Raw genomic sequence first — 55,615 nt, 5'->3', positions numbered from 1 at the left:
GCCGGCAGCCCGCGGATGTCCAGGGGCCGGTCACCGCGGAGCGGGTCGTCGGCGTCGCCCGAGCACAGCCGCTCGGCAAGGGCGCGATACCCGTCCGCCGTCTGTCCGGCCGCCTGCCGCAGCCAACCACTGACTGCCCGGTCCGCGATCCGTCCGGGACGGCCCGGCAACAGCCGCTCGCCGCGCCGGGCGTGTGCCCCGGCGGCCAGCACCGTGGGCCAGTCCGGCTGCCGGGCGGTCCGCTCCCGGGGCTCGCTCTGGTACTGGGCCAGGCTCTCCTCGGCGAGGAGGAGGGCACGGTTGAGGGCGACGATCCCGGAGCCGCCAGTCGTGTCACCCGTGCCGCCGGTCCGCTCCACGACCTGTGCCGCCGTCCGCCCGACCGCATCGGCGACGGCCGTGCACACCCCCGCCATGCTCCGCCGCAGCTCGCTGCCCGCGCCCCGCGGCCAGGCCAGCACCCCGCACGCCAGCCCGATCAGGCTGCCGGTGAGCACATCCGCGAAGCGGGTCGGGGCCAGCTGCCAGGTCACCGGCGCGACCTGCGCGAACAGCGTCGCGACGACGAGGGTGAAGCCGCCCTGCGCCCAGGCCTGGCCGCGCAGCGGCCCCACCGTGAAGGCCGAGAACATCACCACCGGCAGCACCGCCGCATACACCGTGTTCCGGTCCGCCACCAGCGCCAGCAGCACCCCTGCCGCCACCGCACCGATCAGCGTGCCGATGAGCGCCTGCCGGACCACGGAACGGGTCTCCAGGCTGGTCGTACGGGTGAGCGTCAGCGTCGCCAGCAGGACCCAGAAGCCGTGCGACAGATCGAGCAGCCCGGCGATCGCCCGCGCCGCGGCCAGGCCCAGCGCGAACCGGCAGGCGTTCTGGAAGATCACCGAGCGCGGGGTGAAATGCGTGGACAGCCGCCGCCACCACAGCACGGGGGCCCGCACCCGTGCGTAGGCGAAGGCGTGTCCGGCGGGGTTCTCGTCGACCGTACGGTCCCCGAGCAGCAGCCGGGTCGCCAGCACCAGCACCACCGCGGAGTCGGCCGCCTGCACCGCCAGCGCGCGGCGGCGCAGAGAGACCAGCCGGTCGTCGCCGCCGAGCCGCTCCAGCGCGGCCACCGCCCGGCGGGTGCGTACGGGATCCAGCTCGGCCTGCAGCGCCGCCGCGGAGGGCAACGGCCCCCGGCCCGCGCGCAGCGCGTCCGCCGCCTCCCGTACGGCAGCGCCGATCGCCTGCAGCAACGCCACCGTCTCCGCCCGGAACGAGCCGCCCGCCCCGGCCGCGCGCTGCAGCGCCGCCAACTGGGACAGCAGGGTGCGGACCGCCTCGGAGGCGTGCGCCATGGCCTTGTGCGCGAGCGTGGGGGAGGCGGGAAGATCGGCGGGCGGTACGCGGGACGGACGCAGCCGGTCACCGGCCGTATGCGCCCGCGCGAGCGCCCGCTCGGGGGCGGGTCCGCCGTGGTGATCCGCCAGCGCCGCGGCCGCGTCGGCGGCATCGGCCAGCAGCGCGGGGAACGACGGCGTCCGGGGCTCGGGCAGGACCAGGACCTGGGCCGCGGCCAGCAGCGCCGCCCCCAGCAGAAATCCGTAAACCCGCTGGTCCAGCGTGTCCGGCGCATAGGGCGGGAAGCACGGCAGGATGTACAGCAGCTGCATCCCCGGGGCCGCTCCGGCGATCCTCGGCCCCGCGATCCCGGCGTAGGCGACCATGAAGCCGATGACGAGCATGCCGAAAACGGCCGCCCAGGTGCGGACGGCGAGCAGCGTGCCCAGGGTGACGAGCACCGTTCCGGCAGGGACGGCCATCAGCGTGGTGGCGGCGCGCTGCCGCCCCGATCCCGGGATCCGGGCGAGCGCGCCGAGCGCCACCACCGTGAAGGCGGCGTACAGCGACATCACCAGCGCGCCCAGCCCGTACCGGCAGAGAGAGAAGGCGGCACAGGCGGCCACCGTCACCCGCGCCGCATTGCCCACCACGGCCCGGTGCCCACGCAGACCAGGTCCGCCTCGCTCCACCCCTCCACTATTGGCCGCCCGCGCCGCCTGTGCACAGCGGGGAGGAGAGACGCTCGCCGCGGCCGGGTTTGGCGGACCCGCCCCGGTCTACGTACAGTTCCGCCGAAGCGTGAACAGATGTTTGACGACATTGTTTGACGACATGGCACGAACCCAGGAAAGCGGCGCAGCGGCGATGACGGTGACCCAAGAAGGCCCGATGGAAGAAGGCCGGACCGACGGCACGGGCATCGACGCGGGCATCGACGCGGATCGGATGGCGCTCTGCCTGAGCGTGCTCGAGGAACTCGACGCGCTGCCCGTGGACCACCCCGACGCGATCACCATACGGCGCGCCACCGCCGGGATCTACCGCAAGGTCAAGCAGCGCCGGCGCCAGGAACGCCGCGCCGCCAAGACCGCCAACGACCAGGCGGTCACCGCGGCCACCGCCACCGGAGCGCCCGACCGCATCGACGACGAGACCCAGGGCCTGGCCCTGACCAGCGCCGCGACGTCGGAGATCGCCGGGATCCTGCAGCGGCCCCGCTGCTGCTACGTCTGCAAGGCCCGCTATGTCGAGGTCGACGCCTTCTACCACCAGCTCTGCCGTGCCTGCGCCGTCGAGAACCGGGCGCGCCGCGACGCCCGTACTGACCTCACCGGCCGGCGGGCGCTGCTCACCGGCGGCCGCGCGAAGATCGGCATGTACATCGCGCTCCGCCTGCTGCGCGACGGCGCGCACACCACCGTCACCACCCGCTTCCCGAACGACGCGATCCGCCGCTTCAAGGCGATGCCGGACAGCGCGGAATGGCTGCACCGGCTGAAGATCGTGGGAATCGACCTGCGCGACCCGGCCCAGGTGCTCGCCCTCGCCGACTCGGTCAGCGCCGAAGGCCCCCTCGACATCCTCATCAACAACGCCGCGCAGACCGTCCGCCGGTCCCCCGCGGCCTACGGCCACCTGGTCGCCGCCGAGTCGGCGCCGCTCCCCGCCGGGGAACTGCCCGCCTCCCTCGTCCTCGGCCAGTTCGGCAGCGGCGCCCCCGCGGCCCTGCCCGCCGCCACCGGGGAGAACGGCGGGCTGACCGCCGAGGACCTGACCTCCCTCGCCCTCACCAGCGGCTCCGCCTCGCCGGCCCGGATCGAGGCGGGCACCGCGATCGACGCCGGCGGCCTCGTCCCCGACCTCGATGCCTCCAACAGCTGGATCCAGAAGGTGGACGAGGTCGACCCGGTCGAGCTCCTCGAGGTCCAGCTGTGCAATATGACCGCGCCCTTCCTGCTGGTCAGCAGGCTCCGCCCGGCCATGGCGGCCTCGCCCGCCCGCCGTAAGTACGTGGTCAACGTCTCGGCCATGGAAGGGCAGTTCAGCCGCGGCTACAAGGGCGCCGGCCACCCCCACACCAACATGGCCAAGGCGGCCCTGAACATGCTCACCCGCACCAGCGCCCGCGAAATGCTGGAGACGGACGGCATCCTGATGACCGCCGTGGACACCGGCTGGATCACCGACGAGCGCCCGCACCCGGAGAAGATGCGCCTGGCCGACGAGGGCTTCCACGCCCCGCTCGACCTGGTCGACGGCGCGGCCCGGGTCTACGACCCGATCGTCCGCGGTGAACAGGGCGAGGACCTTCACGGCTGCTTCCTGAAGGACTACGCGCCCGCGGCGTGGTGAACTCCCCCCTCCCGCACGTCGTAAGTGGGTGGCGGCCCGCGGCGCGCGTCCTCGATGCTGGACGCCATGAGCGGACTGACAAGGCGCGTCGAGATGTTCGTGGAGTCCGGGGAGGACCCACGGGCGAACGGACCGTCCCTGGGCGACGAGCGGGCCACGCTCGTGAAGTATCTGCACACCCAGCGCCTGACGCTGGACCTCAAGTGTGCCGGACTCGACGCCGCCGACCTGGCCAGGCGCTCCGCCGAGCCGTCCGCGCTGTCGCTGCTCGGGCTGGTGCGCCATATGGCCGAGGTGGAGCGCGGCTGGTTCCGGGTGGTGATGGCGGGGCAGCAGGCGCCGTGGCTCTTCCGCTCCGAGGCCGAGCCCGACGGGGACTTCGACGGTGCGGTGGCGGACCCCGCGGTGGTGGCCCGGGCGTGGGAGGCATGGCGGGCCGAGTGCGCGTTCACGGACCGGTATGTGGCCGAGGCGCCCGACCTCGGCGTCGTGGCGCACTGCGAGTGGGGACCCATCTCGCTGCGTGAGGTGCTGGTGCACATGGTGGAGGAGTACGCCCGCCACAACGGCCACGCCGATCTGCTCCGCGAGCGGATCGACGGCCGGGCGGGCATGTAACGGGCCGTCAGTGGCCCAACGGTCCTCCGCCGCAGGCCAGTTGGCCTGCCTCGGACGACCGCCGGGCCGCCGCACGCGATATCGTGCCGCGGTATGCACACCTGTGTCCCGTTCATCGATGACGCCACCGATCACCGCGCCTGCTGGTTCTGCCCGTCCCTGCGGCTGCCTGCGGGCGCCTTCGATGTGCTGGACCGGCCGAGCCAGGACTATCCGTTCGACGACGCGGACGGCTTCCGCTACCACCGGGTGACGCGGGTGCCGGCCTGCGTCCACCCCGAACGGATCGGCCTGGAGGCCGGGAAGTATTGCTCCGAGGGCCGCCTGCCGGAGCTGCCTGTCCCCGTCGACGCGGTGGAGACGGGTCCGGCCGCCGCCGCACGACCGGCACCCCGCGACCCCGCTACGGCACCGGCCCGCTCGTTGCCGCCCCGCCGCCCGCGCCGCCCCAAGCGGACCCCCGTGCCGGAACTCGCCCCGTTCGAGGGCCCGTTGCCACCCGGCGTCCCGGACCGGATCGACGACCTCGCCCCCTGGATCCGGTCACTGCTCGCCGCCGCCCGGCCCGACCAGCTCGCCGACGTCCTGGCGGGAGCCGAAGCGGCCGCCCGCGAGCGCTTCCCGGACGAGTCCGTATTGGGCGTACTGCGACGGGTGCTGGCCGACGGCTGAAGGGGCCTGGCGGGAGGCCGCCGTGACATCGCGACGGTCCTGACTGAACACCGGGGCCCTCTCCGCCGTATTACTCCCCATCACTCGTCGTCCGAGGAGGGGAACATGACCGAGCCCACCACCCCACCGCTGATCGCCCTGCCCGACGGAGGGGCCGAACTCCGTGTCACGCTCCGGCTGCAGTGGGAGGACATCGCCGCACTCGGCCAGGAGGCCGGGCGGCTCGCCGCTCAGTGGAAGCGGGCGGTGAGCCTTGACGAGGCCGCCAGCCACCGGCTGCGGGGCCGTCCGTCCGCGGCGCACGCGAAGCCCCCCACGCTGCAGGAGCGGGGGCGGCCGCAGCCCGCCGTCGCGCCGTCGTCCGTGTCGCCGAAGCCCGCCGTCGCGTCGTCGTCCGTTTCGCCGCTGCCCGCCCGCTCCCCGGGCGAACAGGCCCGGCAGGCGATCGAGAAGATCACCGGTGGCGCCGGCCACGAGTCGGCCTGACCCGCCGGGCTCCCCGCATCCGCGGACGCGGGGAGCCCGGCGGCACCGTCCGGGCGCGGCCCGTCGCTCAGGACTGGGGCCGCTTGCCGTGGTTGGCCGCGTGCTTACGGCGGGACTTCTTCTTGCGGCGTCGCTTCGAGGACATACCGGCTCCCTTCTCGGGGTGGTGTGCTGGATCGCCAGCTCGCGAGAGCGCGAGGGTTTCGCCCTTTTTCTACCATTTCACGCCGGCGGCTGCCCGGCTCTTCGGCTCCCGGCCACGCCCCGCCGGCCGCGCTCACTCCTCCGCCGGCGGGCGGCGCAGCACGTACAGGCCGACGCACCCCACCAGCACGATGACGCAGCCGGAGAACGCCAGCCCCGCGCCGCGCAGACCCAGCACCAGGGTGAGCGCGCCGACACCGACGACCGGCAGCGAGATGCCCAGGTAGGCGACGAGGAAGAAGGCCGAGATGGTGCCGCCGCGGTGTGCGGGCGGCGCCGCGGCGCCGACGGCGGTGAGCCCGGCGCGGAAGGCGAGGCCCTGGCCGATGCCGCCGCAGACCGCGCCGATGACCAGGACGGGCAGCGACCGCACCGCCAGGGACGTACTGACCAGCACCAGCCCCGCCACCAGCACCAGACAGCCGCCCGGCAGGGCCCGGCGCACGCCCAGCCGGCCCGTCAGCAACTGGCCGAGCGTGGACCCCAGGAACACGGTGCAGACGATCGCCCCGGACACCGCCAGGTTGTCCACGCCCAGCGTCCGGCTCACGAAGCTGGGAGCGACGGCGGTGAAGAGCCCCAGCAGCGAGAACCCGGCGAACGCCGCGACCGCGCAGGGCGTGAACACCCCGCGTACCTCGGGCGGCAGCCGCAACCCCTCCGGCCGCAGCCGCGCGCGCCGCGGATTCCCGACGGTCTCCGGCAGCAGCCAGGTGAGCACCGCCGCCACGGCCAGCAGCCCCAGGTGCACCAGGAACGGCAGGGTCAGCGGCCAGGGCGCGTACTGCGCCAGAACACCCGCCAGCAGCGGACCACAGCCCAGACCGCCCATGTTCGCGGCCGTCGCGGCGAACCCCGCACGCCCCTCCTGCCCCGGCTTCGCCAGCTCCAGCACCGCGGCGGTCGCCGCGCCGCTGAACAGCCCCGCGGCGAACCCGGAGAGCACCCGCCCGGCGAACAGCGCCGGCAGCCCGCCCTCGAAGATGAAGCACAGCGCACTGGCCGCCGACAGCCCCAGAGCACACAGCAGCACCGGCCGCCGGCCGACCTCGTCGGAGACATGGCCCGCCAGCAGCAGTACGGCGATCACCCCGAGCGCGTACGCGGCGAAGACCACCGTCACCATCAGTTCGGAGAACCCGAGCTCCTGGCGGTAGAGCCCGTACAGCGGAGTCGGCAGCGTGGTGCCCGCCATGCCGATGGCGAACACGCCCGCGGCCACGGGGTATCCCGGCCGCCATTGCTGACGTGGCGTCATTTCCGGTCGGCCAGCCGCCGCAGCAGCCGGGCGCGATGGCCCTCGTCCACGGCCAGTGCGAGCGCCGTCCACGCCAGGGCGAGACCGCCGTCGAGGACCGCGCGGTCCGCGCCCGCGGTGATGCCCCGGCGGGTGAACCCGGGGTGGTGCATCAGGGCCCCGCCGCAGTCGTAGCCGATCATGGGATGGATCGCCGGTACGACGTGCGAGACATTGCCCATGTCGGTGGAGCCGCCGCGGACGGCCGGATCGCGCGGTGGAACCGTGCGGCCGAGGGCGGTCGCGGCGGCCCCGTACAGACGGCTCATCTCCAGGTCCTGGACCAGGTCGGCGTAGTCGTTGCCGATCGTCTCCAGGGCGAGTTCGGCGCCCGTGGCCAGGGCGCCCGCCTCGAAGCAGGCCCGGATCCGCTCCTGCAACTCCCGCAGTTCCCCCAGCGTTTCGGCCCGGCAGTCGTAGTCGGCGGTGGTCCGGCCGGGGATGACGTTGGACGCCTCGCCGCCCGAGGTGACGATCCCGTGGACGAATCCGCCCGGCACCATCTGCTGGCGGTACGCGCCGATCGCGACCGGGGCGATCATCATCGCGTCGGCCGCATTGATGCCCCGGTGCGGCAGCGCGGCCGCATGCGCCGCCCGGCCGGTGTAGGCGATCCGCCAGCTGCTGAGCGCCAGCGAGTGCATCCCCATCGCATCGGACGGTGCGGCATGCACCATCATGGCCGCCGTCACATCGTCGAACGCGCCGCCGCGCAGCATGTCGGCCTGTGGCTGAGCGCGACGACATCGTCCTGGCGGGCCGTGACGGTCTCACGGCAGCGTTCCCGGAGGCGGGCGGCGGTGGGGCCGCTCCCGGTGGACGCGCCCCTCGCGCCCGTCGCGCTGATCACCATGGGGTCTCCTTGACGAGGGAACCCGCATCCTAGGGCTGCTCATGGGCGGATCCGGGCAGGGAGAGCGCCGCGCCGGAGGTTTTGGACCGACCGGGTACCCGGCCGGGGCCCCTGGCCGCCAGCCGGGCGTAGGCCCGGACGTCGGCGTCCGGATCGTCCGCGACGGTGGCCAGGGCATGCAGGGCGTCCGGGCTCCCGGTATGGCCGCCCAGAGCCAGTACCGCCGCCTTACGCACGTCCGCATGGCCGTCGGTGAGGGCGGACCGCAGTGCGGGGACGGCCCGTTCGGGAGCGGCCGCGGTCAGGGCCCTGGCGGCGCCGGAGCGGACCTGCCAGGCCGGGTCGCCGAGGGCGGCGACGGCCACCGCGTCGTACGGCGGCGGGCAGCCGGTGGCGGCCAGTGCCGCGAGCGCGGCGGCCCGTACCAGCAGGTCCCCGTCGTGCAGCAGCGTCGCCAGCTGGTCCGGGGCGCCCACGGTCCCCAGCCCCTGCGCGGCGGCGACCCGGACCTCGCGGGAGGGGTCCTCGGCGGCGCGCCGGAGGACGTCGGCGGCATCGACGGAGACCAGGGCGCGGACCGCCTGGATACGGACGTCCACCACCGGGTCGGCGAGCGCGGCGGCATAGCACGGGCGGTCACCGAGGCGCAGGGCGGACAGGACGTTCAGGGCCGCCGACCGCACGACGGCGTCGGCACCGTGCACGGCGGCCGTGACCAGCGGCTCGCGCAGTGCGGGTTCCGGCGGCAGAACCTCGACCAGTTCGCGCAGCGACGCCCCGGCGGCGGCCCGTACGGCCGGGTCGGCATCGGCGAGGAGGGCGGCGAGGGCCCCGCCCGTGCCGGACGGGACGCTTTCGGTGAGCGCGTCGACGGCGGCGCGGCGGACGGCCGGATCGGGATCGGTGAGGTACGGATGCAGGGCGGGAAGGCCGGGCTGGTCCTCGGCGAGGGCGAGGAGTTCGAGGATGCGGGGAGAGGCCCCCGGGGCGGCCGCCGCGCCCTCGCGCACCGCCGCGTCACGCGCCTGGGGCGTGCCCACCGGCGGCGTCTCCCGCGGGCCCGCCGTGGCGACCTGCTCCGGATGCACCTCCCCGACGAACCGTGACGCGCCGCCCACCGGGGCGTACTCGTCGACCGGCACGAGATACGGCGCCACCGGCCGGGCCGTGAACTCCATCGCCCCCGTGGCCGACTTGCGCAGATCGAGATGGTGCAGCCACTCGTCGTCCCTGCGGTCCGGGTGGTCCGTACGCGCGTGATACAGCCCCCAGCGGGACTCGGTGCGGGCCAGCGACGACCGGGCGGCCATCTCGGCGCAGTCCCGGATGAAGGTGACCTCGACGCAGCGCATCAGCTCGTGCGGGGTACGGGCGCCCATGCCGGCGATCTCGTCGCGCATCCGCGCGAAGTGCTCGACGGCCAGCGACAGCCGGGCACCGCTCTTGGGCGGGGCGACATAGTCGTTGACGAAGCGGCGCAGCTTGTATTCGACCTGGGGCTGCGGCGGGCCGTCCGGATGGCGCAGCGGACGGTAGATCAGATCATGCGCCGCCCGCAGCTGATCGGCGGGCAACTCGCCCTCGTACGTGCGGAACTGCGCGGCGTCTGCGCCCGCCAGATCGCCGAAGACAAAGGCGCCGATCATGTAGTTGTGCGGGACGCAGGCCAGGTCCCCCGCCGCGTACAGCCGCGGCACGGTGGTCCGGGCGTGGTCGTCGACGCGCACGCCCGACGCCGAATGGCCGCCGCACAGCCCGATCTCGGAGATGTGCATCTCCACGTCATGGGTGCGGTAGTCGTGGCCGCGCCCGGCGTGGAAGGTGCCGCGGGTGGGGCGTTCGGTGGTGTGCAGGATCGTCTCCAGGGCGGCGACCGACTCCTCCGGCAGATGACTGAGCTTGAGATAGACCGGGCCGCGCTCGGAGGCGACCTCGGCCGCGAACTCGGCCATCATCTGCCCCGACCAGTAGTCGGATTCGACGAATCGCTCACCGTGCCGGTTGACCTGGTAGCCGCCGAACGGGTTGGCGACATAGGCGCAGGCCGGGCCGTTGTAGTCCTTGATCAGCGGGTTGATCTGGAAGCACTCGATGCCGGTGAGTTCGGCGCCCGCGTGGTAGGCCATGGCGTAGCCGTCGCCCGCGTTGGTGGGGTTCTCGTATGTGCCGTAGAGATAGCCGGAGGCGGGCAGGCCGAGCCGGCCGCAGGCGCCGGTGGCGAGGATCACCGCGCCCGCGCGGACCGTGACGAAGGCACCCGTGCGGGTGTGGAAGCCCGCCGCCCCGACCGCCCGGCCGTCGTCGCCGGTCAGCACGCGCACCGGCATCACACGGTTCTCGATACGGATCCGCTCGCGCATCTCCCGCCGCCGCAACTGCCGGTAGAGGACCTTCTTGACGTCCTTGCCCTCGGGCATCGGCAGCACATACGAGCCGGAGCGGTGCACCTGCCGGACCGCGTACTCCCCGTGCTCGTCCTTCTCGAACTTCACGCCGTACGACTCCAGCCGCTGCACCATCGCGAAGCCGCGGGTCGCGGTCCGGCGGACGGTGGACTGGTCGACGATGCCGTCGTTGGCGCGGGTGATCTCGGCGACGTAGTCGTCGGGTTCGGCGCGCCCGGGGATGACGGCGTTGTTGACGCCGTCCATGCCCATGGCGAGGGCTCCGGAGTGGCGGACATGGGCCTTCTCCAGGAGGAGGACCTGCGCCCCGTGCTCGGCGGCGGTGAGCGCGGCCATGGTGCCGGCGGTGCCGCCACCGATGACGAGGACGTCACAGGAGAGTTCCTCGGGGGTGTCGGGGCTGGGGATCTCCATGGGGTGCCTTTCACGGGCCGGTCGTGCGTATCGGGTACGGGGCGGTGGCCGGTCGGCCGGGTCAGGCGGCGGCCGGATGAGCGGGTCCGGCGACGGCCTACGGGTCGGGCCGATCGCCCAGGGATGCCAGGACCTCGCGGCGCAGGGCGGCCGTCGCCGGGTCGGCATGCGCCGCGCGGTCCCGCGGCCGCGGTACCGGCAGCACCCGCCCGGTGCCCAGCAGCGCGACCCGGTCGCCCAGGAACAGGGCCTCGTCCACGTCATGGGTGACGAAGACGACGGTGGCCCCGGTGCCGCGCAGCGCCGTCACCAGCAGCCGCTGCATCCCGGCGCGGGTCCGGGCGTCGAGCGCCCCGAAGGGCTCGTCCATCAGGACCGCGCGCGGCCGCCCGGCCAGCGCACGGGCCAGCTGGGTGCGCTGGCGCTGCCCGCCGGAGACCTGGTGCGGCAGCCGGGCGGCGTGGTCGGTGAGGCCGACCCGGGCCAGCCAGTCGTCGGCCCGTGCCCGGCGCGCCGCGCGCGCCAGCCCCCGGATGGCCAGCGGGAGTTCCACGTTGGCCCGCAGGCTGCGCCAGGGCAGCAGCGCGTCCTCCTGGAAGACCAGCGCACGGTCGGCTGCGGGTCCCTCGACGGGCCCGCCGTCCTGGGTCAGCCGGCCACCGAGCAGCGGCAGCAGACCGGCCAGGGTGCGCAGCAGCGTCGACTTGCCGCAGCCGGACGGGCCGACGACGGTGAGGAGTTCGCCCGGGGCGACGTCGAGGTCCAGGCCGTCCAGGACGGGGGCGCCCGGGTGACCCAGCACGGCATCCACGAGGACGAGCCGCAGACCGCTCCCGGACGCTTCGACGGGAGCCGCCGCGGCGATGTCGGTGCTGGTCACGACGGTTCTCCGATCGTGTCGAGGGCCGCCCGCGGGCCCCGGCCGCCGGTGTCCGCGCCGGGGACCTGCGCCGTACGGGGCAGCCGCCGCGCCGGCGCCCGGCGTCCCGCGGTACGCGGAAGCCGGCGCGTCCGGGCCTGATGTTCCGCCGTCCGGGGCAGCCACCGCGTCACCCACCGGCCCAGCACCTCCACCGCCGTGGACGTCGCCCAGCCGAGCAGCCCGATCGTGGCCATCCCGACGAACACACCCGGATAGTCGACGATCGTGTAGTCCTGCCAGGTCCGGTACCCCACGCCGTACTCACCGGAGATCATCTCGGCCGAGATCACACAGATCCAGGCAACGCCCAGCCCCACCGACAGCCCGCCGAAGATCCCCGGCAGGGCTCCCGGCAGCACCACCGACCACAGCACCCGCCACCGCCCGCCGCCCATGGTGCGCACCGCTTCCTCCCAGACGGGCGTCAGCGCCCGGACCGCGTGCCGGGTGGCGACCAGGACCGGGAAGAACGCCGCGGCGAAGGTGATGAAGACGATCCCCTGTTCATTGCCGGGGAAGAGCAGGATCGCCACCGGCACCAGCGCGATCGCCGGGACGGGACGCACGATCTCCAGCGGCGGGCCCACCAGATCGGCGGCGAGGGGCGAGCGGGCGACGGCGGTGCCGACGGCGACGCCCAGGACCGCCGCGAGGGCGAAGCCCGTCGCGATCCGGGTCAGGCTCTCGCCGAGGTCCTGCCAGTACGCCGCCCCGGCCAGCCGCCGGCCGAACTCCCGGGCCGTCTCGGTGACCGTGGGGAACTGCGAGAACCGCAGCCAGGCATCCACCCGGAACTGAGCGAGCAGCTGCCATACGGCGAGCGCCCCGAGCACCGCACCCGTACGCCGGGCGATACGGGCCGCGCTCACCGGGACCGCTCCAGCGCCGCGGCATAGCCGATGGTGCGGGCCCCGGCATGGTGCCGTATCCAGGCATCCGCCCCGGCCCGGGTCACGAACGGCAGCAGCCGCCCGGCGTCCCGCACCCAGACCGCCTTGTCCGCGAACCACCGCGTCCCGGTCGTCGCATCGGCCACATACGCCGCCCGCACGGCCCCCCGGTGCGCCCGCACGAACCGCAGCAGCGCCGCCGGGTCACCGAAGGAATGCGTACGCTTCTCGCCCCGCAGCCAGACCTCGTGGGCCGACGGATGAGCGAGCGCGCGCACGGCCTTGACGTACCCGGCCCCGTAACTCTCCTTCAGATAGCGGTCGTCGACGAAGGCGTCCACATCCACCGGCCCGGTCAGCCGGGCCGCCCGCAGCACCGGGACGTCCTTCTTCAGCGCGGCGACCAGCTGGGGTTTGAGGGTGGGATCGAACGTGGCGGTGCCGCCCGCGCCGTTGTAGAGGTAGACCACCTCGGGCGGCAGCCCGGTGGACTTGGCGACCCGCTGTGCCGCGTCGACCGGATGGTCCTGCAGATAGCGGGTCGTGGTCCGCTGCGCGGCGAGGAACGCCTTGACCACCGCGGGTCGTTGCCGGGCGAAACGGTCGGCCACGGTCACACCGTGGAACGTGGGCAGCCCCAGCGCACCCCCGTCGTAGAGCGCCCGCGCCTTACCCTGGAAGGCGAGCAGCCCCGGCCAGGCCACGAACTGCGACAGGGCGTCCACACCGCCCGACTGCAGGGCCGAGGCCCCCACCGCCGGCTGCTGGTTGAGCTTGCGGATGTCGTGTTCCGGGTCGATCCCGGCGCGCTGCAGGGCCCGTACGAGGGTGCCGTCGGAAGCCGAACCGACGCTGCTGGAGACCTTCTTGCCGCGCAGGTCCGCCAGGGTGCGCAGCGGTGAACCGGGCTTGGTGACAATGGTGTTGAGCGCGCCGCGCAGGTTGTAGCCGGTGGCCGCGACCAGCCGGGTCGGGGCGTGCAGCTGTGTGCCGCGGGCGGCGTTGATGAGCAGCGGGAAGTCACCCATCGACCCGATGTCGATCTTCCCGGCGACCATCTGCGCGGTGATCGGCGCCCCGGTCGCGTAGTCCTGCCACACCACCTTGTACGTCCTGCCGTCCCGTCTGCCCTGCGCGCGCAGTTCGCGTTCGAAGGAGCCGAGGGAGCGCAGGAGGGTGCCGGCGGTGACGGTGTTGATGGTCTTGGACTGGTAGCCGACGGTCACGGTCACGGTCCTGCCGTCGCCCGCCTGTGCGGCGGTGCCGCAGCCGGTGAGCGCGAGGGGGAGGAGCAGGGCCGCGGCCGTGGCGGGGACGGTGCACTTGTTGACTGTGCGCTGCATGGGGAGGTGCCTCTCATCGCAACAAATAGGGCATGTTGACCGTGACCGCGCCGGTGGGACAGCGCGCGGCGCACGGGCCGCAGTACCAGCACTCGTCGACGTGCATATAGGCCTTGTTGCTGGCCGGGTCGATGGCGAGGGAGTCGAGCGGGCACATGTCGACGCAGAGCGTGCAGCCGTCGATGCACTGGGACGCGTCGATGGTCACCGGCACGTCGGCACGCTGGGGCGCAAGAGCCATGGGGGTCTCCAGGGAACGGGGTTCGGGGGTGCGCGTACGGGCTCAGAGGGTGCGGCGCAGCAGGCCGCGCATGGTGATGCGGTCACCACGGAACCGGATGAATTCCAGGTCGACGGGACAGCCGTCGGCGAGATGGGTGAGACGTTCCAGCATCAGGACGGCCGTGCCGCGCGGGGCCTGGAGCACGGCGGCCGAATGCGCATCGGCGTTGACCGCCTCGAGCGTCATCTCGGCCGTGCCCAGCGGCTGTTGGGCGGTCTCCTCGATCAGCCGGAAGATGTCGTTGTTCTCCAAGTCCGCACCGAGCAGGGGCAGACCGATGTCCATCGGGATATAGGTCAGGTCCAGCGACAGCGGCAGCCCGTCCAGCCGGCGCAGCCGCTCCACGTACAGCACCTCGGCGCCCGGCGGGAGCCGCAGCCGGTCCGCCACCGGGGCCGGCGCGGCCACCGGGCTGATCGTCCGCACCTCATTGGTGACCCTGCCGTGCGCATGCAGGGTTTCGGCCAGCCCCATCAGCCGGTCCAGCGCATGCGGATACTTCCGGCACACCACCACCGTCCCGACGCCCGGCTGGCGCTCCACCAGCTGCTCGGCGCGCAGCAGGTCCAGGGCCTGGCGGACGGTGTTGCGGGAGGCGCCGTACTCCGCTGCGATCATGTCCTCGTGCGGCAGCACGCCGCCGGGGAAGCGGCCTCCGAGGATCTGGTGGCGCAGCAGGTCGGCGAGCTGTCGGGCGCGGTCCGCGCGGAGCCGGCGGCGGCGCGCGGCCGCTACCGGACCGGCGTGCTGGCGGGTGCGTTCGGCGGGCATGTGCCGGACCATACCGACGGGATCCGGCCCATGGTGTTGCCGCAGTATTGCGCCACTGCGCACGCTCCGGGACACCGCTGTGACCTGCTGTTTCCGCTCCCCGACGGGAAGATCTGCCACCGGTCCGCGGTACCCGGGGCCAGGAGCACGCCCGCCGTGCCGCCCGGCGCACGGTAGGGCGAGCAGCCCGCTAGGGTCACGGGAAAAGAGCGTGGCCAGGCACCCGGCGCGCTCGGGCGACCGGCACGACCAGGGGGAACGGACAAGCATGGCAACCGGCTGGATACCGCCGACGGACGTCGAACTCGACCTGTACGAAGCCAAGTCACGCGAGGACTGGGACGCCTACAAGCGCATCCTGCTCGCGGCGGACACCTTCACCTATGTGCTCAAGGAGGAGGTGGACGAGTGCGGCGGCGAGGCCCCGATGCTGGTGTTCAAGGCACCCGACGGCGGGCGCTGCTTCGTCGTCCACACCCGCGGCCAGATGCCAGACCGGAGCGAGAAACTCGTCCTGTGCGAGATCGATCTCCCACCGGTCTCGGAGGAGGACGAGGCGGACGAGGCCGGCCGGATCCCGGGGCTGCTCGTCAACCCGGGATGTCCCGAGGAGGCGTTCTTCCCCGGATACCGGGGCCAGGACGCCGACTGGCAGACGTTGGTGGACGAGGTGCCCGGGCGCGGCCATGACGACGACGAACTGATCACCAAGTACAGCGGCCCGCTCCAGGGCCCGCTCGCGCACGGCCTGGCCTGCGGTACCCATCTGGCCGTCCACAACCAGGTGCTGTGGAACGACCTCGGCGATGTCTGCGGCGACTACCGGCGCGACGTGGCGACACTGCGCGACTCCTGGGGCGTCGAGGACCGGGAACGGTGGCTCGAGCAGCTGACGTACCTGCTGGAGGGCCGTAACAGCCCGCCCCTCCCGGAGTTCGCGCTCATGGTCCGCCGCGAGATCGCCCGCCGCTCGCCCGGGGCGCACACCGACGTGCAACTGTGGCGCCGGGCGACCGCCGCCGATCTCCGGGAACGGGGCGGGGACGAAGAGACGGTCGTCGAGGCCATGGCGCTGATCGGCCAGATCGTCCGCTACGAGTCCCGCTTCCGTGCCGATGGCGTTCTGCCCGCCGACGGCTGTGTCACGTCGGCCCTCGGCTACGACTTCGGGCGTGCGGTCAACTTCGCCCGCTGGGGCCTGGGAGCCCGCTTCACCGATCTGCCCGAGGTGGAGAAGGCCGTGATCCGCGCCGGAGAGCTCTGCCAGGAGCACTACGCCTCCTGGGAGGAGTTCTCGGCGGGCTACATCCTCGGCCGCGCCCTCCGCTTCGACGAGGAATCCTTCGGCCATATGTACAGCTCCGCGCTGTCCCCGCACCGCATCCTCACCGGCGATCCGGCCGGTCCCTGGCGCACCATCCCCTTCCGGCCGGGGCCCTCGAACGCCCTGGTCACCTGATAGGAGGATTCCCCGTCAAGTACCCAGGGAATATGTGCTCCCTCGCCATGCTGGATCCATGACGAACAGCAGCAACGATGACCGCGTCGGCCGCAGGGGCGGAGCTGCCCGGACGTCCCCGTACACCGCCTATGCGGCCATGGCCCTCGAAGGCCGCGGCTGGCGGCAGATGTTCCCGGCGCTGCCCACCGAGAAGGGGGCGCGGCACGGCCTCGCCGAAATCTTCCGGGGCCACGCCGTGCGCAACCCGGCGTGGGGTGACCGCTACCTCCAGGTGGCCGACGACATCCAGAGCGAGGCGGCCGACCAGGTCATTCTCGGTGGCGGCGTCTACCGCATCGTCCGCATCGAGCAGACTGTCGTCATGACGGAGTACGGGCCGGAGTCCCCCAAGCCGACGGACCGGGAGTTCCCCGCGGAGCTCGACGACCGCAGGCGCCGCGCCGAAGGGTGAACCGGCGGGGGGCAAGGGGGTTACGGATCAAGGGGTTTGCGATCAAGGGGATTACAGTGATCGCGCCCGCCCGGGCCCTGCCCGGGCTCCGGCCGCGCTGACACTTCCGCACCGCGTCCTCCCGCATGAAAGAGCACCCTTATGAAGCGAGCCCTTCTCGTCATCGACGTACAGAACGAGTACGTCACCGGCAATCTGCCGATCGGCTACCCGGACGTGAAGGAGAGCCTGGGCAATATCGGTTCCGCGATGGACACCGCCGCCGAGGCCGGTATCCCCGTGGTCGTGGTCCAGCAGGCCGCCCCGGAGACCTCGCCGATCTTCGCCCGCGGCAGCGAGGGCTTCGCCCTGCACGAGACCGTCGCGATACGCGCGCACGACCACCTCGTCGAAAAGGCGCTGCCCTCCTCCTTCGCCGGGACCGGCCTCGACGACTGGCTGGCCGCCCGCGGTATCGACACCCTCACCATCGTCGGGTACATGACCCAGAACTGTGACGAGTCCACCGCCCGCGACGCCGCTCACCGTGGCTACGCGGTCGAATTCCTCTCCGACGCCACCGGCACCCTGGCCATGTCCAACCGCGCCGGAAGCGTGACCGCCGAGGAGCTCCACCGGGCCGTGCTGGTCGTGATGCAGTCCCGCTTCGCCTCGGTCGCCACCACCGCGGAGTGGATCGAGGCGGTCCGCGGCGACGGTTCGGACGCGCTGGAGAAGCCGAACATCTTCGCCAGCACCGAAGCGGGCCGTCAGGCGGCCGACGCCTGACAGCCACCGGGATGCGGCGGGGCGTGTACCGGGCCCGCCGCAACCGGTGATCAACAACTTCGGTTTCGCGACAACTTGGCGCCACCCTTGGCCAAAACCCCGCTGCCGGGCAACGCAGCCGCAGGTTCACCCGTCCTTCCGCATGCACCTGTACGCACTTCTTCTCAGGAGGTAAATCTTGCGACGGTTGGGAACAGCGGCTGCGGCCCTCGTGCTCGCGGCAGCCGGGCTGGCGACCACGGCCGGGGCGGCCGGTGCCGCGTCCGCTCCGGCGGGCAAGGCGGCCCCGGCCGCGGCCTGTTCGACGGCCTGGGGCAGTGGCGTCAAGTCGGCCACCGGCTCGAACGGCACGCCGCTGAAGAACATCAAGACCAGCCGGAGCGCATGCTACGACCGCATGGTCTTCGACATCAGCGGTGCGCGGGGCAAGGTCGGCTACCACGTCGGGTATGTCGACAAGTTCCGGCAGGACGGCTCCGGCGACGTGATACCGGTCAAGGGCGGCGCCATCCTGCAGATCTTCGTGTCCGCACCCAGCTACGACGCGTCGACGGGTAAGCAGAGCTACCCCGGCAAGGCCGGCAAGCCGCTGCCCGGTGTGGACATCGCCGGATACAAGACGTTCAAGGACACCAAGTTCGGGGCGAGCTTCGAGGGGCAGACCCAGGTCGGCCTGGGCACTCGCGCCAAGCTGCCGTTCCGGGTGTCCCAGTCCGGCCATCAGCTGATCGTGGACGTCGCGCACAACTGGTGATCCACCCCGGCGTCAAGGCCGCCCGGCCGCACCTCAGGAGCGGCCGGGCGGCCCCGCTCGCCTCCCCGGTCGCCCGGGTTCCGCCACAAGGCCGTCGGACGGCTGCCGGATGGCCGTAATGCGACGTAGCAGACATGTCCGGTGGCGCGGGTCTGCAACCGGCACGTGGGGCACACGGTCCTACCCGGTATGAGACGAATACTGAACCTGCGTATGCGCCGGTCCGGAGCCGGAGCCGGGGTCCGCCGTCGTACGGGTGCGGCCCTCGCCCTCACGGCGCTGACCGTCCCGCTGACGGTGGCCTTCGGCTCCCCGGCCTCGGCAGCTGCCGCATCCCCGTGCACCGCGTTCCGCGGTCCGTACCAGAAGCAGGCCGAGCGATTCCTCGGACTGCGCGTGGACGGCCGCCAGTCGGCGTCCGACTGCCGGGCGATCCGTGCCTTCCAGACCAGCCACGGCATCACCCCGAACATCGGCTACGCGGGCCCCATCACCTGGGGCGTGATGAAGCTGGTCGCACCGCAGCGGGCGGCGGGGCACCACCCGAACCAGGCCCGCAAGTGCCCGACCAACCGGGGGCGCATCGCCTGCGTCGACCTGACCCGCCAGCTCAGCTGGATCCAGGACGGATCGAAGCTGGTGTTCGGTCCCGTGCCGGTCCGTACCGGCCGCGACGGATTCGAGACCCGTACGGGCGCCAAGAAGATCTACTGGCGCCATCTGCACCACATGTCGACGCTCTACCACGTCGCCATGCCCTACAGCCAGTTCTTCGACGGCGGCCAGGCCTTCCACTCCATCAGCGGCAGCGTCTGGTCGGCCCCGGGCTCGCACGGCTGCGTCAACATGCGCAGCAACGACGCCAGGAAATACTGGGCCCTGCTCAGGAACGGCGACGACGTCCACGTCTACGGCCGTAAGCCGGGCACCTGAGACGAACCGCCGCCGGGGCGAGAGGTCCCCGGTATCGAGCGCCCGGTGGCACGAGGCCACCGGGCGCGTTGCTGTTCGCCGGTCCTGGGAGCTCAGCGGGCGAGCAGGTTGTACAGCGCCATCGGCGTGACATAGCCGGGCCAGCGGCCGTCGTCGAAGAGATGCACACCGGCGTCCTGGTAGCACTGGTCGACGAGTTGGGAGCAGATCATGTGGCCGGTGCCGGCGATATAGCGGCGCAGTCCGGGGACGGGAAGACGAAAGCGGTGCGCGGCGATGGCGACGTAGTCGAGGAAGCTGTACGGCACCCCGACGTACCGGGTGGCCGCGTCGCAGACGGCGGTGCGTTGCCGCTCGGTGAGCCGTTGCGGGCAGACGTACAGCACCTTGTCGTCGGCGTAGGCACTGAGCGGAATGATGCGCGCGCCGCCCGGCTCGGCTTCCAGCAGCCGGTCGTCGGGGAGGACGAGAAAGACGTGTTCGTAGTCGCCGAAACCGTCTTTGTTGATCCATTGTCCGAGGCGGATCAAGGCGCCGGCGACGCCGGAAATGGTGGTGAGTCCGATATCGCCGGGCACGGGATGGGTGTGCTTCATGAGCAGCTCCCAGGGGCGCAAAAGGCGGATTGCCAGGGTGATACCCGGAATTCGCCCGCCCCCACCTCACTCCCGCCGCACCACCAGCTCCGTATTCCGGTCCACGGCACGGCCCGCCATCGCCTCATGGACGCCGCCGGGCATGCCGGCGGCCAGGCCGGGGGCGTTGTAGGCCAGTTCGCGGTAGAGGGACGCAAGGCCCACGGCCGACAGGTCGTCGAATTCCGTGCGGTGCGGGGCCGCGGATTCGATGAGGGTGGTGAACAGCGACAGTGTTCCGTCGTGGTTGTCGACGAGCTCGATGAGCCGGGCGTGCTGCGGATAGTCCACGTGCGAGGCGGTGTTGACCTCCCAGAAGGAACGGGCGGCCGTGGGGTGGGGGTGAGGCGTGATGCGGTTGATGTGGCTATGGCCGTTGATCCAGGCGACCACGTTCGGAAAACGGCCGAGCAACGCAATCACCTCTTCGCCGTCGTGCCGCCTTTCCTCCGTGCGCGCCGCGTCCCGGCGCCGCGTCATGCTCGGGCTGTGGTGGTGGCTGAAGACGAGAATATGCGCGTCGTCGGCTCCGGAATTGCGCACCGGCCGCCCGTCCGCGTCGTAAAAGCGGGCGCTGTGCGCCGCCAACGTCCTTTCCAGCCACGCGAGTTGTTCACTGCCCAGCGACCCCTCGTAGTGCCCGCTGCGGTAGGTCGTATCGATGCTGATGCCGATGACGCCGTCCGCGATGGCGAAGGAGTAATACATCCGCTCGCCGTCCAGGTGGTTCTCGCTGTACCCGTGCCCGGCCGGTCCCGCTCCGGCGAAGGCCGGGTCGAGGTGGGCACGCAGGTACTCGTGCGGAGTGACCATGCGCCGTCGTTCGTCGGGGGTCACGGACCGCGCCCCGGCGGCGTTGCGGCGCAGGATCTCCAAGAGCACGGTGCTCTTGGGATCGCCGCCCGTCTCCAGCACGCGGGCGAGGGCGGCCACATCCGTATCCGGTACGGAGAACAGCTTGCGCGCCCCGGTGACGTAGTCACGGAGCACCGGATCGTGCGGCGAGAGACAACCACCGGGCAGGTCGTCGTGGTTGCCGGGCGTCGAGTACCAGGGAATACGCAGACCGGGGCTGACCACCGGGCGCAGCGCGGCGTCCAGATAGCCGGGGATCCGCGGCAGACCGCGCCGCTTGTCCTGGTCACGCAGTCCGGCGTCGGGATGCCAGTACAGCGCGAGGCCGGAGTTCTGTACGCCTTCGTACGCGGCCGGGTCGCCGGTGTTGGGGGTGATCCGGCCGCCGCTCATGAGGGTGAGGAACCACTCCAGCTCCACCGCGGAGTGGTTGTCGATGTTGTCCCCCGTCGACATGACGAACGCCGGCGGCCGTCCGGTGTGCGGCCCGCCGCCGAGCGCGTTGACCTGTTCCACCAGTGAGACCGAGCCGGCCACCGACAGCGCCTCCTGCGCCCGCCACGACCCCGCCGACCGCGCGCGCAGGAACTCCGTACGCAACGGGCTCTGCACATCGGCGACATGCATATCGGTGAACTGCACAAAACACGCCAGTGCGGTGCGCCGGTCCTCGCGTCCGCTCCGCGCGGCGGCGAGTTCGGGCCGTACGGCCACCGGCCAGCCGGGGCCTGAGACGAGGCGCCGGTAGCCGTTGCCGGCGGCGGGGCGCGCCGTTGTCTCCAGCGTCGTGACCCCGAACGGCGCTGCTCGCCCGCCGCCTGGGCGGGATGGCGGAGGCACCGGATCCGTCTGTGGGGTCGTGCCATCCGTGGCCGCACTGCTACGGCGCTGACCCGGCAGCGCCCACACGGCCCCGGTCCCGGCGACGGCGGCCCCGGAGGTGATGAGGAACCGCCGGCGGTTGGGGGTGGGGGCGGGGGTTGTTGCGGTGGCTTCAGTAGGGGTGGCGTCAGTGTTGGTGGCTTCGCCAGCGGTGGTTTCGATACCGGCCATGAGGCCCTCCGTGCCGTGGCCGGTGCGCCGGCCACGGCGGGGTCACCAAGCGGAACATCTCCTTCCGAGAGCGTGCGTGGCGCGCGTGGCCGGAAACTGAACAGGGCCGGTACGGTCCGCGCCCATCACCTGTCGGTACGGTCCGCGTCCCCTGGCACGGCTGGAGCCGATCGCTCCGGTCACCCTGTTCCGCGCCTACATGATCAACTTGGTGGAGCCCGGGCGAGTGCGCCCCCGGTGCGGAGGCGCCGCTGACGGAGCGTGCCTGATCAGACCCGGGCCGTGAACGGACACGCCCAGTCCGCCGGCTTGCGTCGGCCCGAATAACGCCGGGCCTCGGAGAGCTTCTCGTACTCCACGAGGTTGGGGTTGATGTTGCCCTGCAGCTCGATGTCCTGCTTCCGGATCTTCTCCTGCAGGCGGTCCCACAGCCCGGCGGCCTTTATCCGGTCGAACTGCGCGTGGGAGTTGAACGCGAGCATCGGGAAGGGCGGGCGCCGGCCGATACGGCTGTGCGTCTCGTGCAGCCCGATCACGAAGAACGGGTGCCCGGCGACGCTGTATGCGAAGGCGCCGGACGACGGGTCGGGGTCGTAGCCCTCGGCCCAGGGATGCGTGAGGCTGTCATGATCGTGGAGGGCCTGCAGCTGCCGCCACAGCAGGTCCTCGAACTCGATCTCCGACAGCTCAAGAGGCCCCGAGAAAGTGGCCACGAAGCTGGTGAAGGGCTTGGCCTCCCAGTCCACCGCCTTCACATACCGCTCGAGATCAGCCGCCATCTGCCGGGCCGCGTCGTCACCTCCGAACCACGTGTAGTGGTGATGGGTGATCCCGCCCTGCCGCCAGGCCGAGCGGCCGGCCAGACAAGGGAACGAGTCGCCGAGGAGGAACCGCCCGACTTCGGTGGCGGCGGAGGCGTCAACCGTCATGTTCGCGAGACCTTTGGTAGGGGGACACAACCCGTGCGGCAAGGGGACACGATCCGTGGTGGGGACCACGGCAGTCAAGATCGGACATGGCCATTTCGTCAAGCCGCCCGCGATACTCCTGCGCGCTCCCCTTGCCGAAGGCCGGCCGTCGGCGTACGGAAAGGGACCGTGACTGGAGCTGCTGGAACTACGGGGGGACCTACCGGAACGAATTGCCTTCGAAAAGGATACGGAGGATGTGGCCGTTGTCGATGCCCTGATTGGTCCCGTTATCAATGCCACTGCCGGATCAATGCCACTGCCGGTGGAGTCGGGATTCGGTGCATCCTCGGTGATCCCGATTCCGGCGAGCTCGATGTGCCTGGTCGGCGGCCATGGCGGCGATGGCGGATCGCCGTCCGCCGCGGGAAAGCTGTCGCGTCGCCGATCGTGAATGACCATGTGATGCCACGTATATATCTGCACCCAAGGGCCTGGAAAGCCCCTTTCCTGACGGGGGTACTGCGCGTAGCTTGCCGACCTTGAAGACGCAGGTGCTCAGCAGCTGCTCAGCAGTTACTCAAGGGGGAAACGTGGACTGGGGGACGCTCGTCGCGACCGTAAGCGGGGGCTTCGTCGCCATCTCCGGCACCGTACTGGCCGATCACCTGCGTCGTCGCCATGAAAGCGAGCGCAGCGTCGAGGCGCGGCGCCGGGCGGTGTACATCGAGTTCATCACCGCAGCCGGGGCCTGCCACACGCGGTTGCGTCAGATCGCGCAGGCTCCAGGTGCCGAGGCCGACCTCGACGCGTCCACCCGCGCGGCGCTCAACGACGCCGCGATCTATGAAGTGCGGGAGAGGCTGTTCATCGATGCGACCACCGACGTCGCCAGCGCCGGGCAGGCGATGTTCGAACGACTCCGGACCCTTCAGCGCGCCGTTGCGGCGGGCGCCCCGCACAACTCACCCGCCTTTCACGACGCTTACCACCCCTACATCGCCGCGGTCTGGTCCTATCGCCTGGCAGCGCGCAAAGAACTCGAGGGGCGGCCCTTTTCGCCCGCGGCTTTCGGCTGGGAGGAGTGGGACGGCCGGGATCGGTGTGCGCTGTGTGCAGCGTAGTCATCAGCGGATCATGAATGACGGTATGCGGCCGTATTCCAGACTACGAGCGGGGTTGCGTGAAGAGATGCGTCAGGGCGTCATCTCTCCTTCGTGGTGCCGGGCCTGAATGAGGCTCGGTCCCGAATGCCGCTGCACGGCAGGCGCGGCGGCCGGTCTCCGGCATGTGGCCGGCCTCACGTCCCGTCGCGTTGACCTTGACATCAATGTGAAGGTTCCAGCGTGTACCGCAAGCGACACCGCAACCCACAGCAGACACGAGCGGCAACCACGAGGTGAGCCCGATGGACAACCAACTCTTCGACTACAGCCCCATCGTCGATACCCGCAGATCATCGAGGCGGGGCGGGCCCGGAACTGGGTGTGGCTGGCGCATGGCAAGGACAACTCGATCTTCCAGGCCGATATGACGGTCGATGCGGAACGCGCCTATCCGACCGAGGTGATCGACACCATCGAGAAGGTCACCGGCCAACGTCCGCGCGGCTGGATGGGCCCCGCACTCACCGAGACCTTCCAGACACCGGCGCTGCTCGCCGAACTCGGCCTGAGTTATGTGCTGGATTGGACCAACGACGACCAGCCGTACCGGCTCAACGTGCCCGGAATGCTGAGCGTGCCGTACTCGGTCGAGCTCAACGACATCGGTCTGTTCGTCAGCAAGGGCCGCACCGGGCCGGACTTCGTCCAGATCGTCAAGGACCAACTGGACCAGCTCTACGACGATTCGGCGGACAGCGGCCGGGTGATGTCGGTGGCCCTGCGCCCGTTCGTCATCGGCCAGGCGTTCCGGCGCAAGTACCTGGATCAGGCGCTGGAGTACGTGGTGAATCACCCTGGGGTGTGGCTGACGACCAGCGATGAGATTGCCGGGCACTACGCCGGCCTGCAGATCCGGGCCCGCGGATCTGAGTAGGGGCTGAGTAGGAACGCTCAGGTCGGCGTGGAACGGGTCACGGATGCTGAAGACCATGACGCCACCTCCCGCCGACCAGCCGCCGCACCCGTCCAGCAGCCCCGCCGACCTCTCCCCGCCCCTGACGTCGCCCCTGCCGCAACTCCCGCCCGCCCGGCCGCGCAACCGTCGGGCCGTGGCGGCGGGAATCATCGCCGCAGTGGTCCTCTTGATTGCCGGCGGGACGGCCACCGCGTGGTGGCTGACCCGGGGCGAGGACGGTTCTCCGCCGGCCGGGCTGCCGCGGGTGACGGACAAGGCGGCGGGGCTCTCGTACGCGCTGCCGGAGGGCTGGAAGGAGGGGAAGCGCGAGCGCCTCATCGCGGCCTTCACCTCGTCGATCACCGCACGGCATGCCGGGGGCAAGGGCGGCAGCATGGTCGCCGCCGGCCGGGCGCGGAGCATGCCGAAATCCGCCCTCAAGCGGCAGGCGGAGTTCGCAGCCCGGTCGAACGCGGAGTTTTTCTACCCGGACGGAGGCTCGACGGTTGAGGAGTCCCGCGCCACGACCGTGAGCGGCCGCCCCGCCCACACGGTGGCGCTGAAGGTGAACGACGGAAACGGCGGCGCAACCGGCCATCTACGCCTGACCCTTATCGCCGCGGACGACAGCCACTCGTCCTTTCTCCTCGGCCTCGCGCAGCCGGCGGGCGAGGCCGAGCGGCAGGAGCTCGACGGGGTGCTGGAGAGCGCCTCACTGAGGTAGCGGTCTCCGGCGATCAGGCCCAGAGCATAAGAAGTCATCAGCAGCCCGGACGCCGGAATCGACACCGACAAGGCGGCTGCCACTTCCGGCAGGATCCCGGCTGTCGCGAATTCGCCGGTGGTGAAGCTGAACACCACCAGCATTAAGGAGAAGACGGAAAGCGGCATGGCGAACTCTTGCTGTGGGGGAGGCTGAAATGCGGTGGGGGAGGGGTGAAGAGGCGGCAGGTACAGGGAGCGGGGGAGTGGGGGCGTATGGCCTGGCTTCGCGGTGAGTTGATGGACAGTCAGCTTCGCTGAGCGGTCCGTCGTCCGATCGGTGCTGCCAACTCCAGGCGGAATGGCCGGGAAATCGGCATGAGTCGGTCACCGAGGTAGGGTTACCGTCGAACAAGTACCTATGGAAAAGTGCAGTACTTACCTGGAGGTGTGTGCCTCTCATGCCGGTGCGTAAGTGCCAGACGACATTCGTGTCCGGGATAGACGCCGCCATTGATGTGGTCGGCGGTAAGTGGAAGGTGCTCATTCTCTGGGCGCTGAGCGACGGCGCGAAGCGGTTCAGCGAGCTCAGGCGGTGTCTGGCGGGTGTCAGCGAGAAGATGCTGATCCAGCATCTGCGCGAGCTGGAGCGCGATGAGGTGGTGCACCGGGAGGTCCATCACGCCGTTCCGCCGAGGGTGGAGTATTCGCTCACCGGGCTCGGCCTCTCGCTCATCGAGGCGCTTCGTCCGCTCGGTGCCTGGGGGTGCGACCACAAGACGCGCCTGGAGGAGATCAGGAACGGGAGCGCATCGGTTGCGGGCGGCGCCGCCGCTACGTCCCCGAGCCCAGCCGTGCCGAGATCCCGTACGGCGCCCTCGTGAGGTGACGGTCTCCGCGGTCTTGTACCCACCGGTACAGCACAAGGGCGGCCCCGCCGTCGACGGCGGTTGTCCGGCCTGTTCGGCCGACCGACGGACCTGTCCGCCGCCGCTTCCCTCTGACTTCAGATTTCCTCTTGACTCCTCCTGAACTGGGAGGAAACTGGTTAATACACCAGACAACCGGAGAGCCGCACCGTCGGCAGAGACGTTTGTCGGCAGGAGACCCTTGACGTGGCTCTGGCTAGGCCCCCGGAGGCCCCGCGCCGTCGGAGACTCAGCGACGACTGAGGCAGATGGCGACGATGAGGGCAACCGGGGACTGTGTTGTGTCTGGGGGCTTTTCTGTGCGTGGGCGCGGCCGGTGAACGTTCCCCGGCCGCTCGTGACGGTTCCTGTGCGCGATCTGGAGCGCCAGAGGGACGACCATCCTCACGGCGGGCAGCAGCCGGGTGATTTCCCGCCCGATTCCCTGGCCGGCAGCTGTCGCCGGGGTCAGGTCCGAAGGGGCATGTTCAACATGATCCCGTGCCCATGCCCGCCCGCCCGCCGCCCGGCCGCCGGCCCCCCGATCCCCCTCGTCGCTCCGTCATGCGCAGTCCTCCACCCGCTGCTTCGGCCCCGGCCCGCTGCCCCCGCGGCGGCCGCACCACCGCCCCCACCCCTCAGGAGAAGCCCATGAATCCGCAGCAGGCCCGCGAGCTCGTCCGTACCGTCTTCGGCGACCGGGTCCACGCCGAGGTGACCGGCTTCCCCGGCGGCAACCTGTCCCTCACCGTCACCGGCAGCCGCCACTCCGCCACCGTCGACGGGCACCCCGACACCGGCTGGGCGTACACCATCGACCCCGCCGAGGACGACGGGTTCACCGGCCATGACCAGGCCGCCGACACCCTCGAGGACGCCCTCCGGGACATTCACGCACGGCTTGCCGGCTGACCGGGGGCGGCGCCGGGATTCCGGCACGGGGACTTCCGGCGGGCCTCGACCGGCACCAGGCGTCCCTGGATGACGTCCACCGGCGCCGGGTGCGGGACCGCCGTCCAGCGGGTGCGGCTCCACCGACGACGTGCCCCCGAGGCGCAATTTGCGGACGCTCAGCGCAAATCCGGTCAATGTCCGGTCAATGATCGTGCCTGTGCCCCGGGTGATCCGACGGTTTTCCGCGATGGTTCACGGCGCGGCTGTTGCTTTCGTGCACTCGATGAACTGCCTTTCCGCTTTCGTGACGGATCCGTCGCTCTCCGTGCATGTAAAGGGTTAAGGTCGGGCATGCGAAAGGGCCCTGAGGCGGCGTCCAACCTTCCCGCAGGGCCCTTCCGTTCTTCTGTTCATCTGTCGCCGCGAAGTAAAAGGAGACGTACATGACGTCGACGACGACGTACATGCCTCTTCATCCGCGTCCTGCCGGTCAGCCGCTTGCAGCGCTGACCAGCGGGTTCAAAATTAGCATGCGCCATGCTCACCGGCGCCAAACATCGGCCGCTGTCGACACCACTGTCAGCATCGCCGCCGGAGCGTTCGTTGCCGCGTCCGCGCTGGGCCTTGTGCTGATCTACGGGCCGGCCGCCGCGCCCGCCGTGGCGGCGACCGTGCCGCTCGCTGTCGTGGCGAACCGCTCCTACCTCCGCCGTCGCACGGTGCACCGCCGGTAGCCGGGATTCCGGCCCGGCCCCCCGCGGCGCTCCGGAGGGCCGGGCCGGCCGGGTGCCGCGGTCCCCACGCCGCAGTACGTCCGGCCGGCGCCCCGGCGGTTTCGTTCCGCCGGATGCCGACAGCGCTCGCCGCCCCGCGACGAAAGCCACCGCGCAGGTGACGGTGCGGTGGCCCGTCACGCAACCCCGTTCGCACACACGGAACTTCAATGACGAAGAACACGCCGCCCCTTGTCTGCGGCCACTGCCGCCGCACCTTCACCCGCCCCAAGCCCACCGGCCGTACCCCGGTGTACTGCAGCCAGAAGTGCCGCAGCGCCTCCTACCGCGGCCGTACCGCCGCCCCCGCCGCGCCGCGCAGCTACGACGACGATGTCGTACGCATCGGCCGCGCCCTGCTCACCAAGGCCCAGGCCCTGGACCACAGCGCCCGCCACCGGGTGCCGGCCCTGCCCCTGGAAATCGTCGAATGCTGTGTGGCACTGCGCCGCGACCTCGACGACATCACCGCCGTCGCCACCCGCCACGCCCACGCCAACGGAGCCACCTGGCCGCAGATCGCCAAGGTCATGACCACCTCACAGAGCACCCTCAAGAGCAATTACTCCGCGGAGAAGGTCGACAAGATCCTGGCGAAGCGCGCCGACCGGGGCCCGGCCCGGCTGCGGCGGCCGGCCACCTTGCGGAGCGGCGAACGCACCCCCACCATTTCGCGGGCCAGCCCGCTGCTCCCCGGCCTGCCCGGCTACGCCCTCTCGCGCGCCCTGTCGTATCTGGGCCGCAGCAGCGTCCACCTGACCATCCGTGAGCTGGCGGCCGGCACCGGCGTCTCGACGTCGTACATCTACCGGATCATGTCCGGGGACCGCACGCCCACCTGGGACGTCGCCGCCGCCTTCGCCCGCGCCTGCGACGCCGACCCGGACGATCTGACGTTCCTGTGGAACACGGCGCACGCGCTGGCCACCCCGCCGCCCGCCGACGGGCAAACGTACCCGGAGGCCGTCCACGCCCTCCAGGCGGCGCTGCGCGGCCTGCGGCTGGCGGCGGCCAACCCGGAGATAGCCACCCTGCTGCGGCGCGGCACGGCACCGCTGACCGCCGGTTCCGCCACGGCCCTGCTGGACTGCGGCATCCCCGCGCCCGGCTTCCTGGAATGGCCGGTGGTCAAGGCGCTCACCACCGCGCTGCAGGGCGACCCGGACACCATCCAGCCGCTGTGGGAACGCCTTGACGCGCTCGCCGGCCGGGACCACGACACCACCGGCGGCACCGCAGGCGGCGCCTCGTTGCCCGCGGAAGCCTTCGGCTGACCCGCACCGGACACGCCCGCTGCGCGCCCCGCACGCGCCCGTACGACCCAGCACCCGCGCACCACGACCACCCCTCGGGGGACCCATGCCGCCCGCACCACCCACCGCCGTCGGCACCACGCCGCACACCACCCCCGTGCGCCCGAAGCTCGGCGAGGCAGACATCACCGTGGTCCTGCCCGCCGACTTCACCGCCTTCTGCCAGCTCCACCACGACGTCTACCAGCGCTACGCCCGGCAGATGATCGCCGATCACGACGCGGCGGTCCTCGCCGTCCAGCACGCCCTGGGCGATCTCGCCGCCTCCTGGACACAGGCCCTGGCCGGCCACCACACCACCGCCATCGCGTGGACCGCCCTCACCCGCCGCGTCCACCGGGCAGCCCGTACACCGTCCCGTACGCCGTCCGGCGCGTCCTCCCGCATGCCGTCCCGTACGCCCGCGGCCGCCCTCTACGGGCTCGTGTCCGCGGCCGAAGCCGATGCGGCCCTGCTGCACCACGTCGTCGGACTCGGCGCGGCGGCCACCGCCGACACCCTCGGCGCCGAGCCCGCCGTCGTCATATCGCTTCTCCACCGCTTCGCGCGCCGCCTCGACGACACCCGCGCCCTCACCTTGCGCCTCTGCTGGGAGGCCGCGGTCCACGCCGCCGTCCCCGTTGTCACCCGAGAGTCCGGTCGAGATTGAATGCGGCGCTGATGAGCGCGAGATGGGTGAATGCCTGGGGGAAATTGCCGATCTGTTCGCCGGTCCGGCCGATTTCTTCGGCGAACAGCCCGAGGTGGTTGGCGTAGGTCAGCATCTTCTCGAAGGCGAGGCGGGCCTCGTCGGTACGGCCGGCGCGGGAGAGCGCTTCGACATACCAGAACGAGCAGATGGAGAACGTGCCTTCCTCGCCCCGCAGTCCGTCCGGGCTGTTGCGGGGGTCGTAGCGGTAGACCAGGGAATCCGACACCAGCTCCTCGCCCAGGGCGTCCAGGGTGGTGAGCCATTTCGGGTCGGTGGGGGAGATGAATTTGGCCAGCGGCATCATCAGCACCGCGGCATCCAGGACATCGTCCCCCTCGTGCTGTACGAAGGCCTTCCGCTCGGCGGACCAGCCGCGCTGCATGATCCGCCGGTAGATCGCATCGCGGGTCCCGGCCCAGCGGGTCAGGTCCGCCGGCAGACCGCGATGGGAGGCGATGCGGATCGCCCGCTCGATCGCGACCCAGCACATCAACTGCGAGTAGAGGAAGTTCTGGATCTTTCCGCGGGTCTCCCAGATTCCTTCGTCCGGCTGGTCCCAGTTGGCGCAGACCCAGTCCACGATTTTTCCGACGGTGTCCCAGTGATCGCTGGAGAGCGGCTCTCCCCATTTGTCGTAGAGATAGAGGGAATCGATGAGCGCGCCGTAGATGTCGAGCTGGAGCTGGGTGACGGCGTTGTTGCCGATCCGGACGGGAGCGGAGCCGAGATGCCCTTCCAGATGGGGGAGTTCCTCCTCGGGGAGTTCGCTGCGGCCGTCGATTCCGTACATGATCTGCAGCGGTCCGCCGGAACTCTGGCCGAGGCAGATGTTCTCGGAGAGGAAATGCACAAATGCCCTGGCCTCGTCGGTGAAGCCGAGCCGGAGCAGGGCGTAGATACAGAAGGCGGCGTCGCGCACCCAGACATAGCGGTAGTCCCAGTTGCGTTCGCCGCCGATCTGTTCGGGCAGGCTGGTCGTGGGAGCGGCCACGATGGCGCCGGTCGGCGCGTAGGTGAGGAGCTTGAGGGTGAGCGCCGAACGGTGCACCATCTCGCGCCAGCGTCCCCGGTAACGCGACTGGGACAACCAGGCACGCCAGTACCGCACCGTCGCGCCGAAGAGCTCCTCCGCCTCCGTCACCGCACAGGACCGCGGTTCGATCCCGCCGCCGATCCGGTCGAGTGCGAACACCGCGGACTCGCCCTCGTCCAAGGTGAACGAAGAACGGGCGTCCGGGCCGTCGATGCCGACCGGCACGCTGGACGTCAGCGCGAGGGTGAGATCGCGGGAGGTGAAGACGGTCTGATGCCCCTGCGTGCTGACCGTGTGCGCCTGCCGGCCGTAATCGAAGCGGGGAGCCACCCGGGCGGTGAAGGGCAGCGATCCCCGGACGCACAGCACCCGGCGGATCAGGCGGTGCCGGTCCGCTTCACGCGAGTCGTCGACGATCGGCATGAAGTCCTGGACCTCGCCGACGCCGTTGTCGGCGAAGAACCGCGTGATCAGGATGTTGGTGTCGGGGAAGTAGAACTGCTTGGTGCGGGCCGGCACGTCCGGGGCCAGCTCGAAGGCGCCGCCGCGGTCGGCGTCGAGGATGGCCGCGAAGACGCTGGCCGCGTCGAAACGGGTGCAGCAGTACCAGTCGATGGTCCCGTCCGTGCCGACGAGCGCAGCCGTGCGCATATCGCCGATCAGACCGTGCTCGGCGATGGGGGTGTAACGGAGCGCGTCCGCCTTGCTGGGGCGGAGGCTTTCGCAGCTGGTCATCCGACCTCCCCGGCACCTGGGCGGGAGCACTGCGTTCAGGCTACCTCCGGGCGGTGGGGGCGGCGAGGCACGGACGGGTCACCGGGAGGGACCGGCGGGCGACACCGGGTGACCTGGCGGGGACGGGCCGCCGCCCGCCGCCGGAACCGCCGGTGCGCCGTCCTAACTCCCCGACGCCTGTGCCGCCGCACGCTCGCGGGCGTGCGCGGCCCGCTCGGGGTCGCCGAGCCGGTCCTCGAGGCGGGCCTGGGCCGACCAGTTGTACGGGCAGACCGGGCGCAGCTGGATGCGTTCGCTCAGCAGCGTCCGTGCCAGCTCGGTGCGGCCGGCGCGGAGCGCCGCCTCGACGAGGGTGCGCTGGACGGCGTCCCGTTGGGCATGGCTGCCGCCGAAGTGGTGCAGGCGGTGCCGCAGCGGCAGCAGCAGATCGGCGGCCCGGCCGTGGTCCCCCTGCCCGTAGGCGATCAGCGCCCGGCAGACCGGCAGGCCGATGTCGGCGGTCATCGCACGGTTGCTCACGCCGGGCGCCGCCCCGGCCAGCCAGCTCTCCCGGTCCCGCACCAGCCGCTCGGCCTGGGCGAGGCGGCCCGCCCCCACATACGCCATGACCGCGTGCACGTCATTGAAGGCGTAGTGGGCGCCGTCCCGACGGCTCTCCCAGGCATCGGCGAGCCGGGCCCACCGTGCGCTCTGGTCGTCCTGCGCCAGATGGAGCCGCCAGAGCAGCGCAGCGGCGTCGAGGAGTTGCATCGCCACTGGCGCGGATGCTTCGTGGTGGAGGGCGGAGTCGTAGATCTCCAGTACGCGGCCGGTGTCGCCCGTCTCCAGCGCGTAGAGGGCGTAGTGCCACCAGTTGTGGACGGTGAGCAGGGTGCCCGCCGCCCAGTCGTCGGTACGGGCGTCGAGAAAGCGGATCCCGTCGGCGAAGCGGCCCCGCATCTCGTAGGTGTGCACCACGCCGTGGATCCCCCACACATCCTGCGGATGCTGGGCGAGGGCCGCCAGACCGGCCTCCTCGGCACGCTCGTAGTGCCCGGTCTCCTCCAGGCCGAACGCATACATGCTCAGCAGGGGACCGTGGTGCCGGTCGTCCTCGTGCCACGCGCCCAGCGCTCCGCCGATGCGGTCGCGCAGACGCCGGGCGTCACCGGTGAGGAAGTCGTGCTGATGTCCGGCGAAGAGCGCCAGCACATCGTGCGGGTACGCGACGCTCAGCTCCCCGAGGATGCGGCCGGCGCCGTGGAGGTCACCGCCCAGCCAGGCCGCCGCGGCGGCCAGGTGCATCCGCTCCCGGCGGGTCGGCGCACCCTCGTCGAGACCCGAGCGGAACCGGTCGAAGGCGTCCCGCGCGGCGGCCGCGTCCTTCTCCTCGGTCGCCAGCACCCCCAGATACGCGGCCAGGACCTGCCCCATCACCGACCTCGGCGACGAAGCGAGCACCGCCCGCGCGCTCTCCACCACCTTCGGCCGGAAGAACAGCAGGTCGTCCAGGGCCTGTTCGTAGTGCACGAGGGCTTCGGCACCGGTGCCGCTCATCCGCTGTCCGTGACGGTCCGCTGTCATAGGTGGCTCCCAGACTTCCGATGGTCGGTGTCCCCCGGTGCTCCATCGTGGCCGGTTGGTGACGCAGAGGGAAGGAGGACTCGGGTCGGCACGCCGACGGCCCGGACGGCAGGATGCACCCCATGACGGATGGTCGGGAGGAGCCGGCGGAGCTGCTGAGGCGTGCCGGGCTGGAAGTCGTGGAGGAACGGGAGACCGGGGCGTTGCCGCCGCCCCGGGTCGCCTGGCGGTCGGTCGCCGCGTATGACGCCGTGCCGACCGTGGCCGTCCGCGACGACCGGCCCGATGCGGTCGCGGAACTGAATGCGCAGTGGCACCGGCTCGCGGTTGCCCACGGGGTGCTGGGCGAGCACGGGGACGGGGACGGGGAGTTCCTCGTCCACGTCGGCGGCTCCCGGGCGGGGACCACGGCATGGACGCGGGTACGGCTCACCGAGCGGTGGGATCTCGCGGGCGTGCTGGGGGCCCGCCCGGGCCGGCCGGAATTCGTCACCCTGTCGCCGAACGGCGCCGCCCTGCTGGGCGCGACCTGCGAGGAGTACGACGTCTGGCTCATCGCCGTGGACCGGTTCGCGGAACACTGGGAGGAAGCCGCCCGGACGGCGGCCCGGGAGACCCCGCAGGAGCGGGAGGCCGCCTGGGAAGCGCTGTCCTGGCGCATCCGTCCGTCGGAGCAGGTGCGGCGGGCGTGGGCGGACGGGCTGGCGCTCAACGGGGCGGCGCCCGAGGACGTCCTGCACAGGCTGCTGGGACGGTCGGCGACTCTTTTCCGGCGGCGCGATCTGCCATCTGCGGTCGTCGATGCCGCCGTCGTGCACCGCGACCGGCGGGTGCGGGGGCGGCTGGCGGAGGCCCAGCCGGACCTGACCGCAGAGCAGTGGGCCGGCCTGCTGCTCGACGAACCGGACCCCGAGCGCCGTTGTGCCCTGGCCGCGCTCGCCGCCGACCGGCGTGCTGAGCTCACCGGGACCGGCTACCGGCGGCTCGCCGGCGACCCCGACCCCCGCGTCCGAGCCGAGGCCGCTCACTTGCCCGGCCTGCCGGTACAGCTGCTGACCACCCTCGCCACCGACCCCGACCCCCGCGTACGGGCGTCCGCATGCCCGTACGCCTGGCCTCACTTGAACGCGCCGACGCGGCGGGAACTGCTCGCCGACCCCGATGACGGTGTCCGTACCGCCGCACTGCTGCGGCATCACGAAGACCACCCGATGCCCCGGTCGGTCTTCGCCACGCTGGGCCCCCGTGTGCAGGCGGCCGCAAGATGCCTGCCGGCCCCGGAACTCGCCGAACACTTCTCACACCACGGCGATCCGGCCCTGCGCCGGGCCCTCGCGAGCAACCCGCATCTCGCCGAGCACCGAGACGAGACCCCGGACACGAACGGTGACCAGACCCCGGACACCGACTGCGACGGGACCCCGGAGGCCCTCGTCCCCGGCCTGCCGGCCGTCCTCGCGGCCCTCGCCGACGACCCGGACGACCAGGTGCGCCTGGCCGTGTCCGTACGGCCCGAACTCACCGAAGAGCAGCGGGCATCGATCCGTACCGCCATCGACCCGCGCCAGGCGCGGCACGTACTGCCCTGGGTGGCCGCCCTCCACGACGATCCGGACGCCATGCGCCGCTGCGCCGCCTCCTCCCATCTGCTGGTGCGCAGCAGCGTCGCCCGCGCCCGGCACCTGCCGCCGGATGTCGTCGCCCGCCTTGCCCACGACGAGGACCACTTCGTACGGCTCTTCCTCGCCGAATCCTGCGACGACGCACCGGCCGACCTGCTTTTGGAGGTCTGGCGCTGGTGGACCGGCAGCTTCAGCCACCCCGGACGGCCCCGCAACCACCGGAACTTCCCGCGCCGGGAGCTCCTTCGCTACGCCGGCGACCCGCTTCCGCGGATGCGGCAACTGGCCCTGGACGACCCGGAATCCACGCCCGCCCTGGTGGAATCCTTCAGCCGGGACGGCGCTGCGGAGGTACGGCTGCGGGCCGCCGTCGACCCCCGGTTGTCGGCCGCCTCGGCGGTGCGGCTGCTCGACGATCCCGATGAACGGGTGCGCCGGGCGGCGGCCGAGCACCCCCAACTGCCCGCCCGGGTCCTGATCCGGCTGCTGCAGAACCCGGAGACCGCACTCCACGCGGCCCGGAACCCGGCGCTCCCGGTGCCGGTCATGCACCGTCTGCTCGACCCGGCCACGGGTGCCGGTGCGGGTGGTGACGCGCTGCTGCCCGGGTAGCCGGTGGATCTCAAGGGGCGGTTCGCCGTACGGCTGCCGCTGCGGTCCCGTACGCCGAACTGCACTGGCGGCGCGGGCCGTTCGTCCGTGCGCCGCGCTCCGTCAGGGCCGTGAGCCGGCGCGTGGTGCGCGGCGGCGGGGGGAGGGCCGGTCCGGTGAGGCGGCCTCGGTCGGGCCTTCGGTGCCGGGGGCCGGTTCGGGCTGTGGGGGGAGGGGCTGGAAGGGGAGTTCGCCGCGGTAGCCGACGGCCAGGGCGAGCTGGCGGCCCGCGAGGCGCCGCGCGTCGGCGAGCGTCAAGGTCCGGTCGCGGGCGATGAGACGGGTGGCGAGGCCGGTGAGCAGGGCGAGTGCGACGGTGGCGATGTCGTCGGGGTGACAGTCGCGGAAGTCGCCCGTTTCGAGCCCGGCCGCGACCGTGGCGGCGAGCGGCTGCATGATGCGGTCGTTGAGTGCGGCCAGGCTGCGGGCGAGTTCGGGGGACCCGGCGGCGCGCATTTCCAGTTCGGACCACAGACGCCATTCCATGACGTCGTCGCTGGTCAGAGGCAGTCCGAAGTCGATCAGATCGGCCAGTCGCTCCGGCGGGGCGGAGCGGTGCTCGCCGCTGGTACGGCGCTCGAGGCGCGCTTCGGCGGCGCCCAGGGAATGGGCGAGGGACGCGGTCAGAAGCTGGGCGCGGGTGGCGAAGTGGTAGTGGACCAGCGCGGTGGAGGCCTCGGCGCGGCGGGCGATGTCGGCGATGCGTACGCCGTCGAAACCGTCGCGGGCGATCAGTTCCAGGGCCGCGCGCAGGATCCGCTCCCGCCCGCCGCTCGCGCTCATGCGGTCCGCCCGTCGGTGGCCCGTCTGTCCGCGTTCTGCCTGTTCGCGCTCTGCCTGTCGGCGTCCCACCGGTCGGTGTCGCTCCCGCTCATGAACCGATCCTGTCACACCCCAGGGATTGAATCCGCCCCGTCCTGACTTTAAAGTCAGCCGCGTCGGCCGCGGCCGGTGATGCCCCCGCCGCCGTGCCGACAGGTGCGCCCCTGCCCCGCGCGCCTCCCCTCCGGCCCCAGGAGATCGCATGCCCCGCTACGGCCCCATGTTCGGTCCCGACGTCACCTTCCTCGGTGTGGACCGCTGCACCCTCGACGAGCCCGACACCTACCGTGACGCGGACGTCGTCATCGTCGGCGCGCCCTTCGACGGCGGTGTCTGCCACCGGCCCGGCACCCGCTTCGGCCCCAGCGCGATCCGGTCCACCGACTACGGGGCGCACGACGGGTCGCGGCCCTCACTGGCGCTGCGCGTCGACGGCCTGCGGGATCTGCGGGTGGTCGACGCGGGCGACGTGGAGATGTTCGCCGGTGACATCGAGGGCAGCATCGCGGCGATCGAGGAGGCGGTGGCCACGATCGCGGCCTGCGGCGCGGTGCCGATCGTCCTCGGCGGCGACCACACCATCGCCCTGCCGGACATTACGGGCGTCGCCCGCCATCACGGCTTCGGCCGGGTCTCGGTCATCCATTTCGATGCGCATGCGGACACCGGTGACATCGAGTTCGGTCATCTGCACGGACACGGCCAGCCCATGCGCCGCCTGATCGAATCCGGTGCGGCGCGCGGCGACCGCTTCCTGCAGATGGGACTGCGCGGATACTGGCCGGGCCCGGAGACCCTGGACTGGATGGCCGACCAGAAGATGCGCTCGTACGAGATGAGCGAAATCGTCTCGCGCGGCCTCGACGCCTGTCTGGAGGAAGCCATGGCCCTGGCGCTCGACGACTGCGACGCCGTGTTCCTCTCGGTCGACGTGGACGTCGTCGACCCGGGGATGGCCCCCGGCACCGGCACGCCCGAACCGGGAGGGCTGACGTCCCGTCAACTGCTCGATGCGGTACGCAGGTTGTGCCTGGAGCTCCCCATCGCGGGGGTCGATGTCGTGGAGGTCTCACCGCCGTACGACCATGCCGACATCACGGCCTACCTCGGCAACCGGATCGTCCTCGAGGCGCTGTCGGGAATGGCTGCGCGCAGACGGGGAGATGTCTGGAACCCCGCCCGCCCCCTGCTGGACGGCCGGGGCACCCGGCCCGGCGCGCCGCGGGCCGGGTGACGGGGAGAGGTGGCCCGGGTGGCGAATTGCGGGCGTCGTGGAAGGCAAGGCACTCTTGCGTCATGTCGTACGTAAGGCTCGAAGCCTGGATCGGCGGGGAGTGGCTGGAGGTGGGCGCCGTGAGCGTCACCGTGAGCGAGGCCGCGCTGACCCTGTCCTTCGACCGTCAGCGCAGCGAGGCGGGCTACCGCGGCCTCATCTGGGAGCCACTGGAGAAATTCCTTGGCGAATACCGTGACGAACCGCTGGTTGTCGTCCCGCTGGGGCGCAATTTGCCGGTGATGTTCGGCCCCGGCGCGGCAGGACCCTTCCGGCTCGCGGAGGTGCCGGACGACTGACCTCCGCCGTCCGACGTACGGCTGGCTGCCTGCCGGTGGCTACTGGAGTCCTGTCTGCGCTTTGCTGAACAGCACGCCCTCGGAGTAGAAGAACACCGCGTTGCTGCTTCCATCGGCGCCGTAGCAGGTCCAGGTGACGGGGTAGCCGGTGTGCTCGGTCTCGTTCTCCTGCTGGCAGGTGTTGGCGTAGCGGAGCAGGATTTTCGCCTTGCTGCCGGCCTTGATCTGGTTGTACTCGGCCAGGGTCAGCGGGTCGTTGGCCAGGGTGCTGCCTTCGTAGGCAGCGGCGACCGCGAAAAGGCCGAGGAGGCAGACACCGGCTATCGCGCTCTTCTTCATGGGTGGGGCTGTCCTTCTACGGGTACGGGGCGGCGGGGTGTGGGGCAGCTCGCCGAACCCTCAACGCCCGGCACCCACCACCCAACGCCCACAGGATATGGCTCGCGTTCCGGCAGAGGCCATTGCCGGGTGTGGGCGGGGACGGTGGGCGGGCAACGAGTGCCGGTCGCACGGGGGTCGGCGCCCGGCGCCACCCCGTGTGCGTCCTCGCTCTCGGCCATCCCGCCGAGCAGGGCCGGCACTTCGGCCGCTCTGTGTCCGGATGCCGCTGTACGGGCCAGGAAGGGTGCCACGTCGGCACTGGCGGCATCCATCGTGGCCCTGGTGCAGCACGCTGCCGTAGAGCTCCGACACCGCCTCCTCCGCGGCGTCCGCGTCGTCTCCGGGGCCCGCACAGGGCCTGCGCGGCACATGGCGGTGCTATGCCGAGGACATCTGGCTACCCTCGTCTCTCCAAGATCTTGACTGCAGGGGAGCAGGCTGTGCGCAACGCCGTCGTGACGTCCGAGGGTGACCGGATCCGCTGGGTCGAGCTGCCTGGCCAGGAACCCTCCCGCGTCTACGTGCACGGTCTGGGCGCCACTTCGCCCGCCTACTTCGCCGAGGCCGCGGTCCACCCGCTGCTGGCGGGCCGTCGTTCGCTGCTGATCGACTTGCTCGGGCACGGCATCAGCGACCGGCCGGCCGGCTTCGACTACACCCTGGAATCGCACGCCGATGCCCTCGCGAAGGCCCTGACCACCGCGGGCGTCACCGGCGCTGAGCTGATCGCACACAGCATGGGCGGCTCGGTGGCCATCGTTCTGGCTGCCCGGCACCCGCATCTGGTCTCCCGCCTGGTCCTGGTCGACGCCAACCTCGACCCCATACCCCGCACCCCCGGATCCGACGGCAGCAGCGGTATCGCCGCGTACTCCGAGCAGGCGTTCCTCTCAGGCGGTTGGGAGGAGGTCCGCGACCGGGTCGGCCCCCACTGGTGGTCCACCATGCGTCTGGCCGGCCTCGAAGCCCTGCACCGCAGCGCGGTCCATCTCACCCGCGGCACTGTCCCCACCATGCGGGAACTCCTGCTGGACCTGAGGATTCCCCGCACCTACCTGCTGCCCGAGACCGACGGTCCACTCCCAGGCGCCGACGCGCTCGCCGAGGCGGGGGTGACCGTGGTTCCGATCCCCGACTGCGGACACAACATCATGCTGGACAACCCGGAAGCATTCGCCCGTGCCACCGCGATCGCACTCACAGACCGGGGCCAGGCATGACGCGTTGGGCAGGAGATGCGCGTACTGGCCGGCCGGTGCGGATCGTCCCGACGCTCGGGGCCGGTGAGGCCTTGCAGCCGTAGGTCAGCGCTTCCCAGACCTCGAGTCACGGGCCGAGCGGCGGCTACGGGCCCTGGCCCTGGCCCCCGATACTGGACTGGTGCCTGGCGCCCTCAACGTCGGGTTCGACAATGTGGTGGCCATGAACCGGACCAGAACTCCGATCCGTTGATCATTGACGCGCCCTAAACCGGCAAACGCGTCAGCATCTTGGCTTCGTCAGCGGGTGATATCTACGACCACACGACCATCACGAGGCCACCAATTCCACGACCGATGCAGCGGAACCGCGCCCCGGCAATCACCACAATCACCGCACGTGCATTCGTTAAACGGTGAAAAAGATCGCACCAGCCCATTACCCCCAGGTCCCAGGTCCCAGGTCCCAGATCCCGGGTCCCAGACCTCAGGTCCCCGATCCCGGAGGCCGCGGCAGCGAACACCCTCGACGGCTGCGCGCGGCCCCATTCCGTCGGGTGTCAGACCGCCGCGTAAGTGCCCCGGCCGGCACGCGTGACGAGCTTGTCCTTCTTCGCCGCACGCTCGAGGGTGTTCCGCACGGATTCGATCTGCCCTGCGGTGGCCTCCCGTCCCAGGGCCGCGTTGATGTCACGGGGACGCATCGGCACGCTGGACTTCCGCAGCACCTCCAGCGCGGCATCCACGAGCCGTTCGGCCCCCTTGGCGTCCGACGGCGCGACGGCGGCTGGTGCCGCGACCTTCTTCCGCGCCTTCGGCTTCGCGGGCGCCTCCTTCTTCGAAACGGCCTTCTTGCCGGCGCGCTTTGCCGCGCTGCCCGACTTGGTGCGCGGAGACGCCGCTGCCCGCGGTTTCGGCACAGCCGGGGCTGCCTTCTCCGGTTCGGCGGCTGCCTTGCCCTGGGCAGGCACCACGGGTTCGACGGCGACCTGGCGGCCTTCGACGTCCGCCGCGTCAAGAGCCGGGGCCTCGGCGGAGGAAGGCGACGCGGTGACCTCGTCGGGCGCTGAGGCCTGTGGGCGACGCTGGGCGGAACCGGTCAGGACACGCAAGTGCTCCAGCGCATGGCGGGTGGAAATAACACGCTGGACTACCTCGTCGAGCTCGCCACGCAACTTCCGTTCCTGTGCCTCGAGTTCCGGCAGCACGCTTTCGAGATTTTCAATGGTCTGATGAAAAACCGAGTCCGTCATGCTCTCCCTGCCCTCACTGCAATGGAATGATTTCCAGTCACCGTACCCACCTCCACAGCCATAAGGTAGGGAACGAGGCCGAGAATGGGGGAGAGACAGCCGGATCAGTGAACCTGTGCCGACTGGCTGATCTTGCCTCCGCCGTGTGAACCGAACAACGTCAGGATGAGCCAGGCGGCCGGTGGCGGGGCGCACTTGATTGCTCGTGTCCAGGGTCCTGACCATGGGTTTCTGCGCTCAGTCCGCACCTGCTCGGCCTGGCCGCGGCCAGGTGCTTTCCGCTGCTCCCACGACGAGCCACCGCTCATGGGCAAGGGGGCTACGGCGCTACAGGGGCTGTCCGCGACAACTTTGGGGCGCAGGTGGCACGCGACAACGAGTACGTTGACGACAGGATGGCCGACGAGGCCCTGCCGCCTGTGAGGCGCTGAGGGCGGGCCGACTGGCGGCTGGGCGGGATCATGCCGGGAACTGGCCGAGGATCACCATGGCGATCAGCGCATCGCCGAGCTGCGGGTCGCGGACGCCGTCCTGACAGGAATCACAGGCGATCGCCATCAGCGACCCCATCACCCCCGCCAAGCCGCCGGCCGCCGGCGCTCCCACAGCCGGAACGAGCCGCAGGAACCAGTCCCCGGCGGTGCGCCGGCCGGTGAGCTGGCTGGGAGCATCGTGGCGCGATGGGGTGCGTTGGCGTCGAGCCTTGCCGCGAGTTGATCTCCGCGGGCGTTGCTCCGGGGAGGGGACGGGGAACGGGAAGGGCAAGGGGGAGGGGAGGATGACTGTGACAGCTTTTGACGAGTCCGAGCGTCGCGCGTGGGCAGGGCAGGCCGAGGCCTATGCGGGTGGGTTCGCCAAGCTCTGCGCGTATCCGGTGCCGCGGCTGCTCGACGCCGCCGGGGTCCGGGAGGGCGGCCGGGTCCTCGATGTGGGGACGGGCACGGGCACCGTGGCTGTGGCTGCGTGTCAACGGGGAGCGAAGGTGACGGCGGTGGATGCCGAACCCGGCATGGTCGCGCTTGCGGCGCAGACAGCGCCGGCAGCTGACGTGCGGCTCGCCGGCCTGCCCGGTCTCCCCTTTGCCGACGATGAGTTCGACGCCGTCGTGGGAAATTTCGTCCTCAACCACGTCGGACGGCCCCGGGCGGCCCTGACGGAGTTGCGCCGGGTGACGCGTCCGGGCGGGTGGACAGCGGTGACCATCTGGGCGGCTCCCGCGGCCGCCGGGCAGGCTCTGCTCGGCCGGGCAGTCCAGGCGGCGGGCGCCACCCGCCCCGCCCGCCTTCCCGCTCTTGCTCCCGAAGACGACTTTCCCCGCACGGAAAAGGGCTTCGCCGCGTTGCTGGGCGACGCCGGCCTGGCGGATGTCTGCTGCGAAACCGTGCTCTGGGAGCACCGGACGACTCCAGGGGAGTGGTGGAGCGGCCCGGCCGCCGGAGTGGCGACAATCGGGCAGATCGTCACAAGTCAGTCTCCTGGGGTCGTCGAGGAGATCAAGGGCCATTTCGATTTGCTGTGCGCGGAGTTCACCGGCTCGGACGGTGCGCTGGTGCTGCCTCACGCGGCGCTTTTGGCGTACGGGCGGGCATCGTGAGGACGAGGCAACCGCCCGGGGTGGGGGATCGGGGTTCGATCTTCTTCGTGGGGCATGAGACTGTCTGGTCGTGCCGGAGATGATGAGTGGGTTGGAGGCGGCCTTGGTCGAGGCGTCGTCTCCTTCGTGGTCGCAACGTGTTCGTGCCGGGCGTGACCTCGCTTCGTTCGCTGATGTTCCTGAGGCTGCGGAGGCGCTGGTGAGGCTGCTGCTGGACGTCGAGGACACTGCGGTGACCCGACAGACGGCGGAGGCCCTGGTCCGGGTGGGGACGGTGGCCGCCATAAGGCTCGTCGCTCTCGCGGTTGCCGAGGCTGACGACAACCGGGCCGACTGGCTGCAGACCGGGGTATATGACGCGATCCTGGGGCCGGACGGTGTGCCGTACGTCGCCGCAGCCTGCGGGAAGCTCGCCCGGGACCCGGATGAAGCTGTCCGTTGCGGTGCCGCAGCTATCTCGGCGTGGGCCGACAACACAAGGTGCTGACCTGCATCGACGTGCCTGTGGGTGGGGGTCTTCCCCCGGGGTCCGGCAGCCGCCGACCGTAATTCGGGTTGCCGTCGGCCCTGTCCGGGAGGCAACCTCCGTGCATGATCGAGTTGCAGGTACTGACTTCGGACGACTGGAGAGTCTGGCGAGACCTTCGGCTCGAGGCTCTTGCGGACGCGCCGTATGCGTTCGGGTCCAGGCTCGCGGACTGGCAAGGGGACGGCGACCGAGAGGAACGGTGGCGGGCTCGTCTCGACATTCCCGGCTCGCGCACTTTCCTCGCCGTACTCGACGGGAAGCCGGTCGGAATGGCCAGCGGCGTACCGGGCTCCCGGAGCGATGCCGTCGAGCTGATCTCGATGTGGGTCAGTGCAGCCGGCCGGGGCCATGGTGTGGGAGACAGCCTGATGCGGGCGGTTGAGCAGTGGGCGCGGCACGTACGAGCCGCCGTCCTGGAGCTCGCCGTCACGCCCGGCAACGAGCACGCGCTCGCCCTCTACCGGCGCAATGGGATGACGGACACCGGACAGGTCGGTGATGTCCTGCCTGATGGGCGGAGGGAACACATCATGGCGAAGGAACTCTCCTCCGACTGAGGCGGCGAGGCCGGCGAGGGGGCGTGGCAGCGCTTCCTGACGGACCTGGACCTCGCCCGGACGGCCGTCGCCGTCAGGCAGCGCCGTTTCCCCGGGCAAGGGCGGCGGTGGGGCGCGCAGCCGAGAGCACGGATCGCTCCGCTGTCGGCGGCGGATGATTGACTCGCCGGCATGGACGACGAAGAGCTTCTGGCCGCCGTGGCCGGGATTTTGTGGCCGGATCTCCGTGAGCTGACCTGTCGCGAACACGGGCAGGTGCCTGGCCATGTCTGCCTTCCCGTCTCCGGTCGTGCCGATCTGGGCAACCTGGTCGAGACGCTTTCCGACCGGTACGGGCAGCCGCTCGCCGACGCCGACCGACTGCCGCCGCTTCCCTTGTCGGGCCCGATCGGCTGGAGGTATGCCTGGCCGTTCAGCAACCGGTGGGTCGCCTTCGGCCAAACCGGCCAGGGCCACGATGCCCGGCCCGCCCTGATGATCGCCCTGCGCGGCACGCCCGTTCCGGAGCAGTTGCCGGCAGAGGCCTCCTGGCTCGAGAGGCTCGTCGCCGTGACCGGCTGGGTGCCGAGGGCGGCGTACGAGGTCGACTGGGCGGCAGTGGAGTCCCGGCTGGGGACGCGCCTGCCGAGCGACTACAAGGCGCTCGTCCGGGCCTTCGGCCACGGCATGTTCGACGGATTCCACTGCGTGTGCATGCCGGACGAGCTGATCAAACGCAGCGAGTTGGAGGCGAGCCTGCCCCAGGCGCGCTGGGAGCCGTATCCGCCGTTCCCGGCCCCGGGAGGGCTGCTGCCCTGGATGGGCAACGAGCACGAGCAGACCTTCCACTGGATCACCGAGGGTCCCGATCCCGACGCGTGGCCCGTCTATGTCACCGGAGCCGACCCGGAGGCAGGGGATCGGTTCGACTGCACGGCCACGGAGTATCTGTTCCGTCACCTCACCGACCCGCAACACCCGATCCCGATGCCGGTGGACTTCCGCGCGCACTGGTTCATGGACTGCGGTTGAGGCCGGGTCCGTGCATCGGCGCGATCAGGAGTGTGGGTCGGCATCTTCGACCCGCCGTGTGATCGGCTCGGTGGCAGGGCCCTCGGAGTCGATCGCTGCCTGATGAGCGCGGTTGGTACGGTCTGGATGTGACTTTGACGGACCTCGGCGAGGGCTTTCGTGACGAGGCTCAGCGGCGGCGCGTCCAGGCAGTGATCCATGATCGGCTTGCGGACGACCGGGAGCAGCAGGAGTGCCGCTACCTCATGCGGTTCTGGTGGCAGCTGAGCATGCCGTACCAGGAGGTGTCGATGGAGCAGCTCCAGAGGAATGTCCGGGCACCGAAGCTGGCTGTGGTCGAAGAGCTGATCAATGCCATCAGGACGTCACATGATGAGGTCGATGCCTGGATCGTCAGCACCCAGCAAGCGTTCCCCGTGATTCAGGACCGCGGGGCTGCTGACGCTGACTGAAGTCGCTGACTCAAGTCGCGGACCGAAGTCTGGGACTGAAGTCTGGGACTGAAGTCTGGGACTGAAGTTGCAGGGCGACTGGCTCATCCTTGCGCAGTGCGACGCGAGGTCCGGCAGCGGCAGCCCGGGTTCACTCGGAGGGAACCGCGCCACGACGTGTGGCCACCGCATCGAAGAGACTCCAACCATCCATCTCTTCGGTCAGAGGATTGTCAGGCTGCCACCCCTTGCCCAGAGCTTCGTCGAGCATGGCCCTGACGGTGCCCGGCTCATGCAGGTTCAAGAATGTGCCGTCGGTGAGGCCGACCGCCCCGGAAGGCATGTACCCCTCCGGCACAATCCTGTTGGGGCCGTTCCGGAAGGCGATGCGGAGACGCCCTCGCGCCTTGAACAGGCGGATGTCGAGCGTTTCGCTGCAGCCTTCGTACCGGCCGTCGCCCAGCGCGCTGTGGGTGTGGCCCACCGACCACATGAAGGTTTCCCCGTCGACCACGAGACGCCGCGGCGTCCTTTCCTTGCGAGCCATTCGCAGATCGTAGCCATAGGTGAGCTTGTCGGTTCAGGAATTGTGGTTGCCGTCGGACAACTCCCCCAGGGGCCTGGCCTCGTTGTGCCACACGACGCCCTGCAACGTCGCCGTCTGTCCGCGTATGGCCGGGCCGGCGGTCACGGCCCGTCGGTCGGTACCCGGATCCAGGCCAGTGCCAGGGAGCCGCCCAGCCCGGCGAGCAGAAAGCCGATCAGATAGCCGCCGAGGTTGGAGAGCAGCAGGCTCAGCAGCCCGCAGATGAGGGTCATGGCTCCGGCGTAGTACCGGCGGGGTGGATCCAGCCACATCGTCAGGCCCGCCACGATCATCAGCGTGGCCAGCAGCCAGCTTGCGGGCGCACCGGCACCGGAGAGGCTCAGGCTGCCTGGTGCCGTGCCGACCACGGCGATCAGTTCGACGCCTGCGGCCACGCTGCACAGGCCGGCAGGGAAGGGGCGGGTGTGCCGCCACCGGCGGAAGCGCTGCCGGATCATCCCGACTCCCGCATCCCCTTGCCTGCTCCGCCGTTCGGCAGCCGGCAGGGAGCGCTGCCCGGGCGGACGTCGAGGCCCACTCCGGTGAGAGCGAACGTCCCCGCGGTGGCCGATCCGGCCCGTAGGGTGATGTTCTTGAGCAAGGCATCCTCGGAGTGGTAGCCGGTGGTGCCCCTCGTCGGGCCGATGACCAGCCTGCGCAGGTTGAGGGTCCCGGAGGCGTGGTAGGCGTCGATGACGAGGTCGGTCGCGTGCACCGTACGGGCGGTCAGCACCATCGTCGTAGGCCCCACGAGGGGGAGGCCGACCGTGACGGACTGGCACAGCCCGGAGACCTCGGCGACCGGCCAGCGAGTGAGGACCGCCGGCCGGCCGGTACCGGTGGAGAGGCCGAGCTGCATGCCGAATCCTTTGGCTTCGAGGCTCTCGACCGTCACGGTGAAGGGCGTTCCGCTGGTGAAGGAGGCCGCCACGGCTCCTTCCGCGACACAGCCGAGGACCACCGCCGCGGCCGCCGTGGTCGCGGCCAGCGCAAGGGCCAGTCTCCGGCGGTTCGTCCGCCCGTAAGGCCCGCCCGACGGATCAGGCACGGGCCCGCCCGGCCCGTCCCCGGATGCCGTGGCGCGGCCCGAGGTCTCCCTCATCACGGCACGCCCACCTCGTCACGCACACCTCGTCACCCCCGCCTCTGCACGGTCGCTGGTCGCGGTCATAGCTCGTCGACACGTCATCTGGAGTGATACCGACTTCTCCAGCCCATGATGCGATATGTCATCCAGAGTGATGAACGTCCGCAGCGAGTGCAGACACATCCGTCAACACCCGCTATTGATCGGGGTGTTCAGGGAATGCGCACAGGGTTCTTGCGCAGGGGTTCGTGCCGGGGTTTCGCGCAGGGAAGACGCGCGGTCGCTTCGTGCGGTGACTTCGTGCGGGGGTTCGCGCGGTGACTTCGTGCAGACATTCCGGGGCCGGGGTGGACGGAGGCACAGGCATGACGGTGATGGCGGACGGCGGCGGCATCGCGGCACGGTTGAGCGTCGATCTGGAGCGGGTGGAGGCGAGGCTGCGGGACCTGGCCCAAGTGGACCGGGCCGACCTGGCGGAAGCGGTCGGCTTCCAGGTCGGCGGCTTCCGTCGACGGCTGCGCCCTCAACTGGCGCTTCTGGCCCACTACATGACCACCGACGACGACACCGTACCCGCGACCGACCGCGCCATCGACGCCTCAACAGCCGTCGAGATGCTGCACGTCGGATCGCTCTACCACGACGATGTGATCGACGGTGCGGCCCAGCGGCACGGCCGGGAAAGCGTCAACGCCCGCTGGGGCGACGGAATGGCCATTCTGTCCGGTGACTACACCATGATCCGCGCCTCCGGCGTGCTCGCCCAGCTCGGCCGACGCGAGGCGCTGCTGCTGGCGGACCTGGGATGTCTGATGGCCGAAGGAATGGTCGCCGAGATGCTGGAACGCTTCGACGTCGACCGCAGCGAAGAGGCCGCCCTGGCCGTCGTCACCAACAAAACCGCGACCCTGATGTCCGGCAGCTGTGCCGTAGGAGTTCTCCAGGGCTGTCGCGACGACGCCTGTATCGACGCCATGCTCGGCTTCGGCCGCCACTTCGGCATCGGCTATCAGCTCCTCGACGACCTCCTCGACCTCACCGCCACCGCCGAACAACTCGGGAAGCCGGTCGGCAACGACATCCGTGAAGGCATCTACACCCTTCCCCTGCTCCGGGCACTGCAGCGCGATCCCGCCCTACGCCCCCTGCTCAGGCCGGAGATCACCGAGGCCGAGATCGCGCAGGTCCTCGAGCGCGTACGAGCCGGGGAGGCCGTCGAAGAGGTGCTGACCCTGGTCGCCCAGCACGTCGACCAGGCCGTCACCCACCTCCGCCAGGCCGACTGCGCCCGCGCCCGTCCCCGTATCGCAGCAGTGATCGAGGACTTCGCCCGCACCATCCTGTCCCGCCAGGCATTGAACCGGCGGCCCCGCGGTTCGTCCCCCTCCCAAGGAGACTGACATCAACATCAGCGCCAAACGCCAAACGCCAAACGCCAAACGCCAGACACCAAACACCAAACACCAACACCCTACCGATCCAAGGGAGTTGAGCGAGTCGGCGGTGCTATCCCAGGCCGATTTCCCCTGAGGCCTCATCGAGCGTAGGAGTGCAAGATCATTTCGCGTACACTTATCAACAAGTAACCGCTCTTTTCGACCAGGGGGACCCTATGCGTCGACGCATTTCCGCTTTCGCCGTCACCGCCGCAATGGCCGGAGGTGTACTGTTCGCGGCCCTGCCCGCACAGGCCGCCACGATCACCGGCTCGCACGCCGCGGTGGCCCGGGCGGGCAGCATCCATGTCAACCTCGACGAGCTGCGCCAGCAGTCCGCCGACCTGAAGGCCAAGGCCAACCGACTGGACCAGGACGGCGAGCACGAGGCGGCGGAGCGTGCCCGCGCCGAGGCGAACGCCATCGACAACCAGATCAAGGCGTACGAAGACGCCGAGAACAACGTCTGATCACTCCGACAGACAGTTGACGCCCGCCCCGACACCATCGGGGCGGGCGTTGTCGTGCGGCCGCCATCTGGCGAGGCGACAACCCGCCCCCGCACTCACCATGCTCCGCAACTACCTCGGCTCCGCTCCATCACATCACCCAGTCCGTTGCCCTCTTCGGCCGTGTGAGCGTCTTGTCAGGAGCAGTCGGAGCGGTAGGCGTTGGGCCTGTCCGGGCATCGTCGGCAGTCGAAGAGGTAGATGCCACCCATGTCGCCGAGCGTCAGACCCGGCGGGCACTGGATTCGCTTGCGTTCCTCGTATGGGAGGTCCCAGATGGTGCCTGTCGCGGGGGTGTCCTCCAGCGGCAGCCAGGTCCGCCAGCTCTCACCGTTGAACTCGCGGCTGTTGATGGTGAGCAGGTGGTCCATGCGTCGGCCGCAGTCCGGACAGTTGGGCCAGACCGGTTCCTGCGTCCACGTCGGGTAGCCGCCGACCTTGATGCCCTCGGACACCGACAGGTGCGACCAGTACGACCAGCCGGTCTCCTCCTCCAGCCGGTCGAAGCGTTCCTCCAGTGCGTCGGCGATCTCGTCCGGCAGGTCCCAGTTCGGGTAGTCGGTGACGCGTTCCGGGTGCAGTACGCAGGGGTTGGGGAGGTAGTCGTCGGCGGCACCGTCCGGGCGAGGCGGGGCAGCGGTGCTGTCCTCGCATACGAAGTCGTACCCCGAGCCATACATCGAGTCGTACATCGAGCCGTCTGCCGAGTCGCATTCGAAGCTGTCCCGCCAGTAGAGCACTGGACGGGGAACATATCCGGGTTCGTGATCGAACGGGCACCACAGGACGTGCAAGACATCCGTGCCAGGTGGAAACGGCAGCTCCGGCACGTCGGCGGCGAAGAGTTGGAGCACCGGCACCATGGGGATCGCGCCGTTTTGCGGGGGAGCGAACGCCGTACGCGGGTGATCGTCATCGCAGTGCGGCCACGGCTCCGATGACGGCCACAACACGGGGCCCCCGAGCGAGCTGTCCCGCGGACCTGGGACGCCGTGCCGAGGATGCAGGCGTACGGCGTCCCTGCGATAGGCGGCGACCTGGGGAAACAGCGCCTCCACCGCGACGGGACGCGGCGGGGTGGTGCGGGCCATCGATGTCCTCTCGACACAACGCGGGTAGGCGAAGACGGCTGGTCAGGCCAGCCGGGCAGCCGCAGGATCAGATGAGCCCAGCCAACTGCACCACGGCCTCCAGCCCACGATACGAGCCAGGAGTGGCTCCTGCGGGCAGTACGTAGGAGCGCAGCCCGGCGGCGGCCGCGCCGCCGTCCTTTGCCGGGTGGTCACCCACCATGAGTGCGGCTGCCGGCTCGACGCCCAGCTCTCGGCACGCGTGGTGGAACAGCAATGGATCCGGCTTCTCGGTGTGGTGTTCGTAGGAGTGGACCCAGGCGGAGAAGTAGTGGTCCAAGTGGTGGTGCGCGAAGGTGGGCCGCAGATCCCAACCCACATCGCTGACCACTCCCAGCGCCACGCCACCGAGCGCAAGCCGAGACAGCGTGGACTCGGCATCTGCATAGGGCACCCAGTGCTCGGGAGCCTTGAGCTGCGCATAAAGCGTCTCGGCGACGGGCGCCAGTTCAGGGACCGAGGCGTACCAGGTCGTAAAGGCATGCCGATGGGCTTTCGAAGACACGTCCCGGGCGCGCTGAGCCTCTATCACGGCAGGGTCGGACAGGCGGGCTTCGAGCTGACCGAGCAGCAGGTCCATTGCCGTGTCGTCTACCGGCTGTGGCAACGCTGCGCGGATCCTGTCCGCATAGGTGCCGATCTGGAACAGCGTTCCGGAGAAGTCGAAAAGAACGGCTCGGACGGCGGCTGGGGGGTCTTCCGAGGCAGTCGTGGCTCGGATGGGCCCTTCCGGACCGCAGACGGGGAGGCGAGTCATTCGGTCTTCCTATCGTAGCTGTGGCGGACCGACCAGGGCGGAGAGACTGTCGGCGACGCACCTGATTCAGTCCCGTGTCGAAGTAGCCCTACGCCTCGACCAGCGCGCGTGGCGGCGCTCAGTCGGGCGCGGTGTGGCCCTGAGGACGGTGGCGTGCCAGTGCGACGGCGACGACCGGCGGATCGAACGACTCCGTACGGACCGTCTTCGACGAGACCAACTCTGATGTTCCTCACTGGGCTTGACCGAACTGACACGCTGCTTCCCGGCCAACTTTGAAAGTTGGATTGAAAGCCTCAACTGTGAAAATTAGCCTTCCTATTATGGTGGAGAAACTGGATGTGAGCGCGGTTGCTTCGGAGTTGCAGGTGAGCCTCGGTCTGTTCGTACGAGGGCTTCGGCAGGCGCCGGTCCAGGGTGAGCTCACGCTTCCCGAGGTGTCGGCACTGTCGCGCCTGGAGCGGGCCGGGCCGGGAACGACGAGTGACCTGGCGAGGGCTGAGCAGATCACTCCGCAGGCGATGGGGGTGACGCTCGCCGGGCTCGAGAGGCGCGGCTTGGTGGAGCGCCGTCCGGATCCGGCTGACGGTCGGCGGGTGGTCATGTCGGTGTCCAAGGCCGGGCGGCGGGCGCTGCGTAACAGGCGTAGTGCTCGGGCCGAGCAGTTGGCGACGGCGCTCGTTGCCGGTGGGTTCACCCGCGCCGATCTGGAGACCCTGATGGCTGCAGCGCCGCTGATCCAACGGTTGGGCGAGAGTCTGTGAGGGTGGCGCCGAGCGGCACTTCCCACGCCACGAGCCCGTTCTCCTGGCGGTTCGTGACGCCGCTGTTCACGGGTTCGGCGATCAACGCGATCAATACGTCGCTCATCGCGACCGCGCTGGTGCCGATCGCGGCCGCCGTCCATGTCTCGGTGGGGCGGACCGCGGTACTGGTGTCGGCGCTGTACCTGGCCAGTGCGATTGCCCAGCCGATGGGCGGGAAACTGGCGGAGGAGTTCGGGCCGCGCCGCGTGTTCCTGGCCGGCGTCCTGATCGTCCTGGCGGGTGGGACCGTCGGCGGGGTGGGGCAGGACCTGACCGCCTTGGTCGTGGCCCGGGTGCTCATCGGGGTGGGCAGCTCCGCCGTCTACCCCTCGGCGATGCTGCTCATCCGCCGCCGGGCGGAGGCGGCCGGGCTGGACGTGCCGCCCGGCGGCGTACTGGGAGGCCTGATGATCGCCGGTGCGGCCACGTCCGCCCTCGGCCTTCCGGTGGGCGGTGTGCTGGTCGACGCCTGGGGGTGGCGGACCACGTTCTTCATCAATCTTCCCTTCGCGCTCCTGGCGTTCGTCATGGCGCTTGTCTGGATCCCCCCTGACCTGCGGGTTGGGGGGCCGAGAACGCTTCGGGAGGTCGCGGCACGCCTCGACGTGGTGGGAATCGTCGGCTTCGGCGGGGCGATGGCAGCCTTGTTGGTGTTCCTGATGGGGCTGCCACACCCTGACTGGCTCGCTCTTGGTCTGGCAGTCGTGGTCGGCGCGGGGCTCGTGCGGTGGGAGTTGCGGACGAGCCGTCCGTTCATCGACATGCGCCTGCTGGGGACGAACCTGGCGCTCACCCGCACCTATCTGCGCTTCGCCTTGGCCGGGCTGTGCGTCTATACCGTCCTCTACGGCCTGACCCAGTGGCTCCAGGCCGGCCGGAGCATGTCCTCCAAGGAGGCCGGCCTGCTCCTGTTGCCCATGAGTGCGCTCTCCGCCCTGCTGGCCCGGCCGATTTCGCAACGCAACCTCGTCCGTACGCCGCTGATCGTCGCGGCCGTGTCGTGTCTGGCCGCCTCGGCCGGGGTGCTCGCGCTGACCGCGACCACTCCGATCGCCTGGATCGTCGTCATCACCCTGGTCTTCGGAATCACCCTGGGCACGACCATCAGCGCCAACCAGACGGCCCTGTACACCCAGGTCGAAGCCGGCCAGATCGGTACTGCTTCGGGGCTGTTCCGAACCTTCGGCTTCCTCGGGTCGATCGCCTCTTCCGCGCTGATCTCGCTCGTGTTCCACACTCACGTCAACGATCAACGCCTGCATGTGATCGCCCTGATCATGGTCTTGGCCAGCGTCCTGGGGCTGGTCATCGTGGTCATGGACCACAAGGTCATGGCCCAGGCCCGGGTACCACGCGGTGACCCCGTCGGCCGGGCACCGACGACAGCCCGACAACGACGGGGCCTCGCCCGCTGGTTCAGAACGGGGCGCTGATCGTCGGGGCGCTGATCGTCGAGGTGCTGATCCTCGAGGCGCTGGGCCCGGCACTCGGACTCGTGGCATCTGGCAACAACCGAGTGGGGAAGGCCAGCCGCCCCGACCGACGCCCGTGTGGCCCTGTGGCTCCGTTGTCGCAGTCCACAGGTCAAGGCATGGGAGGCCCCGGCGGCACACGGGACTTCCAGCCCGCCGCGACCGGCTACGCCGAGAGGAAACCGCCGAAGGACTGGCCGGCGGCTGACCGTCAGCGGGACCCGGCTACTGGATACTCCAGCGACTGGGGTGCCTGGGATCCGTCGGGCAGAGGAAGATGTTCAGCTCGCCCGCACGCCCCACGGTGACCTCGGTCGGCCTGGCGGTCAGGAACGTGGGCGCCTCCCGGTCTTCTTCCTGCGGCATCCAGCTCTTGCTGCCGCCGTCCCACTCCGAACTGTCGATCGTCAACAGCAGTTCCATCGGCGTCGCACAGGTCCGGCAGTCCATGGGGGCCGGATCGGTGAGGTGCCACGACGCGAACCCGCCTACGCGCCAGCCGGGCGGAATGGACAGGTCGTACTGGTAGCAGGGTGGCACGGGCGCGTCGTCGTCCTCTTCGGCACATGCCTCTTCGGCTTCCTCCCAGGCGTAGATCCGGTCACGCAGGTCGTCTGGCAGCAGCCCGGCGAAGGGGTACGTCCCCACTTGCTCCGGGTGCAGCACGCAGGGTTCCGCGACGTACCCGTCGGAGCCGATGACCGGGGGTTGCGGCGGCGCAGTCAGCGCTTCGGTAACTTCCCAGGAGCGTCGCCAGATCAGCTGCAGCGACATGCTGTACCCGGTCGGGCGATGTCTGTCGAAGGGACACCAGAACACCTGGAGGAGATCGCAGCCGTCGGGCCCGGCCGGCAGATCGGCGATGTCCCGCCGGTACAGCTGCGCAACGCCGAGCATCGGCAGCGGGGCGTTCTCGGCGAGCTCCGCAGACCGGTGCTCACGACTCAGCTCCGCCAGCAGCTGCCGTTCCGCGTCCGTGGGTCCCGAGTCCGGGTTACGTGCCCACGCGGAGGCCAGTACCTGCCGCTCACGATGAATGTCCGCCGGGCGCCGGCCGCGCCGACGACCGTGTGGCTCGGTGCACAGGGGCCACGGCTCGTCCGCCGGCCACAGCAGGGGCCCGCCCACCGAGCTGTCCGACGCATCCGGGCTGCCTGGCCGCGGGTGCAGCCGGGTCGTCGTGCCGCGATATGCGGCCAATTCCGGGAAGAGCGCCTCAACATCCAGCGGGCGCGGTGGCGTGGTCCTCGTCATGGAGGCGACCCTACGCATCGGCCAACCATCCGCGCCCAGCACCCCGTCCGGATCGGCGGGGCGCCCACCTCCAGGCGGTGCAGCTCCTGCCACTGATACGAGGAATAGGAGTGAGCCGGCCGTGCACGGAGCACAACGAGGAAGAGATCGCCGTGCTGTCCAGGCAAGAGCGGCGGGCGACCGGTCGGCTACTGCGGCCTGAACATGGGCACCGCGATCGCAGTGCCGTTGACGGCGGTCGCGCCCAGGATCACCGCCGCGGTCTTCGGCCTTCACCGGCCCGGTTGCCTGGCCGAGACGGCGCAGCAGATCACCATCACGATCGAGTTCGTGCTCCAGTGGGACGACGAGCACATCCCGCGCCCGTCCGGTCTCGCGTTGTTCGACGCCTTCGCCTCGAAGGAGAAGACATTGCACGCCAACGCGGGCAACCACAAGGAGCTGCCGATGTTCGAGGCCGACAGCGCGGTCCGGTTCTTCGCCCTCCCGCCTGCCCGCCCGGCACCTCGGCCGACCGGTCACCTCGTCGGCCCGACGTGAGCGGTATCGGCGTCCGCCTTGCCAGTCGGGCGCCGATACCGCGGCCGACCTCCTCCAGTACCGCGACGAACCGGGGGCTAGCAGCCCATGGGCACCCTCACGGCCGCCGCACTCCTCACCTGGCTCCGATCATGACCTGGCTCCGATCACGAGGAAACAGAAGCGGCCCAGGGCGCGGCGAGTTCACCCAGCACTCGGGCCGCCGGTGCCGGCTCGGTCAACCACTTCAGGTGGCTGCCCTCAAGGGTGCGGACGTCGTACGGGTTGTCCGGTGCCAGCGCGTTGCCCTCGCGGATCAGCCGGTCCTGTATGGCGAGCGGCAGGCTCGTGTCGTCGGCCAGGCGTACATAGGTCTTCGGGATGCGGCCCCAGGTCGCGGCCTGCGCCCGGTCGGCGGAGGTGCCGACGTCCAGGTTCTCGTCGGGCTGGAAGGTGTTGAGGAAGGTGAGGAACTCGTCGTCGGTGCCGTCGGCGAGGAAGGCCGCCTTGAACGCTGCGAGGGCGTCCGGATCCGCGGTGCGGAAGTTGACGCGGAGCAGGCCGAGTTCGGCCGGGTTCCCGGCCATTGCCAGAGCCAGGGAAGCAGCGTCGACCGTGGCCATCTCCGGCTCGGCGTAGTAGTCGTTGACGTCGAGATCGACTGGGCACCAGGCCGAGACGTAGACGATGCGGTCGACAAGGTCCGGTCGTGCGTTGGCCGCGGCGGTTGCCGTGATGCCGCCACGGCTGTGCGAGACGAGGATCACGGGGCCGTTCTGCTTGGCTCGTTCCAGGATCCCGATCAGATGCGCGGCGTTGTCGGCGAGCGTGACGCCCTTGATCGCGCCGGGCGCGGTGGCGAGCCCCTCGGGGTCCTGCGGCGTCTGGTAGGCGCGCGGGTAGGTTGCCCCGAATCCGTGGCCAGGCAGGTCGACGGCGACCGAACGGTGCCCTAGAAGGCCGAGTTCGGCCTGGAGCGGCGCGAAGGAGAAGGAGTTCGCGAAGGCTCCGTGAACCAATACGAAGGTCGGCTGCATCTCTCTGCTCACTTTCCGGCCCCCGCGGCATCGGCGGCGCGCGCGGCGCCGGCCCGGCGCCACGAGCGA

57 protein-coding genes and 1 pseudogene (1 of these 58 cut by a window edge) are annotated in these 55,615 nt (G+C 70.7%); 32 read left to right on the top strand and 26 right to left on the bottom strand.

What is annotated here, in order from left to right:
* A protein-coding gene (locus tag ADL29_RS30490; RefSeq protein WP_157878617.1) for an FUSC family protein crosses the window boundary here: on the bottom strand, positions 1-2,018 show its 5' portion. The gene continues 166 nt to the left of window position 1, outside the view; 2,018 of the gene's 2,184 nt are visible here — the first part of the coding sequence; its start codon is at positions 2,016-2,018; the stop codon falls past the left edge of the window.
* 175 nt (positions 2,019-2,193) lie between these two features.
* On the opposite strand from ADL29_RS30490, the gene ADL29_RS30485 reads away from it, so the two are divergent.
* The 4 genes from ADL29_RS30485 to ADL29_RS30470 all read left to right on the top strand — a co-directional run bounded on the left by ADL29_RS30485 (position 2,194) and on the right by ADL29_RS30470 (position 5,457).
* Positions 2,194-3,681 (top strand): SDR family oxidoreductase, encoded by a 1,488-nt coding sequence (locus ADL29_RS30485; protein WP_053926764.1) that lies wholly within the window; start codon positions 2,194-2,196, stop codon positions 3,679-3,681.
* Positions 3,682-3,747: 66 nt separating this feature from the next.
* Positions 3,748-4,299, top strand: a complete 552-nt coding sequence (locus ADL29_RS30480; protein WP_053926828.1) for a DinB family protein — start codon at positions 3,748-3,750, stop codon at positions 4,297-4,299.
* Between the two features lie 93 nt (positions 4,300-4,392).
* Positions 4,393-4,971, top strand: coding sequence for a hypothetical protein (locus tag ADL29_RS30475; protein ID WP_053926763.1), 579 nt, complete (start codon positions 4,393-4,395; stop codon positions 4,969-4,971).
* A gap of 105 nt (positions 4,972-5,076) precedes the next feature.
* The gene (locus tag ADL29_RS30470; RefSeq protein ID WP_053926762.1) at positions 5,077-5,457 is read left to right on the top strand and encodes a hypothetical protein; all 381 of its coding nucleotides are present in this window, start codon (positions 5,077-5,079) and stop codon (positions 5,455-5,457) included.
* Positions 5,458-5,524: 67 nt separating this feature from the next.
* Here the strand turns inward: ADL29_RS30470 and ADL29_RS46745 are convergent, their stop codons facing one another.
* The 10 genes from ADL29_RS46745 to ADL29_RS30430 form a co-directional block, all read right to left on the bottom strand.
* Positions 5,525-5,602, bottom strand: a complete 78-nt coding sequence (locus tag ADL29_RS46745; protein WP_373287922.1) for a 50S ribosomal protein bL37 — start codon at positions 5,600-5,602, stop codon at positions 5,525-5,527.
* A 132-nt stretch (positions 5,603-5,734) separates the two neighbouring features.
* Positions 5,735-6,919 carry an MFS transporter gene (locus tag ADL29_RS30465; RefSeq protein ID WP_053926761.1) on the bottom strand — a complete coding sequence of 395 codons (1,185 nt, stop codon included), beginning with the start codon at positions 6,917-6,919 and terminating at the stop codon, positions 5,735-5,737.
* A complete protein-coding gene (locus ADL29_RS30460; RefSeq protein WP_078971404.1) occupies positions 6,916-7,677 on the bottom strand; it encodes a peptidase dimerization domain-containing protein in 762 nt (253 codons plus the stop codon). The genes ADL29_RS30465 and ADL29_RS30460 overlap by 4 nt, the downstream gene beginning before the upstream one ends.
* Entirely contained in the window at positions 7,647-7,811 is a 165-nt protein-coding gene (locus ADL29_RS43765) for a hypothetical protein (RefSeq protein WP_157878616.1), read from the bottom strand. Before ADL29_RS43765 ends, ADL29_RS30460 begins: the two co-directional genes overlap by 31 nt.
* Before the next feature lie 29 nt (positions 7,812-7,840).
* Positions 7,841-10,630: a fumarate reductase/succinate dehydrogenase flavoprotein subunit gene (locus tag ADL29_RS30455; protein ID WP_078971403.1), complete on the bottom strand. Its 2,790-nt coding sequence runs from the start codon at positions 10,628-10,630 to the stop codon at positions 7,841-7,843.
* A 97-nt stretch (positions 10,631-10,727) separates the two neighbouring features.
* Positions 10,728-11,456, bottom strand: a complete 729-nt coding sequence (locus ADL29_RS30450; protein WP_211274420.1) for an ABC transporter ATP-binding protein — start codon at positions 11,454-11,456, stop codon at positions 10,728-10,730.
* Positions 11,457-11,506: 50 nt separating this feature from the next.
* Positions 11,507-12,421: an ABC transporter permease gene (locus tag ADL29_RS30445; protein ID WP_053926760.1), complete on the bottom strand. Its 915-nt coding sequence runs from the start codon at positions 12,419-12,421 to the stop codon at positions 11,507-11,509.
* Entirely contained in the window at positions 12,418-13,785 is a 1,368-nt protein-coding gene (locus tag ADL29_RS30440) for an ABC transporter substrate-binding protein (protein WP_053926759.1), read from the bottom strand. Before ADL29_RS30440 ends, ADL29_RS30445 begins: the two co-directional genes overlap by 4 nt.
* 13 nt (positions 13,786-13,798) lie before the next feature.
* Positions 13,799-14,026 carry a 4Fe-4S dicluster domain-containing protein gene (locus ADL29_RS30435; protein WP_046924254.1) on the bottom strand — a complete coding sequence of 76 codons (228 nt, stop codon included), beginning with the start codon at positions 14,024-14,026 and terminating at the stop codon, positions 13,799-13,801.
* A 42-nt stretch (positions 14,027-14,068) separates the two neighbouring features.
* Entirely contained in the window at positions 14,069-14,851 is a 783-nt protein-coding gene (locus tag ADL29_RS30430; RefSeq protein WP_053926758.1) for a GntR family transcriptional regulator, read from the bottom strand.
* A 256-nt stretch (positions 14,852-15,107) separates the two neighbouring features.
* Between ADL29_RS30430 and ADL29_RS30425 the strand changes: the two genes are divergently transcribed.
* The 5 genes from ADL29_RS30425 (at position 15,108) to ADL29_RS30405 (ending at position 19,207) form a co-directional block, all read left to right on the top strand.
* Positions 15,108-16,298 (top strand): DUF1266 domain-containing protein, encoded by a 1,191-nt coding sequence (locus ADL29_RS30425; protein ID WP_053926757.1) that lies wholly within the window; start codon positions 15,108-15,110, stop codon positions 16,296-16,298.
* Positions 16,299-16,356: 58 nt separating this feature from the next.
* Positions 16,357-16,752, top strand: a complete 396-nt coding sequence (locus ADL29_RS30420) for a DUF5954 family protein (RefSeq protein ID WP_053926756.1) — start codon at positions 16,357-16,359, stop codon at positions 16,750-16,752.
* 141 nt (positions 16,753-16,893) lie between these two features.
* A complete protein-coding gene (locus ADL29_RS30415) occupies positions 16,894-17,520 on the top strand; it encodes a cysteine hydrolase family protein (RefSeq protein WP_053926755.1) in 627 nt (208 codons plus the stop codon).
* A gap of 178 nt (positions 17,521-17,698) precedes the next feature.
* A complete protein-coding gene (locus ADL29_RS30410) occupies positions 17,699-18,274 on the top strand; it encodes an AMIN-like domain-containing (lipo)protein (RefSeq protein ID WP_053926754.1) in 576 nt (191 codons plus the stop codon).
* A 189-nt stretch (positions 18,275-18,463) separates the two neighbouring features.
* Positions 18,464-19,207: a L,D-transpeptidase family protein gene (locus ADL29_RS30405; protein ID WP_053926753.1), complete on the top strand. Its 744-nt coding sequence runs from the start codon at positions 18,464-18,466 to the stop codon at positions 19,205-19,207.
* 92 nt (positions 19,208-19,299) lie between these two features.
* Here the strand turns inward: ADL29_RS30405 and ADL29_RS30400 are convergent, their stop codons facing one another.
* The 3 genes from ADL29_RS30400 to gntA form a co-directional block, all read right to left on the bottom strand.
* Positions 19,300-19,803, bottom strand: a complete 504-nt coding sequence (locus ADL29_RS30400; RefSeq protein ID WP_053926752.1) for a hypothetical protein — start codon at positions 19,801-19,803, stop codon at positions 19,300-19,302.
* A 66-nt stretch (positions 19,804-19,869) separates the two neighbouring features.
* The gene (locus ADL29_RS30395; RefSeq protein WP_078971402.1) at positions 19,870-21,750 is read right to left on the bottom strand and encodes a TIGR03767 family metallophosphoesterase; all 1,881 of its coding nucleotides are present in this window, start codon (positions 21,748-21,750) and stop codon (positions 19,870-19,872) included.
* Positions 21,751-22,019: 269 nt separating this feature from the next.
* A complete protein-coding gene (gntA, locus tag ADL29_RS30390) occupies positions 22,020-22,679 on the bottom strand; it encodes a guanitoxin biosynthesis heme-dependent pre-guanitoxin N-hydroxylase GntA (RefSeq protein ID WP_053926751.1) in 660 nt (219 codons plus the stop codon).
* 238 nt (positions 22,680-22,917) lie between these two features.
* Here gntA and ADL29_RS43760 point away from each other — a divergent pair, with 238 nt between their 5' ends.
* The 9 genes from ADL29_RS43760 (at position 22,918) to ADL29_RS30350 (ending at position 29,958) form a co-directional block, all read left to right on the top strand.
* Complete coding sequence (locus tag ADL29_RS43760) at positions 22,918-23,112, top strand: hypothetical protein (RefSeq protein WP_157878615.1); 195 nt, start codon at positions 22,918-22,920, stop codon at positions 23,110-23,112.
* Between the two features lie 139 nt (positions 23,113-23,251).
* Positions 23,252-23,782 (top strand): hypothetical protein, encoded by a 531-nt coding sequence (locus tag ADL29_RS30385; RefSeq protein WP_053926750.1) that lies wholly within the window; start codon positions 23,252-23,254, stop codon positions 23,780-23,782.
* A gap of 361 nt (positions 23,783-24,143) precedes the next feature.
* Positions 24,144-24,698 (top strand): polysaccharide deacetylase family protein, encoded by a 555-nt coding sequence (locus ADL29_RS30380; protein WP_245689697.1) that lies wholly within the window; start codon positions 24,144-24,146, stop codon positions 24,696-24,698.
* A gap of 55 nt (positions 24,699-24,753) precedes the next feature.
* Positions 24,754-25,443, top strand: coding sequence for a hypothetical protein (locus tag ADL29_RS30375; RefSeq protein WP_157878614.1), 690 nt, complete (start codon positions 24,754-24,756; stop codon positions 25,441-25,443).
* Positions 25,444-25,882: 439 nt separating this feature from the next.
* Positions 25,883-26,305 (top strand): winged helix-turn-helix transcriptional regulator, encoded by a 423-nt coding sequence (locus tag ADL29_RS30370; protein ID WP_053926748.1) that lies wholly within the window; start codon positions 25,883-25,885, stop codon positions 26,303-26,305.
* A 675-nt stretch (positions 26,306-26,980) separates the two neighbouring features.
* A complete protein-coding gene (locus ADL29_RS30365; protein WP_053926747.1) occupies positions 26,981-27,241 on the top strand; it encodes a hypothetical protein in 261 nt (86 codons plus the stop codon).
* A gap of 425 nt (positions 27,242-27,666) precedes the next feature.
* Complete coding sequence (locus ADL29_RS30360) at positions 27,667-27,957, top strand: hypothetical protein (RefSeq protein ID WP_053926746.1); 291 nt, start codon at positions 27,667-27,669, stop codon at positions 27,955-27,957.
* A 209-nt stretch (positions 27,958-28,166) separates the two neighbouring features.
* Positions 28,167-29,270, top strand: coding sequence for a helix-turn-helix domain-containing protein (locus ADL29_RS30355; protein WP_053926745.1), 1,104 nt, complete (start codon positions 28,167-28,169; stop codon positions 29,268-29,270).
* 85 nt (positions 29,271-29,355) lie between these two features.
* Positions 29,356-29,958, top strand: a complete 603-nt coding sequence (locus ADL29_RS30350; protein ID WP_053926744.1) for a hypothetical protein — start codon at positions 29,356-29,358, stop codon at positions 29,956-29,958.
* Here ADL29_RS30350 and ADL29_RS30345 read toward each other — a convergent pair.
* Both ADL29_RS30345 and ADL29_RS30340 read right to left on the bottom strand, forming a co-directional pair.
* Complete coding sequence (locus tag ADL29_RS30345; RefSeq protein ID WP_053926743.1) at positions 29,933-31,768, bottom strand: glycoside hydrolase family 15 protein; 1,836 nt, start codon at positions 31,766-31,768, stop codon at positions 29,933-29,935. The genes ADL29_RS30350 and ADL29_RS30345 overlap by 26 nt on opposite strands.
* 162 nt (positions 31,769-31,930) lie before the next feature.
* A complete protein-coding gene (locus tag ADL29_RS30340) occupies positions 31,931-33,331 on the bottom strand; it encodes a tetratricopeptide repeat protein (protein ID WP_053926742.1) in 1,401 nt (466 codons plus the stop codon).
* A gap of 122 nt (positions 33,332-33,453) precedes the next feature.
* Here ADL29_RS30340 and ADL29_RS30335 point away from each other — a divergent pair, with 122 nt between their 5' ends.
* Positions 33,454-35,565: a PE-PGRS family protein gene (locus ADL29_RS30335; protein ID WP_245689696.1), complete on the top strand. Its 2,112-nt coding sequence runs from the start codon at positions 33,454-33,456 to the stop codon at positions 35,563-35,565.
* A gap of 102 nt (positions 35,566-35,667) precedes the next feature.
* Here the strand turns inward: ADL29_RS30335 and ADL29_RS30330 are convergent, their stop codons facing one another.
* Positions 35,668-36,387: a TetR/AcrR family transcriptional regulator gene (locus ADL29_RS30330; protein WP_053926740.1), complete on the bottom strand. Its 720-nt coding sequence runs from the start codon at positions 36,385-36,387 to the stop codon at positions 35,668-35,670.
* Between the two features lie 241 nt (positions 36,388-36,628).
* Here ADL29_RS30330 and speB point away from each other — a divergent pair, with 241 nt between their 5' ends.
* Together speB and ADL29_RS30320 are read left to right on the top strand one after the other, a co-directional pair.
* Positions 36,629-37,660, top strand: coding sequence for an agmatinase (gene speB, locus ADL29_RS30325; protein WP_053926739.1), 1,032 nt, complete (start codon positions 36,629-36,631; stop codon positions 37,658-37,660).
* A 62-nt stretch (positions 37,661-37,722) separates the two neighbouring features.
* A complete protein-coding gene (locus tag ADL29_RS30320) occupies positions 37,723-37,998 on the top strand; it encodes a hypothetical protein (RefSeq protein WP_046924232.1) in 276 nt (91 codons plus the stop codon).
* A gap of 39 nt (positions 37,999-38,037) precedes the next feature.
* Here ADL29_RS30320 and ADL29_RS30315 read toward each other — a convergent pair whose 3' ends face one another.
* Positions 38,038-38,337 carry a hypothetical protein gene (locus ADL29_RS30315; protein WP_053926738.1) on the bottom strand — a complete coding sequence of 100 codons (300 nt, stop codon included), beginning with the start codon at positions 38,335-38,337 and terminating at the stop codon, positions 38,038-38,040.
* Positions 38,338-38,819: 482 nt separating this feature from the next.
* Between ADL29_RS30315 and ADL29_RS30310 the strand changes: the two genes are divergently transcribed.
* The gene (locus ADL29_RS30310; RefSeq protein WP_053926737.1) at positions 38,820-39,599 is read left to right on the top strand and encodes an alpha/beta fold hydrolase; all 780 of its coding nucleotides are present in this window, start codon (positions 38,820-38,822) and stop codon (positions 39,597-39,599) included.
* 539 nt (positions 39,600-40,138) lie between these two features.
* Here the strand turns inward: ADL29_RS30310 and ADL29_RS30305 are convergent.
* A complete protein-coding gene (locus ADL29_RS30305) occupies positions 40,139-40,831 on the bottom strand; it encodes a hypothetical protein (RefSeq protein ID WP_053926736.1) in 693 nt (230 codons plus the stop codon).
* Positions 40,832-41,615: 784 nt separating this feature from the next.
* On the opposite strand from ADL29_RS30305, the gene ADL29_RS30300 reads away from it, so the two are divergent.
* From ADL29_RS30300 to ADL29_RS30280, 5 genes are all read left to right on the top strand, one after another.
* On the top strand, positions 41,616-42,425 hold the full coding sequence (locus ADL29_RS30300; protein WP_053926825.1) for a class I SAM-dependent methyltransferase: 810 nt from the start codon (positions 41,616-41,618) through the stop codon (positions 42,423-42,425).
* 79 nt (positions 42,426-42,504) lie between these two features.
* On the top strand, positions 42,505-42,912 hold the full coding sequence (locus ADL29_RS30295) for a HEAT repeat domain-containing protein (protein WP_245689702.1): 408 nt from the start codon (positions 42,505-42,507) through the stop codon (positions 42,910-42,912).
* Positions 42,913-43,016: 104 nt separating this feature from the next.
* On the top strand, positions 43,017-43,511 hold the full coding sequence (locus ADL29_RS30290) for a GNAT family N-acetyltransferase (RefSeq protein WP_053926735.1): 495 nt from the start codon (positions 43,017-43,019) through the stop codon (positions 43,509-43,511).
* Between the two features lie 171 nt (positions 43,512-43,682).
* On the top strand, positions 43,683-44,522 hold the full coding sequence (locus ADL29_RS30285; protein WP_053926734.1) for an SMI1/KNR4 family protein: 840 nt from the start codon (positions 43,683-43,685) through the stop codon (positions 44,520-44,522).
* Between the two features lie 128 nt (positions 44,523-44,650).
* Positions 44,651-44,974: a hypothetical protein gene (locus tag ADL29_RS30280; RefSeq protein WP_053926733.1), complete on the top strand. Its 324-nt coding sequence runs from the start codon at positions 44,651-44,653 to the stop codon at positions 44,972-44,974.
* 130 nt (positions 44,975-45,104) lie between these two features.
* On the opposite strand, the gene ADL29_RS30275 is transcribed toward ADL29_RS30280, so the two are convergent.
* From ADL29_RS30275 to ADL29_RS30265, 3 genes are all read right to left on the bottom strand, one after another.
* Entirely contained in the window at positions 45,105-45,500 is a 396-nt protein-coding gene (locus ADL29_RS30275) for a hypothetical protein (protein WP_053926732.1), read from the bottom strand.
* A gap of 140 nt (positions 45,501-45,640) precedes the next feature.
* The gene (locus ADL29_RS30270; RefSeq protein ID WP_052686946.1) at positions 45,641-45,997 is read right to left on the bottom strand and encodes a DUF6114 domain-containing protein; all 357 of its coding nucleotides are present in this window, start codon (positions 45,995-45,997) and stop codon (positions 45,641-45,643) included.
* Complete coding sequence (locus ADL29_RS30265; protein WP_157878613.1) at positions 45,994-46,641, bottom strand: DUF6230 family protein; 648 nt, start codon at positions 46,639-46,641, stop codon at positions 45,994-45,996. The genes ADL29_RS30270 and ADL29_RS30265 overlap by 4 nt, the downstream gene beginning before the upstream one ends.
* A gap of 350 nt (positions 46,642-46,991) precedes the next feature.
* Here ADL29_RS30265 and ADL29_RS30260 point away from each other — a divergent pair, with 350 nt between their 5' ends.
* The gene (locus ADL29_RS30260) at positions 46,992-48,026 is read left to right on the top strand and encodes a polyprenyl synthetase family protein (RefSeq protein ID WP_053926730.1); all 1,035 of its coding nucleotides are present in this window, start codon (positions 46,992-46,994) and stop codon (positions 48,024-48,026) included.
* Positions 48,027-48,238: 212 nt separating this feature from the next.
* Positions 48,239-48,532 (top strand): hypothetical protein, encoded by a 294-nt coding sequence (locus tag ADL29_RS30255; RefSeq protein WP_157878612.1) that lies wholly within the window; start codon positions 48,239-48,241, stop codon positions 48,530-48,532.
* Between the two features lie 176 nt (positions 48,533-48,708).
* Here the strand turns inward: ADL29_RS30255 and ADL29_RS30250 are convergent, their stop codons facing one another.
* Both ADL29_RS30250 and ADL29_RS30245 read right to left on the bottom strand, forming a co-directional pair.
* Positions 48,709-49,662, bottom strand: coding sequence for a YwqG family protein (locus ADL29_RS30250; RefSeq protein WP_053926728.1), 954 nt, complete (start codon positions 49,660-49,662; stop codon positions 48,709-48,711).
* A gap of 67 nt (positions 49,663-49,729) precedes the next feature.
* On the bottom strand, positions 49,730-50,458 hold the full coding sequence (locus ADL29_RS30245; protein ID WP_053926727.1) for an HAD family hydrolase: 729 nt from the start codon (positions 50,456-50,458) through the stop codon (positions 49,730-49,732).
* A gap of 323 nt (positions 50,459-50,781) precedes the next feature.
* Here ADL29_RS30245 and ADL29_RS30240 point away from each other — a divergent pair, with 323 nt between their 5' ends.
* Both ADL29_RS30240 and ADL29_RS30235 read left to right on the top strand, forming a co-directional pair.
* The gene (locus ADL29_RS30240; RefSeq protein ID WP_053926726.1) at positions 50,782-51,222 is read left to right on the top strand and encodes a MarR family winged helix-turn-helix transcriptional regulator; all 441 of its coding nucleotides are present in this window, start codon (positions 50,782-50,784) and stop codon (positions 51,220-51,222) included.
* A gap of 53 nt (positions 51,223-51,275) precedes the next feature.
* Positions 51,276-52,697, top strand: a complete 1,422-nt coding sequence (locus ADL29_RS30235) for an MFS transporter (RefSeq protein ID WP_078971414.1) — start codon at positions 51,276-51,278, stop codon at positions 52,695-52,697.
* A gap of 264 nt (positions 52,698-52,961) precedes the next feature.
* Here the strand turns inward: ADL29_RS30235 and ADL29_RS30230 are convergent, their stop codons facing one another.
* Positions 52,962-53,990 (bottom strand): hypothetical protein, encoded by a 1,029-nt coding sequence (locus ADL29_RS30230; RefSeq protein ID WP_053926725.1) that lies wholly within the window; start codon positions 53,988-53,990, stop codon positions 52,962-52,964.
* A gap of 180 nt (positions 53,991-54,170) precedes the next feature.
* Here ADL29_RS30230 and ADL29_RS30225 point away from each other — a divergent pair.
* Positions 54,171-54,473, top strand: a pseudogene (locus tag ADL29_RS30225) (alpha/beta hydrolase); the annotation flags it as partial.
* Positions 54,474-54,676: 203 nt separating this feature from the next.
* Here ADL29_RS30225 and ADL29_RS30220 read toward each other — a convergent pair.
* The gene (locus ADL29_RS30220) at positions 54,677-55,546 is read right to left on the bottom strand and encodes an alpha/beta fold hydrolase (protein ID WP_211274418.1); all 870 of its coding nucleotides are present in this window, start codon (positions 55,544-55,546) and stop codon (positions 54,677-54,679) included.
* Positions 55,547-55,615: the final 69 nt, after the last annotated feature.

The organism is Streptomyces chattanoogensis (assembly GCF_001294335.1).
Taxonomy (GTDB): Bacteria; Actinomycetota; Actinomycetes; order Streptomycetales; family Streptomycetaceae; genus Streptomyces; species Streptomyces chattanoogensis.
This window is presented reverse-complemented; position numbering and strand designations above follow the sequence as displayed.

Coding starts and splice junctions, on each gene's coding strand:
- ADL29_RS30395 (WP_078971402.1), bottom strand. CDS start 21,750: ATGGCCGGTATCGAAACCACCGCTGGCGAAGCCACCAACACTGACGCC.
- ADL29_RS30465 (WP_053926761.1), bottom strand. CDS start 6,919: ATGACGCCACGTCAGCAATGGCGGCCGGGATACCCCGTGGCCGCGGGC.
- ADL29_RS30470 (WP_053926762.1), top strand. CDS start 5,077: ATGACCGAGCCCACCACCCCACCGCTGATCGCCCTGCCCGACGGAGGG.
- ADL29_RS30475 (WP_053926763.1), top strand. CDS start 4,393: ATGCACACCTGTGTCCCGTTCATCGATGACGCCACCGATCACCGCGCC.
- gntA (WP_053926751.1), bottom strand. CDS start 22,679: ATGACGGTTGACGCCTCCGCCGCCACCGAAGTCGGGCGGTTCCTCCTC.
- ADL29_RS30430 (WP_053926758.1), bottom strand. CDS start 14,851: ATGGTCCGGCACATGCCCGCCGAACGCACCCGCCAGCACGCCGGTCCG.
- ADL29_RS46745 (WP_373287922.1), bottom strand. CDS start 5,602: ATGTCCTCGAAGCGACGCCGCAAGAAGAAGTCCCGCCGTAAGCACGCG.
- ADL29_RS30485 (WP_053926764.1), top strand. CDS start 2,194: ATGACGGTGACCCAAGAAGGCCCGATGGAAGAAGGCCGGACCGACGGC.
- ADL29_RS30330 (WP_053926740.1), bottom strand. CDS start 36,387: ATGAGCGCGAGCGGCGGGCGGGAGCGGATCCTGCGCGCGGCCCTGGAA.
- ADL29_RS30360 (WP_053926746.1), top strand. CDS start 27,667: ATGACGTCGACGACGACGTACATGCCTCTTCATCCGCGTCCTGCCGGT.
- ADL29_RS30250 (WP_053926728.1), bottom strand. CDS start 49,662: ATGGCCCGCACCACCCCGCCGCGTCCCGTCGCGGTGGAGGCGCTGTTT.
- ADL29_RS30350 (WP_053926744.1), top strand. CDS start 29,356: ATGCCGCCCGCACCACCCACCGCCGTCGGCACCACGCCGCACACCACC.
- ADL29_RS30275 (WP_053926732.1), bottom strand. CDS start 45,500: ATGGCTCGCAAGGAAAGGACGCCGCGGCGTCTCGTGGTCGACGGGGAA.
- ADL29_RS30320 (WP_046924232.1), top strand. CDS start 37,723: ATGTCGTACGTAAGGCTCGAAGCCTGGATCGGCGGGGAGTGGCTGGAG.
- ADL29_RS30460 (WP_078971404.1), bottom strand. CDS start 7,677: ATGCTGCGCGGCGGCGCGTTCGACGATGTGACGGCGGCCATGATGGTG.
- ADL29_RS30295 (WP_245689702.1), top strand. CDS start 42,505: ATGATGAGTGGGTTGGAGGCGGCCTTGGTCGAGGCGTCGTCTCCTTCG.
- ADL29_RS30265 (WP_157878613.1), bottom strand. CDS start 46,641: ATGAGGGAGACCTCGGGCCGCGCCACGGCATCCGGGGACGGGCCGGGC.
- ADL29_RS30315 (WP_053926738.1), bottom strand. CDS start 38,337: ATGAAGAAGAGCGCGATAGCCGGTGTCTGCCTCCTCGGCCTTTTCGCG.
- ADL29_RS30255 (WP_157878612.1), top strand. CDS start 48,239: ATGCGTCGACGCATTTCCGCTTTCGCCGTCACCGCCGCAATGGCCGGA.
- ADL29_RS30355 (WP_053926745.1), top strand. CDS start 28,167: ATGACGAAGAACACGCCGCCCCTTGTCTGCGGCCACTGCCGCCGCACC.
- ADL29_RS30455 (WP_078971403.1), bottom strand. CDS start 10,630: ATGGAGATCCCCAGCCCCGACACCCCCGAGGAACTCTCCTGTGACGTC.
- speB (WP_053926739.1), top strand. CDS start 36,629: ATGCCCCGCTACGGCCCCATGTTCGGTCCCGACGTCACCTTCCTCGGT.
- ADL29_RS30400 (WP_053926752.1), bottom strand. CDS start 19,803: ATGAAGCACACCCATCCCGTGCCCGGCGATATCGGACTCACCACCATT.
- ADL29_RS30240 (WP_053926726.1), top strand. CDS start 50,782: ATGGTGGAGAAACTGGATGTGAGCGCGGTTGCTTCGGAGTTGCAGGTG.
- ADL29_RS30440 (WP_053926759.1), bottom strand. CDS start 13,785: ATGCAGCGCACAGTCAACAAGTGCACCGTCCCCGCCACGGCCGCGGCC.
- ADL29_RS30290 (WP_053926735.1), top strand. CDS start 43,017: ATGATCGAGTTGCAGGTACTGACTTCGGACGACTGGAGAGTCTGGCGA.
- ADL29_RS30340 (WP_053926742.1), bottom strand. CDS start 33,331: ATGACAGCGGACCGTCACGGACAGCGGATGAGCGGCACCGGTGCCGAA.
- ADL29_RS30260 (WP_053926730.1), top strand. CDS start 46,992: ATGACGGTGATGGCGGACGGCGGCGGCATCGCGGCACGGTTGAGCGTC.
- ADL29_RS30415 (WP_053926755.1), top strand. CDS start 16,894: ATGAAGCGAGCCCTTCTCGTCATCGACGTACAGAACGAGTACGTCACC.
- ADL29_RS30435 (WP_046924254.1), bottom strand. CDS start 14,026: ATGGCTCTTGCGCCCCAGCGTGCCGACGTGCCGGTGACCATCGACGCG.
- ADL29_RS30230 (WP_053926725.1), bottom strand. CDS start 53,990: ATGACGAGGACCACGCCACCGCGCCCGCTGGATGTTGAGGCGCTCTTC.
- ADL29_RS30345 (WP_053926743.1), bottom strand. CDS start 31,768: ATGACCAGCTGCGAAAGCCTCCGCCCCAGCAAGGCGGACGCGCTCCGT.
- ADL29_RS30480 (WP_053926828.1), top strand. CDS start 3,748: ATGAGCGGACTGACAAGGCGCGTCGAGATGTTCGTGGAGTCCGGGGAG.
- ADL29_RS30270 (WP_052686946.1), bottom strand. CDS start 45,997: ATGATCCGGCAGCGCTTCCGCCGGTGGCGGCACACCCGCCCCTTCCCT.
- ADL29_RS30285 (WP_053926734.1), top strand. CDS start 43,683: ATGGACGACGAAGAGCTTCTGGCCGCCGTGGCCGGGATTTTGTGGCCG.
- ADL29_RS30305 (WP_053926736.1), bottom strand. CDS start 40,831: ATGACGGACTCGGTTTTTCATCAGACCATTGAAAATCTCGAAAGCGTG.
- ADL29_RS43765 (WP_157878616.1), bottom strand. CDS start 7,811: ATGGTGATCAGCGCGACGGGCGCGAGGGGCGCGTCCACCGGGAGCGGC.
- ADL29_RS30335 (WP_245689696.1), top strand. CDS start 33,454: ATGACGGATGGTCGGGAGGAGCCGGCGGAGCTGCTGAGGCGTGCCGGG.
- ADL29_RS30375 (WP_157878614.1), top strand. CDS start 24,754: ATGACGCCACCTCCCGCCGACCAGCCGCCGCACCCGTCCAGCAGCCCC.
- ADL29_RS30405 (WP_053926753.1), top strand. CDS start 18,464: ATGAGACGAATACTGAACCTGCGTATGCGCCGGTCCGGAGCCGGAGCC.
- ADL29_RS30220 (WP_211274418.1), bottom strand. CDS start 55,546: ATGCAGCCGACCTTCGTATTGGTTCACGGAGCCTTCGCGAACTCCTTC.
- ADL29_RS30245 (WP_053926727.1), bottom strand. CDS start 50,458: ATGACTCGCCTCCCCGTCTGCGGTCCGGAAGGGCCCATCCGAGCCACG.
- ADL29_RS30425 (WP_053926757.1), top strand. CDS start 15,108: ATGGCAACCGGCTGGATACCGCCGACGGACGTCGAACTCGACCTGTAC.
- ADL29_RS30370 (WP_053926748.1), top strand. CDS start 25,883: ATGCCGGTGCGTAAGTGCCAGACGACATTCGTGTCCGGGATAGACGCC.
- ADL29_RS30365 (WP_053926747.1), top strand. CDS start 26,981: ATGAATCCGCAGCAGGCCCGCGAGCTCGTCCGTACCGTCTTCGGCGAC.
- ADL29_RS30420 (WP_053926756.1), top strand. CDS start 16,357: ATGACGAACAGCAGCAACGATGACCGCGTCGGCCGCAGGGGCGGAGCT.